This window comes from Endozoicomonas arenosclerae, assembly GCF_001562015.1.
Classification (GTDB): domain Bacteria; phylum Pseudomonadota; class Gammaproteobacteria; order Pseudomonadales; family Endozoicomonadaceae; genus Endozoicomonas_A; species Endozoicomonas_A arenosclerae.
Map to the genome: position 1 here is coordinate 57,672 of NZ_LASA01000086.1, position 57,671 is coordinate 115,342.

The following is a 57,671-nucleotide window of genomic DNA, read 5'->3' on the forward strand; positions in this document are numbered from 1 at the left end:
CTCTTGATTATCAACCTGATCCAGTATTCAGGTATCTGAGTCAGTCACTAAAATGACACCCAGCCAAGCATACAATGAGGTGATTCATGCACCTATGACCAGCCGCAAAGCCAGATCCAGCAGTACTTCTGGTCAATTTTTAGCAGAACACTGACAGCTACCTTTTCCGGCGAGATACAGGTACTATGTCGCTCAATAGAAATGTTTGATCCATTTCAAAAACAGGATGTTAATGAGCTCAGGGACATCAGCTCGTGGGAACTTCACTTCAGCCCAAGTCTATGGGCGGTAGCGTGTCTGGTTATATCTTAATTTGTGTTTTTTTGTACAAAGCTACGGAAATTGGCTCGTAGAAGCATGTTCTAACTAATCGTTCTAACTTTTTGATTTTGAATCAGAACATGTTCAAAAAATAATCGGACGAATGTTGAGCGACAAATATACGAATTATGAAATGCTACTGCCTAACTAATGATCAATCTGAAGTATTTGACAGCAGAGACCTGGGAGTCATAAGGACTGCTGAAAGTTTTGTTACTCACAGATAGTTTGCTATGCGAAACTGAGTCGTATAAGTAAGCTGTTAGTTGAAGGAGATACATGGATAACATTTCAGTAATAACAAACATCGTTTTAGCATCATTGACGGCTATTTATGTATGGCTTACGCATAGGATGCTGAAAGCAGCAAAAGCAGGAAATCAATTAGGGAACCTGCGAATAACCTCTAATTTGCCTCCCTTCTTGAATCGAGTTCGAAATAGGACTGAAATCAGAGGTCAAAACCCCTTATTTGTATAATATTCAGCCACTTTCGTGGCTTCAGGGCGGACTAACCCTGTGCTCGGATCATTTGATCCAGTCGAACAATATTCGCCAGGGCAAATAAAGTAGACAGTTTATTGTCATTCTTCTTCAAACCTCGATACCTGGCTTTTATAAATCCAAATTGACACTTAATGATTCTGAAGGGGTGTTCGACTGCTGCTCTCAGACTGGCCTTGGTAAATTCCAGTTTGATGGGCACCTTATTTTTTCGGGGATGCTTCTTCAGCTCTTTCACGATGCTGGGCTTTTCAGCTATGAACCACTCAGCTTCACAGGACTCCAATTCTTTCCGATTCTCGGCCCCGCGATAGCCAGCATCTGCAAAGATAAATTGCTCATCACCGTGCAGCAGCTGTCCTGCCTGATTCAGGTCATGTTCGTTAGCTGGAGTGGTCGTCAAGCTGTGTGTAAAACCTGTTCTTGCATCAACACCTATATGGGCTTTCATGCCAAAGTGCCATTGGTTGCCTTTCTTGGTTTGATGCATATCCGGATCTCTTTGACGGGCATTATTCTTGGTAGACGTCGGCGCTTCAATAATAGTGGCATCAACCAAAGTACCTTCCTTGAGAATAATACCCGCATCGGTTAACCAGCCATTGATCTCCTGAAAAATAGCTCGACCCAGATGATGTTTTTCCAAAAGATGGCGAAAGTTCATGATCGTTGTGCGATCGGGTATAGGTTTGTCCAGAGTTAATCGGGCAAACAATCTCATGGAAGCTATTTCATACAATCCGTCTTCCATACCTTCATCACTGAGGTTATACCATTGCTGGAGACAGTGAATTCGCAGCATAGAGGGTAGAGGATAAGGAGGTCTTCCGTTGCCACGCTTAGGGTAATAGGGCTCGATTACGGCCTCTAAGCGTTTCCATGGAATCAGAACCTCCATTCTTTCAAGAAAAATTTCCCTACGAGTTCTGCGTCGCTTCTGGCTGAATTCACTGTCGGAAAAAGAGAGTTGTTGGTCCATGACTACCTCTGATCAAGCTGCTGAGATTATTATCTCATGATCAGGGACTTATTCGCAGGTTCCTTAGCACAGGTATTTTGCCTGAACAGCACAGAGGGCGCTCCTTTCAGTTCACTTCCTCATGTTTTTTCAGATTGTTAAGCGGGACTTAAGGCTATTTTGCTTGGTTTAGCGAATTCATGGTTTTATTAGACGATGGGATAGTAACGCTTTTTCAGTTCGTTCAAAAGCTCAAAGAGACCTTTTAGGAGAAAGGTTATGACTCTATGACGCCAGCGAATACATCGCCAGCAGCAGCTTGCTTATCGTGTTTTATAAACTAATCTGATTGCGTTGATTAAGTATCAAAAAGCAAGGGCATGAGAGTAGGCGGTGAATAAATTTAGGCTTAGTAAACAAGTATTCATGTCATTCTGCTGGCTTTCAGTGTTTGCTATTTCTGTTTTTACTGTCCCATTTTTTGTCGAAGCTTCTGATGAGAGTGTTGATGATTCTAACGATAGGGGGTGCTTATATCGATCGGGTGATAATGCACAGCAAGCCTTTGACTATTTTAAAGAAAACACCCACTTTCTTTCCCTAACCCATTCAAACGAAGGCCTCTGTCTGGGCTTGGCCTGTGCCTGGCTTCAGGCGGTTCTTGATCAGCCGGATTCTCGCTCGCGGCTCAAGCTGCGATTAGAGACTTGCAGCCGGAATTCAAAACAAGGCTGGCGTTATCAGGGTCAGTATTACAACAGCCTTCAAGAAGAACTTCAGGCAGCGCAGCAACGTTATGATGCCTATCGAACGGCATACGCCTCGCCAGACAACCCTGAAACACTGAAGCGTTTTTCAGAAATCGATGCAGAATCCGCCGAGCGGGTAGAAACCAAAGTCTGGGTTCAGTGGCTCTATCGTGAGCAGCAACGTCAGCAGGGGTGTTCGGCTAAAGTCACTGAAAGCGATAAAGCTCTGCCAAGACTCACCATGACCCAAGCTTGGCCTGTGGTCACCACTCGCGCCAGCACTGTGGAGCTGCTCAGAACACTTCGGAACCAGCCAGCTCCAGCCCATTATCTGCTGTCGTCAGGAAAGCATGCTCTGGCTCTGACCGTCGAGAAAGATCGACTCATTCTCTTTGACCAGAATGCTCCCTGCTACATCCATGAAACTCTCCCGGACAATAGCGACATTCTGGCCAGTGAACTCTTTGATGCCTTGGCTATCCAGCCCGACTGCAGTACCGCTATTGACCACAATGGCTCTGTGATTCGTTGCGGAACACTGTCAGCTGTTCAACCCGTTTCATCCTCTATCAGCTGGGAAGCGATAGAACCCATCATAGAAAACCTGATGAACAACCGGGTGGCCGTATGGACGCTTCAAGCGGTTCTACCAGAGAATGTCAGCGAGGAACGAAAGACAGAAGCTGACTGGCGAACAGAATGGCTGGTGGAAAACCTGTCAAAACGCTTTCCAGTGCCTGCCAACACCCTTGATGCTGACGGCTACAGTCGCCTGCATCTGGCCAGTCGATTAGGTAATCTGGAGAGTGTCGAGACGTTGCTGGTAGAGGGTGAAGACCCCGCTTTTCAATCACCTGAGGGGCTGACAGCGTTTGACTTGGCGTGTCATCATTACCCCGATATAGCCAAGCGTTTGCAACAGGCATTGCAACAACAGGGCATACAGCCTGTCTGCACCCCGGATAAAACCGGCACTTTTCATCCCCAACTTCATAAACCATGGAGACCTGCCCAGGCTCCCCTGCCTGATGATCTGGTGCAGGCTCACCGTGAAATCATGCAAAACCGACTTCCCGGAAGCTCTGTAACCGTTCAGGGGGCAACCACTATCCGGCCGTTACAGGATCATTGCCCGGTTGGAGGTTGTAGCCAGGCTGGAAGCAGTTGGGAAGACTTTAAGTTCCGCAAGGCGCTGGGCACCATAGGGCGTGGAGAAGATCCAGTATCCCGATTTGTGGATCGGATAGAGCAGGTTCATGATGATATTGTAGGGTTTGTGACGGATCACCACCCAACCCTGTCAGCCATCATGATCACTTCAAGAGAAGTGCAGGGGAAACTTGTCGCTGAGCAGGTTGATTTGCTAGACAGAGCCACTGGAAGGGTCATCAGCCAAAGCTGGAGCAACCTTGACCAGAACCTTAAGGATGAATTTAATGGGTTGCTGAAGGTTGCGGCGGTTATGCCGGGCGGGAAGCCTATTAAGAGTGTGACTTCTAATATTAATCCAAAAAATTTGATTGGAAGACAAACTCCTGCTGAGATGTCAGAATCAAAAGTGAACAGTATTAGAAAAAAATATAGGAAGGCAGAAGGGTATAACCAGATACCTATCGATGTTGCAGAAGTTGATGGCGGTCAAAAGATTATTCTGGATGGGCATCATCGTTGGCAGGCTGCAATTCGAGAGAAACTAGATGAAGTACCTATAAAAATTCATAAAGTAAGCAAAGAACAAGCAGATGGACTGCTAAAGGAAGCAGCGGAGGCCAAACTTTATGAAGACCATTGATATGATAAGAAAATTTATTTGCCTTCAGTCTGGACTCATGTCTGAATTTAGACGTCAGTTTCCTGATTGTCAGGATTACAGATTCCTATTGGACTTTCCCAAAAAAGGTCATATAAATTATGGTGGATATGAATGGTCATTCATTAAACATGGCGCAGGGCTCTTGTTTGTGAATCAATCAAATCATCAAGAGATAGATATTAACAGAAGTGCTTCAAATCCGATTTTTTTTGATATTCAAAGAATAAAGCAATATTTTGAATCTCAAAAAATGTGTTCAAACTGTATTGAAGACGATATTTACGCAGCTATAGAAGAAGGAAAAGTCATAGAGATTGATCATGAATATAAATTACTCAAACTAAAATAAGTCTTAACTGCATTGTGAATCATGAAAAGCGATTAGCTTTGCTCGATAGGGTAACGGGAAAGATAGTTCCAGAGCTGGAGCAGCCTTAACCAGAACCTTAAGAATAAACCCGAAGCAAGCTCCGGGTTTAGATATACAGAAAAGAACAAATTGTCTTTATGCCTGCTCAGCAGTGCTCTCTTCCACAGGTTTGGGCGAGGCCTTAGCCAGACAGATAAAGCCTGCTATACCGGCTATCAGCGAGGCTACCAGAACCCCTGCTTTCGCCAGCACCAGATCATTTGGACTGCCAGCAAATGCCAGTTCAGATATAAAGATCGACATGGTGAAACCAATACCGCCCAGGAACGCAACACCGACAATATGCAGGAAGTTGCAATTATGAGGCAGCTCACCCCAACCCAGCTTCCAACCCACCCATGTGGCTCCGGCAATACCAATCAGTTTTCCGAGCACCAGACCCAGGGTGACACCCAGAGTGATGTTATTGAAGATTTCTGTATCTCCAGAAAAAACGTTGAAGGGAATGCCTGCGTTCGCCAGAGCAAAAATAGGGATCACTATGTAGGTAACAGGCAGGTGCAGACCTGTTTCAATTCGTTGCAGTGGAGCTTCTGCCAACCGGGAACCATCTCCCAGAGCCCGAACATAAGCACGCATTTTTTCATTGCGCAAAACATTCTCACCGGGCCGATAACTGCTATCAAATCGTCGAATCAGATTTTTTATCTGGTCACTGAATGCTACAGGATCGTATTTAGGTTTGGCTGGTACGGCAAAGGCAGTAATAACGCCCGCCAGTGTTGCATGAATACCTGCTTCGTATAACTGGAACCAGAGACCAGCCCCCACAAGCAAATACGGCAGTGGGTTACGAATACCGGAAGCATTCAGAACCGATAACAATGCAGTAAAGCCAGCAGCCCATATCAAGGCAACCTGATTGATTTCATTGGTATAGAAAAGAGCAATGATTGCAATGGCGCCAAGGTCATCCACAATCGCCAAAGCCACCAGGAAGGTAATCAGGCTGTTAGGAACACGGCCACCGAGAAGTGCGCATGTGCCGACAGCAAAGGCAATATCCGTTGCCATCGGAATACCCCAACCATCAGCAGCAACGCCGGTTGGGTTGATGCTGGCGTAGATAAGAGCGGGTACCACCATGCCACCAATGGCTGCCATGATAGGCAGAACGGCATGTTTGAGATCCGACAATTCCCCTACAAGAAATTCACGCTTGAGTTCGAGACCTACGTGGAAAAAGAAAAAAGCCATCAGACCATCATTAACCCAATGATGGATAGACATCTTCAGGCCGCCATCACCGAAAGAGATGCCTGCGTAAGTCTTTAGAATATGTTCGTAGGCAGGGTAAAGATTACTGTTTGCAACCACGAGTGCGATTACAGCGCAGATCATCAGCAAAATGCCGCTGGTAGTCTGACGATGGATAAATTCTTCAAAAGGCGTGAGGATGCGATCAAATGCCTCCTCCCAGCGAGCGTTATAAACTTTGCCTTTTCGACCAATAAACTTTTTAAAATTATTTTCAGCCACAGCGACTCCGTGCGAGTGTCCAGCAATGACATCGTAGCCTACATCATGCGCCAGTAGATGTAATCACTAATTCTTATCCGTCAGCCATTTCTCACAGCACTCTATCCTGTGCTGCACTATTTCAGCCCCTTCCAGCCCATAAATGACAGCGCTTTCGCACTCAAACAGTGCAATGCATTTATCCCATAATTTACGGTTTCAGTCACTACTGTCTGAAACCGTTGTAAGGCACGGATTGCACTCGCATCCACTTCTCGGAGTAACCTGCCATCAAGCAATTACACAACTGTCCCAGTCAGACTGATGGAGTGTTTTTCAGGGAAGCCATACTCGTGGGCAATCCAATGGAATGTACAAGTTTGATATCTCCAGATACAAGAAAGGCTGCACAAGGCAGCCTTTCTCTAGCATCGGATAGCTTAAGCTATCAGACTTCGCCGAAGTTAAGAGCTTCAGACAGAGCCGCTTCAACTTCAGAAGCAGATACCTTGCTCGGTACTTCGAACTCTGGCTCTTCACGACCCTTACGACGCTCTTCGTGGTAAGTGAGACCTGTACCAGCCGGGATCAGACGACCCACCACTACGTTCTCTTTCAGACCACGCAGGTAATCGCGCTTGCCGGTCACCGCCGCTTCGGTCAGTACTCTTGTGGTTTCCTGGAAGGAAGCCGCAGAGATGAAGGACTCGGTAGCCAGAGACGCTTTGGTGATACCCAGCAGTACACGCTCGTACTTGGCAGGGATCTTGTCCTGGGAACCCAGCTTCTCGTTCTCTTCCAGAACTGAGGTCAGTTCCATCTGATCACCACGGATCAGTGAAGAGTCACCGGTGTCGCTGACTTCTACCTTACGCAGCATCTGACGCAGGATGGTTTCGATGTGCTTGTCGTTAATCTTAACGCCCTGCAGACGGTATACGTCCTGGATTTCGTTAACGATGTAACGGGCCAGCTCACCGACACCCAGCAGACGCAGAATGTCGTGCGGGTTGGTAGGACCGTCGGAGATTACTTCACCCTTGGTAACCTGTTCACCTTCGAACACGTTCAGGTGACGCCACTTCGGAATCAGCTCTTCATACGGATCGCTGCCATCGTTCGGAGTGATAACCAGACGCTTCTTGCCTTTGGTCTCTTTACCGAAGCCGATAGTACCGGTGATTTCCGCAAGGATAGAGTGCTCTTTCGGCTTACGGGCTTCAAACAGGTCGGCCACTCGTGGCAGACCACCGGTGATGTCCTTGTTACCGCCAGACTGCTGTGGAATACGGGCAACAACGTCACCGATTTCTACAGTGGTTCCGTCCGCCAGGTTAACCAGAGCGTTCGCAGGCAGGAAGTACTGCGCCGTTACGTCGGTGTTAGGCAGCTTCAGTTCTTTACCGTTGGCATCCAGCAGCTGGATAGCAGGACGAATGTCCTTACCAGCAGAAGGACGATCCTTCGGATCCAGCACTTCGATGTTGGACAGACCGGTCAGCTCATCAGTCTGAGTCTTGACGGTAATGCCTTCTTCCATGCCCAGGAACTTAACGGTACCGGACAGTTCGGTCACGATTGGGTGCGTGTGTGGATCCCACTTGGCTACAACCTGACCAGGTTCAACGCCAGTGTTGTCCTTAACAGACAGAACAGCACCGTATGGCAGCTTGTAACGCTCACGCTCACGACCAAACTCATCAGCAATGGCCAGCTGGCCGGAACGACTTACAGCAACCAGATTGCCGTCTTTACGCTCAACATGCTTCAGGTTCAGCAGACGTGCTGTACCCTTACTCTTCACAGAGATGTTGTCCTGTGCGGAAGCACGGGAGGCAGCACCACCGATGTGGAAGGTACGCATGGTCAGCTGTGTGCCGGGCTCACCGATGGACTGTGCAGCGATAACGCCAACAGCTTCACCCTTGTTAACCAGGTGTCCGCGACCGAGATCACGACCGTAGCAGCTGGAGCAGATACCGTAGCGGGTATCACAAGTGATTGGAGAACGAACATTGACTTCATCAACGTTCATCAGCTCCAGTCGCTTAACCCAGGCTTCATCGATCAGGGTACCGGCTGGTACTGCAATCTCGTTATCCGCACCAGGCTTCAGTACGTCTTCAGCAACAACACGGCCCAGAATACGCTCACCCAGAGGCTCAACAACTTCACCGCCTTCGATGTGCGGAGTCATTGGCAGACCACGTACTGTGCCACAGTCGTCTTCAGTAACAACCAGATCCTGAGCCACGTCTACCAGACGACGAGTCAGGTAACCGGAGTTAGCTGTCTTCAGAGCGGTATCCGCAAGACCCTTACGAGCACCGTGAGTAGAGATGAAGTACTGCAGTACGTTCAGACCTTCACGGAAGTTCGCGGTGATAGGTGTCTCGATGATGGAGCCATCTGGCTTGGCCATCAGACCACGCATACCAGCAAGCTGACGAATCTGTGCGGCACTACCACGAGCACCGGAGTCAGCCATCATGTAAACGCTGTTGAAGGATTCCTGTTCTTCCTCTTCACCCTGACGGTTAATCACGGTGTCGGACTTCAGGTTGTCCATCATGCGCTTGGCCAGCAATTCGTTGGCACGAGACCAGATATCGATCACCTTGTTGTACTTCTCACCCTGGGTTACCAGACCGGAAGCAAACTGGTTTTCAATTTCACGAACTTCTTCGTTAGCATCATCGATGATACGGCTCTTGTCACCCGGGATAACGAAGTCGTTAACACCGATGGAAGAACCGGAGATGGTCGCGTAGTGGAAGCCCATGTACAGCATCTGGTCAGCAAAGATAACAGTTTCTTTCAGACCAACGTTGCGGTAGCAGGTATTCAGCAGACGAGAGATCGCCTTCTTCTTCATGGTCTGGTTGACCAGTTCGAAAGGCAGGCCTTCAGGCACAATTTCCCACAGCAGGATACGACCAATGGTGGTATCAGCCAGGAAAGCATTGCTGTGCTCTACGCCGTCGTCGTCTTTGTATCTTTCAGCAACACGTACCTTGATGCGGGCATGCAGGTCAGCATGGCCAGTACGGTACGCACGCAGGGCTTCGTTGACGTCAACGAAGGCCATGCCTTCACCCTTGGCGTTAATACGGTCACGGGTGATGTAGTACAGACCCAGTACAACGTCCTGGGAAGGTACGATGATAGGTTCACCGGATGCAGGCGCCAGGATGTTGTTGGTAGACATCATCAGGGCACGGGCTTCCAGCTGGGCTTCCAGAGTCAGAGGTACGTGTACCGCCATCTGGTCACCGTCGAAGTCAGCGTTATAAGCCGCACACACCAGTGGGTGCAGTTGAATCGCTTTACCTTCGATCAGAACCGGTTCGAACGCCTGGATACCAAGACGGTGCAGGGTGGGTGCACGGTTCAGCATAACCGGGTGTTCACGGATTACGTCAGCCAGAACGTCCCAAACCTCAGGGGTTTCACGTTCTACCATCTTCTTGGCAGCTTTGATGGTGGTCGCCAGACCTTTGGCTTCCAGCTTACCGAAGATGAATGGCTTGAACAGTTCCAGAGCCATTTTCTTGGGCAGACCGCACTGATGCAGACGCAGGGTAGGACCTACGGTGATTACAGAACGACCAGAGTAGTCAACACGCTTACCAAGCAGGTTCTGACGGAAACGACCCTGCTTACCCTTGATCATGTCGGCCAGGGATTTCAGAGGACGCTTGTTGGAACCGGTGATGGCACGGCCGCGACGACCATTATCCAGCAGCGCGTCTACAGATTCCTGCAGCATACGCTTTTCATTGCGGACAATGATGTCTGGAGCGTTCAGGTCGAGCAGACGCTTCAGACGGTTGTTACGGTTGATCACGCGACGGTACAGATCGTTCAGGTCGGAAGTCGCAAAACGACCGCCATCCAGAGGTACCAGAGGACGCAGATCGGGTGGCAGAACCGGCAGAACGGTCAGAATCATCCACTCAGGATTGTTACCTGACTTGTGGAAAGCTTCCAGCAGCTTCAGACGCTTGCTCAGTTTCTTCAGCTTGGTTTCAGAGTTGGTTTGCGGAATCTCTTCACGCAGCATTTCAACTTCTTCGCCCAGCTCAATGTCTGCCAGCAGAGCCTTGATGGCTTCAGCACCCATGCGGGCGTCAAAGTCGTCACCAAACTCTTCCAGAGCTTCGTAGTACTGCTCGTCGTTGAGCAGCTGATTCTTCTCCAGGGTAGTCATACCCGGATCGATCACTACGTAAGACTCAAAGTACAGTACCCGCTCAATGTCACGCAGGGTCATGTCAAGTAACAGACCGATACGGGACGGCAGGGATTTCAGGAACCAGATGTGGGCAACAGGGCTGGCCAGTTCGATGTGACCCATACGGTCACGACGTACTTTAGCCAGTGCTACTTCTACGCCACACTTTTCACAGATTACACCACGGTGCTTCAGACGCTTGTACTTACCGCACAGGCACTCGTAATCCTTAACCGGGCCAAAAATCTTGGCGCAGAAAAGGCCGTCACGCTCAGGCTTGAACGTACGGTAGTTGATTGTTTCCGGCTTTTTAACTTCACCGTAAGACCAGGAACGTACCATCTCTGGGGAAGCCAGACCGATACGAATCGAGTCAAACTCTTCAGTTTGACCCTGGGTCTTGAGTAGATTCAGCAAGTCTTTCAAGATCGCATCTCCTCGATCAATCCGGTAGCCGGGCTATGCCCGACCACCCGATTTCACGTATTCGTTATTCGGTGTCCAGCTCAATGTCGATACCCAGAGAACGAATCTCTTTCAACAATACGTTGAAGGACTCGGGCATCCCGGCTTCCATTCGATGATCACCATCGACGATGTTCTTGTACATCTTGGTACGGCCGGCGACATCATCAGACTTAACAGTCAGCATTTCCTGCAGGGTGTAGGCAGCACCGTATGCTTCCAGTGCCCATACCTCCATCTCACCGAAACGCTGACCACCGAACTGGGCTTTACCACCCAGCGGCTGCTGGGTAACCAGAGAGTAGGAACCAGTTGAACGTGCGTGCATCTTGTCATCAACCAGGTGGTTGAGCTTCAGCATGTACATGTAGCCAACGGTTACCGGACGGTCAAAGGCATCACCCGTACGACCATCGCTCAGTTTTACCTGACCTGTGTCGCTGATATCAGCCAGACGCAGCAGTTCCTTCACTTCAGACTCTTTGGCGCCGTCAAATACAGAGGTGGCCATGGGGACACCGCCGCTCAGGTTCTTGGCCAGATCCATGATTTCTTCATCAGAGAACGTGTCCAGCTCCTCAACACGACCGCCGCCAACACCGTTATAGACCTGATCCAGGAACTCACGAATTTCAGCGACTTTCTTCTGGGACTCGATCATCCGGTTGATCTTGTGACCCAGACCGCGTGCCGCAGCACCCAGGTGAGTTTCAAGAACCTGACCAACGTTCATTCGAGACGGTACACCCAGAGGGTTAAGTACGATATCAACCGGGTTACCTTCTTCATCGTATGGCATGTCTTCGACAGGCATGATGATGGAGATAACACCCTTGTTACCGTGACGACCCGCCATCTTGTCACCAGGCTGGATACGACGCTTGATAGCCAGGTAAACCTTGACGATTTTCAGAACGCCAGGCGCCATGTCGTCGCCAGTCTGCAGCTTTTTCTTCTTGTCTTCGAAGCGCTCGTCGAGCTGTGCACGACGCTCTTTCAGCTGTTCTCTAGCCAGATCCAGCTGCTCATTCAGAGCTTCGTCAGACATGGACAGACGGAACCACTGCTCGTGCTCCAGACCATTCAGGAACTCGTCAGTGATGGTGTTGCCCTTGCTCAGACCAGGACCACGGTCAACAGGCTGACCACGCAGAGCTTCACGCAGACGGTCGAAGGTATCTTCTTCAACAATACGGAACTCTTCGTTCAAGTCTTTACGGTACTCGTCCAGAGCCGCCTTTTCGATGGCCTGGGCACGGACGTCTTTCTCAACACCATCACGGGTGAATACCTGTACGTCGATAACGGTACCTTTTACAGAGGTAGGTACACGCAGAGAAGTATCTTTAACGTCAGAAGCCTTCTCACCGAAGATCGCACGCAGCAGTTTTTCTTCCGGAGTCAGCTGAGTCTCACCTTTAGGTGTTACCTTACCGACCAGAATGTCGCCAGCGCCTACTTCAGCACCCACATAAACAATACCGGCTTCGTCCAGTTTGTTCAGTGCAGATTCACCTACGTTTGGAATATCAGAAGTAATTTCTTCTGGTCCCAGCTTGGTGTCACGAGCCACACAGGTCAGTTCCTGGATGTGAATCGTGGTGAAGCGGTCTTCCTGTACAACACGCTCGGAGATGAGGATGGAGTCCTCGAAGTTGTAACCGTTCCAGGGCATGAACGCTACGCGCATGTTCTGACCCAGAGCCAGCTCACCCATGTCTACGGATGGACCGTCAGCCATGATGTCGCCGCGGGCGATGGTTTCACCGGCACGAACCAGTGAGCGCTGGTTAATACAGGTGTTCTGGTTAGAACGGGTGTACTTGGTGAGGTTATAGATGTCTACACCGGCTTCACCAGGCTGCAGTTCATCATTGTTGACACGAACAACGATCTTCGCCGCATCAACAGTATCGATGACACCACCACGCTGGGCAACAACACATACGCCGGAGTCGGACGCTACGTTGCGCTCCATGCCGGTACCTACCAGAGGCTTGTCGGCGCGCAGAGTTGGAACTGCCTGACGTTGCATGTTCGATCCCATCAAGGCACGGTTAGCATCGTCGTGCTCGAGGAATGGAATCAAGGACGCCGCAACGGAAACCACCTGCTTGGTAGAAACGTCCATGTACTGGACTTTTTCAGGACCCATCAGGGTAAATTCGTTACGGTGACGAACGTTAACCAGCTCTTCTGTCAGGATTTTGCTGTCGTCCATCTTTGCAGAAGCCTGAGCGATAACGTACTCACCTTCTTCGATGGCGGACAGGTAGTCGATCTCGTCAGTAACCTTGCCGTCAACAACCTTGCGGTATGGGGATTCCAGGAAACCGTAGTCGTTGGTACGAGCATAGGTCGCCAGGGAGTTGATCAGACCGATGTTTGGACCTTCAGGCGTTTCGATAGGACATACACGACCGTAGTGGGTTGGGTGTACATCTCGAACCTCAAAACCTGCACGCTCACGGGTCAAACCACCAGGGCCGAGCGCGGATACACGACGCTTGTGAGTTACCTCGGACAGCGGGTTGTTCTGGTCCATAAACTGGGACAGCTGGCTGGAACCGAAGAATTCCTTGATAGCAGCAGCTACTGGCTTGGCGTTGATCAGATCCTGAGGCATCAGGCCTTCAGATTCTGCCAGGCTCAGACGCTCCTTAACGGCACGTTCAACTCGAACCAGACCTACACGGAACTGGTTTTCAGCCATTTCACCCACGGAACGAACACGACGGTTACCGAGGTGGTCGATATCGTCACAGATACCTGTACCGTTACGGATGTCTACCAGCGTTTTCAGAACGTCAACGATATCGGCATTGTCCAGAACACCTGAACCGGTGTCAGCTTCACGACCCAGACGACGGTTGAACTTCATACGACCTACCGCAGAGAGGTCATAGCGCTCTGGAGAGAAGAACAGGTTACCGAACAGGGTTTCTGCTGCTTCTTGTGTAGGTGGCTCACCAGGACGCATCATACGGTAGATTTCTACCAGTGCTTCCAGGCGGTTTGTTGTAGTGTCTGTGCGCAGGGTATCAGAGATGTATGAACCGCAATCCAGTTCATTAGTGTACAGGGTTTCAACCTGTTTGATACCGGCTGCCAGCAGCTTTTCGTAAACTTCAGGTGTGATTTCAGTGTTGCATTCAACAATGATTTCACCGGTTGCAGAATGAACAACTGTCTTGCCCAGAACCTTGCCGTAAATATACTCAACCGGAGCGTCCAGCTGTTCAATACTGGCTTTCTGTAGCTGACGGATGTGACGTGCAGTAACACGACGACCCTGTTCAACCAGAACATTGCCTTCACCGTCTTTAATGTCAAAGCTTGCAGCTTCACCACGCAGGCGCTCAGCGGCAAACTCAGTACTGACAGTTTCAGCACCAATGCTGAAGTCTACAGTATCGAAGAAGTAGTTCAGGATCTCTTCATTGCTCATGCCCAGGGCACGCAGAAGGATCGTAGCAGGCAGCTTACGACGACGGTCGATACGTACGTAAAGCATGTCCTTCGGATCAAACTCGAAGTCCAGCCATGAGCCACGGTAAGGAATTACACGGGCAGAGTACAGCAGTTTGCCTGAAGAGTGAGTCTTACCACGGTCGTGGTCAAAGAACACACCAGGAGAACGGTGCAGCTGAGATACAATTACACGTTCAGTACCATTTATTACAAAGGTACCGTTCTCAGTCATGAGCGGAATTTCGCCCATGTAAACTTCCTGTTCCTTGATATCCTTGATTGCCTTGTTGGCAGAGTCTTTGTCATAAATAATCAGGCGCACTTTTACACGCAGAGGAACTGCGTAAGTGACACCACGAAGTTGACATTCCTTGACATCAAACGCAGGAGTACCGAGCCTATAGCTCACGTATTCCAGCGCCGCATTTCCAGAATAACTTACGATTGGAAATACGGATTTGAATGCAGCATGAAGACCAATGTCCTCACGTGCGGCCGGCTCTTTTCCGGACTGCAGCAGCTTGTGATAAGAATCAAGCTGAATCGCCAGAAGATAGGGCACATTCATGACATGCGGCAATTTGCCGAAGTCTTTGCGGATGCGTTTTTTCTCTGTATACGAGTATGCCATCAGCGTTCCCCAGCTTGGTCACCTGGTTCTGGCTTCAGACCGTCTGGTCTGGCCATCTAGGTTTATTGAGGGCGGGTGGCCCCCTTTTGATACCCAATTAAAAAACGGTGATTTCAACCGTTACCGTTGCATGAGCTTTAGCGTCCAGAATAAAAGTCAGACTTTCATCCACTACCTGCCAATGACACTGCAACTTTCTCAGATTGAAGGAGGTTTACTTCGACGCGGTTGCAGGACATACGGCGTGTGCCCTAACCGGTTTTGACTCCATCAATTTATTGAGCAGCCATCGATCACTGCCATCCAGCATGGAACGATATAGCTCATACAACGGAAAAAGGCCGGTGCCATACAGGCACCAGCCACCTGAGTCTATTATGCAATAGGCTCTGGATATTTCAACGCTGTCGTAGAATTACTTGATTTCTACGGAAGCGCCAGCTTCTTCCAGCTGCTTCTTCAGCTCTTCAGCTTCGTCCTTGCTCACGCCTTCTTTCAGAGGAGCAGGAGCGCCGTCTACAACGCCTTTAGCTTCTTTCAGACCCAGGCCAGTCGCGCCGCGAACAACCTTGATTACGTTTACTTTCTTGTCGCCAGCAGCAGTCAGAATTACGTCGAATTCAGTCTGTTCAGCAGCAGCAGCGCCAGCGTCGCCAGCAGCAGCAGGAGCAGCAGCAACTGCAGCAGCAGCAGAAACGCCGAACTTCTCTTCCATAGCTTCAACCAGCTCAACAACGTCCATTACGGACATTTCAGCGATTGCATTCAGGATATCTTCTTTAGACAGAGCCATTGTATGTCTCCAAAAATCTTTGTTGGGTATATAACCCGGAATTCATTAAATAAGAGAGAAAAACCAGCCTGTGCAGGATTATATGCCCGCTAAGGGCTTCACCTGCCAAAAGGCTTATGCGGCTTTCTTCTTCTCGTCGGCAACAGCTGCCACTACACGTGTAATGCTTGATGGGAACTCGTTCAGAGTTCTTGCAAGCTTGGTTACAGGTGCAATCATTACACTCATCAGCATCGCGCGAGCCTGATCCAGAGTAGGCATCTTGGCCAGAACATCAATCTGTTCTGCACCCAGAACCTGTCCAGAGATGGACAGAGCCTTAACTTCCAGAGCATCGTTCTCTTTAGCGAAGTCCTTCATCAGACGCGCTGCCGCGCCTGGGTCTTCCTGAGAGAAGGCCAGCACAGTTGGACCAACCAGAGAGTCTTGCAGGCACTCAAATTCAGTGCCTTCAACAGCGCGCTTGGCCAGGGTGTTACGTACAACCTTCAGGTATACGCCACCGTCACGAGCCTGCTTACGCAGTTGAGTCATCTGGTCAACCGTGAGACCACGGTAGTCCGCGATTACAGCCGACAGAGCGCTTTGTGCAGCCTCGCTGACTTCGGCGACAATCGCCTTCTTGTCTTCGAGTCCTAACGCCATTGGCTTTACTCCAATTTATGAAGTGAACACTCAGCTATTCAACTAATGAGTAGCTGAGCACTTACAATACGGTGAAGGGTCAAATAGCAAAAAACTGAATCAGTCTTTTGTATTGCTCACCGTCTACGCAGGAAATTAAGTATCAATCTTTTTGTCAGGCCTCCTGGCCCAACCCTGATTTAACAGGCACAGATCTCAACACCTACGATCTTTGACGGCCTCCGGAAAACCGAAGACCCCAAAGTCTTTCGGATACCTGCAGACATCCGGCCTGCAGCATTCCCTATCTCTATGCCAGCCCTGAACTGCATTGCTCAAGGCTGTTCAGCAAAAGCTGTGAATATTAGATATTCAGAGAGCTCATGTCGATGGTCAGACCTGGGCCCATAGTCGAGGACAGGGTAACCTTCTTCATGTAAACACCCTTGCTGGAAGAAGGCTTCAGCTTCTTCAGTTCAGCCAGCAGTGCTTCAGCGTTCTCTTGCAGAGAGCCCGCTTCAAAATCGATCTTGCCGATACCTGCGTGGATGATACCGTTCTTGTCAGTACGGAAACGTACCTGACCGGCTTTAGCATTTTTAACTGCTTCAGCAACGTTTGGAGTAACAGTACCCACTTTAGGGTTAGGCATCAGGCCGCGTGGACCCAGGATCTGGCCCAGCTGACCTACAACGCGCATCGCATCAGGAGAAGCGATTACTACGTCAAAGTTCATTTCGCCAGCTTTAACCTGTGCAGCCAGGTCATCCATACCAATGATGTCAGCACCAGCTTCTTTAGCGGCTTCAGCGTTTGCGCCCTGCGTAAACACAGCAACACGAACGTCTTTACCAGTACCAGCAGGCAGCACGGTAGAACCACGAACAACCTGATCGGATTTACGAGGATCCACGCCCAGATTCACAGCAATCTCAACGGATTCCTTGAACTTAACGCTGGATACTTCTTTCAGGACGCTAGCAGCTTCTTCAAAGGAATAAGCCTTTTCAGCTACAACCTTCTCAGCGATCATTTTGGCGCGCTTGGTCATTTTAGCCATTATTCTACACCCTCCACGTTGACACCCATGGAACGAGCAGAACCAGCGATAGTGCGGATTGCCGCATCTTCGTCTGCTGCAGTCAGATCAGGCTCTTTAATCTTGGCCACTTCCAGCAGCTGCTCACGAGTAGCAGCACCCACTTTTTCAGTGTTTGGACGACCGGAACCTTTCTTCAGCTTCAGAACTTTCTTCAGCAGAACAGATGCAGGCGGAGTTTTAGTCTCAAAAGTGAAGCTACGGTCGCCGTATACGGTAATAATTACCGGGATTGGCATACCAGCATCCAGCTCTTGAGTCTTAGCGTTAAACGCCTTACAAAACTCCATGATGTTCACGCCGTGCTGACCCAGAGCAGGACCAACAGGTGGTGAAGGATTAGCTTTACCTGCAGGAACCTGCAGTTTGATGTAAGCTTCGACTTTCTTAGCCATATCAACCTCAACAATGGGTCACCGCTTTAATCTCTGCCTCTTGACTAACATCAAGAAACAGGCATCTCAGCTACCCGTTTTAGGCTTACGCCCTTCAGATAAAAACCCTGTACTGCATACACAGTACAGGGTCTTGAATACTTAAAGCCTTCAAACTCAGACTTTTTCGACCTGAATAAATTCCAGCTCGACAGGGGTAGAACGACCAAAGATCATCACCGCAACATGCAGGCGACTCTTCTCATAGTTCACTTCTTCTACCACACCATTGAAGTCTGCAAATGGACCATCAATGACTCGAACCATTTCACCAGGTTCAAACAATGTCTTAGGACGAGGTTTCTCAACACCTTCCTGAACACGCTGCAATATAGCATCCGCTTCCTTTTCAGTAATCGGCGCGGGTTTATCTGCCGTCCCGCCAATAAAGCCCATTACTCGAGGAGTATCTTTAATAAGATGCCAGCTATCTTCGTTCATTTCCATCTGGACTAACACGTATCCAGGGAAGAACTTACGCTCACTTTTGCGCTTCTGGCCGTTTCGAATCTCGACCACTTCTTCTGTGGGCACCAAAATCTCACCAAAGAGATCTTCCATACCATGAAGCTTTACGCGCTCGATCAGCGAACGCATCACCTGCTTTTCATAGCCGGAGTAGGCATGAACCACATACCAACGTTTCGCCATTATTTATCCCTATCCAATCAGGCTACTGATGATCCAGCCTAGCAGAGAATCAAGCGCCCACAAAATGAGCCCCATAACCACAACCACCGCCACAACAATCAGCGTAGTTTGAATTGTCTCCTGACGAGTTGGCCAGACCACCTTACGAATCTCAACCTTGGCTTCTTTTACCAAAGTCCAGAAGGCATCACCCTTTACAGTCTGAAGCGCCACAAATCCAGCCACTACAGCCAGTGCAACCAAAGCCAGTGCTCTATAGAGAACAGAATACTCGCCAAAGTAAACATTCCCACCAACACCAGCAGCCAGCAGAACCGCCACTAGAGCCCACATAAGGCCATCCAGGCGTCCTTTAGGTGCTACTTCAGGTTTTCCACTCATCAGTTGACTATCTCTATTCGGAAAAGCTTTGCCAGAAACTAAGCTGGCACAAATCTAGAAATGGCAGGCCAGGAGGGAATCGAACCCCCAACCCCCGGTTTTGGAGACCGGTGCTCTACCAATTGAACTACTGGCCTGTATCTTTGAGCAGTCTTGTGACACTCTTCCCGATACAAGGACCGATCAATTATAATCGACCCCGATCAAGCTGAAAAGTCTTATTCTTTTTTAAACCTCTTTTTAGAGGCAAAAAACAGGGGAAGACTTGCTTCCCCTTGCTATCTGGAGCTCTTGAGCAGATTTGAACTGCCGACCTCACCCTTACCAAGGGTGCGCTCTACCAACTGAGCTACAAGAGCACTTAATCAGAATATATTGGAGCGGGTAGCGGGGATCGAACCCGCATCATCAGCTTGGAAGGCTGAGGTTCTACCATTGAACTATACCCGCTAAGCAGGACCTACATCATGCAGTATGCCCACTTCTCAAGCCAACTTACAAGAAAGAAGACTTAGAAATCTGGTGGTGGGGGCTGGATTCGAACCAGCGAAGCTTTCGCGTCAGATTTACAGTCTGATCCCTTTGGCCGCTCGGGAACCCCACCAAGTGCTGCGCTATTTTATTCAGAAGCATTTCAAAGTCAAGCTTGTTATTCCTGCCGGCTAAGCAGGAAGCTTGCTCTGTTTGGCTGCCCCCGAAGCGCAGGCGTATATTAGTGAATCGAACGGTCGGATGCAACGCTTTTGCAGTTTTTTTCCAGCATTTTCAGATCATTGTATTCGCCGGCCTGTTTCTCCCAGAAACCTTCACTGAGCTTGGCCGCTTCAGAGTCGGTCATTTCCAGCCAGAACGTTTCAGGTTCTCGGGGCAGCTTTTTAATAGAAGGCTCATAACCGGCTTCCTGTACACGACGACTGACTTCATTAGCAGAGGACTCTTTACTGAATAAGCCCAGCGATATGCCATTTGCCAACTCCCCCTGTGTAATCACAAAGCTATCTATACCCTGCCCTTGCAACTCTCTTAATAAACGTATGGCTGACTGACGATTACTTCTGGGAGGAATGTGTACCCAGTAATCAGCCAGGACAGTTTCACTATCAGAACGTTCTCTGCTGGCTACCCCCAACGAAAACAGTTTTTGCTGAAGCTGATCGGCTTGATAAGAAGACTCGAAAGGTCCAACCACCAGACACTGTGCTTCAGACTTTTCTCTTGTTTCTTTTCTGGAAAGTTTCGATTCTGCCGGCTCAATATCTGCTTCCGAAAGCAGCATCAGTCTTTTACCGGCCTGAACAGGCACTTCTGTATCAACACTGACCGTGCGATACGGTTTATGTGACTGATGGTAATAGCCCCAGACAAAATAGCCGGCATTGGCAAACAGAAGTACTAAAAAGATCCAGCGCATACTTAAAACCGAATTAAGAAAGCCGCAACGGGCAGACAGGGTATAACTCCATGGAGATTATGAGAGACCACTCGAAAGATCTGAGTGCCTGCCATTCCTATTTGTTATTAGACAAACCACCACCGAAAACAGGATCAAATGACTTATGACACTTTCGGTAAGTGGTTCTGAAAATCCCCAACTATGAAAGCCTGAAGCCTTATCCCATAGCTGTTTTAAAACTCATTCTTGCTATTGTCCACCAGCAGCTAAGGAGAGTCCATCCAGCACCATATCCTGAATCACTCTTTTCTCTATTCCTTCCTTTATATAGGTATGAATAAGAGGAGCATCACCGCCGGTTAAAAAAAGCAGGGCGCCAGGCCATTTTGAACAGGTTTCATTCACTAGTGAAATCGCCATGGCCAATACACCATGATTGATGCATTCTGACGTTACTGTGCCTAACTCTGTGGCTTCTGCAGGATGTTCAATGTGATCCAGGTTAGCCGTATTCACAGCCAAAGCCTTTTTCATCAACCGAATACCGGGGACGATAAAGCCGCCCTGATGATTTCCCATCCCATCAATCACATCAATAGTGATCGCCGTACCACAACTGACCACCACCTTGGTATTTTGATCATCATGAGCATTGGCTGCCAACATCGCCAGCCACCGATCAACCCCCAATCTTTCTACTTCTTTATATATGATGGTAAGGCCTGCGAAACTTTTACGAGTTTTGGCAATAAAAGGCTCTACACCGGTTGCTTCAGACAAAATCCTTAACAGCTGATCCAGACGTGTATTCCCGGATACAGTTGAGATAGCAATGGAGTTGATAGTCCCTAGCTCCTCAAGGAGCAGTGGCAGAATGATTTGCCAGTCAGCATCGTTATTAATAAAACCGGATCGTCCAGGTACGCCTTCTTTCACAAGGCGCCATTTTAACCGGGTATTCCCGGCGTCCAACTGTAACTGACTATCCATGAGCTCATTCATGATTGTCGCAGTGAAACCTCTCCACCATTAAAGACGTGAACACCTGACTCGGTCTCAAGCAACAAGCCACCATGATCATCTACCCCCAGACAACGGCCAGTCACAGAGCGTGTTGATGCCACCAGAGTCACCTCCTGACCTCGAAAAGCATCGTACTCACACCATTGATTTTTGAACAGGGTAAAGCCACCTTGCCCAAAGCCTTCCAGTAAGTGAGTCAGCGTATTGATCAAATGTCCGGCTACAGCGTTTCGACTGACAGCCTTGTCACACACTCTAAACAGATCAACAGCAGGCTGACCAATTGAAGTCAGTTGCTCATCACTAAGTCGAACATTAATGCCAATACCTATCACCACCTCACACTCTCCGGTAGGGTCACCATGAACTTCCAGCAGTACGCCACACAGTTTTTTTCCCTGCCAGAGCACATCGTTTGGCCATTTTAGCTTCAGATCTCTGGCTCCCAAGGTTTCCAAAGCTTTTACTACAGCCAGACCCACCGCCAGACTCAACCCTTCCAGGGAAGCCGTCCCTTCACCATTCTGCCAGAGGGCGGATAAGCTCACCGTTGAACCAAATGGACTGTTCCAGGCTCTTCCCCGCCTACCTCGGCCTCTGGTTTGATGCTCAGCCAGACAAAAGCGCGTTATTCCAGCGGGAACTGTTCCCAGGTCACGGACAAGGTCATTGGTGGATTCAGTGGTAAAACAGGTATGGATTTCCGCTCTTGTCTGAACATCTGAATCCAGACAAGACTTGATCTTTTCACTATCAAGAAGCTCTATGCCACTGCCCAGGCGATAACCTTTGCCCCGGACAGAGTCCAAAGCCAGTCCAAGCTCCTCAACAGCTTTCAGCTTTTTCCAGACAGCCGCCCGACTGATCCCCAGGTGCTCACCCAGTTCTTCGCCAGAATGGAACTGCCCATCCGCTAACAAGCCCAGTAATTTATCCATCAACTATCCATCAACGAGCCTACACCGATTAAGAGCAAATCATATGCGCTTCATTCCTGCTGCTCAAATCATTCAGACAGACTCTCTTTAATTAGTCTCAACTTGGGAACCCCGACTATTTTATAGAGTCATATCAGGACAAATTCATGCAAAACCCGGTAATGATGTGATGCTCAGAAAACTCTCTATTACTGCCCTACTCATTATGGCGGCTTCCTCCGCCTCCGCTTATCCCCCGGCTGACAAACAGGCAACCTTTTACGAAGGGCTTCAGAACTATCAAAAAGTATTCGAATACACAGCTCCGGATACTGATGAAAGCATGGTATTAGGTGAAATCAAGCATCAGAATCTGGTCCGGAAAACACTGGCACCCTGGTACGAAGGTTCAGTAAATGCAGCCATTGCCCAATATAGAAAAGAAGCTTCTACGGTAACCAGAAACTCACTGAAATCCTTTCTGAGAGAACAGTTAAAAAAACCTTCTGCCACTGTAGATCTTCTCCAAGTCAGAGCCTACGAAGTGGTTGCATCTGCGGCAAAGACCAGCCGCTATTATGCTTCGGGACGTGCCGTTAGCCAAAAGGATATTGATCAATACACACTTTTGATACTGAAACATGAATTGTTCGGTCGCTTTGAAGAATCTGGCAAGGCCATTACCGTCTCTGATGCTCATGCCCAATTCGTCCCCTCTGACGAAGCCATCACCAACGATCTTGCAGGCAAAGCCAATACCGCTTCAGATCAGAAAACATCCAGCATGATCATTCCGGCCAACTCGCCTGTTTATGTCCTGGGACAAATGGAAGATGTGCCAGAGTACAGCCCTGAGACCGACAGCTGGTTGCTGATCTGGAGACCGGAGTGTGGAATAAAATTTGTTCGTTCCAGTCATGTAGCCCTGCTGGATGCAAAAGAAACTGCGAGCTATCAGAGCATGGCTGAAAAATCTCTATATATGGCTACCAGTGACCGTGTAAAAGTTCGCCAGGCGTTCAGGCAGCCAGTCGACCTGATGAGAACCACACTTCTGGTGAGCGATGAACAGAACTATTACATGGCTGTAGCAGATGAAGACAGTTTTGAAGAAGCCCCTGCAGCAACCAACAAACCCAGACTGTTGAAAGGCAATCTGGTCCAGGTCACTCCAAAAGTAAAAGACAGAGGTGAGTTACTGATTAACCATCTGCAAAAGACGCCTGTTACTTTCACCTTTAATAATTATCTTGCACAGCTGCACAGAACAACATTCAGCACGCCATTAAGAGCCAGAAAACACGTCAACATCCCTTTTGGCTGGGGTGATGCCGTTATCGGCGCGGATAACTTCCATGGCCAGGATGTTTCCAACTTTGTTAGAAAAGTCATGCTGCCTTTCGGCCTGAGCTTACCCAGACATTCCAAAGATCAGATCGATGAAGGTCTCGAAACCCAACGCATCTATGACAGCACTAGCACTGGCGAAAGTGATTCAGACAGTCTTTATGCTGCATTAGTGAAACACTGTATGCCTGGCCGCTTTGTCTCCTTTGGTCCTGGCAGTCAGGCAGCCTGCCTCGGGAGCTTGACCGTTGAAGAACTCCAGAGTTTGGATCCCAAAGCCGCAGAGGATGCCAAGAGAAGCGGTATAGAATACGATGAAGAAGTACCACTCATAGCCATGAGCCCTGTCGGCCTGAATGCCAGTGGCACCTGGTATATTACCGGCCTGACAGGCATTTATCCGGTATTCAAGAGTGCTCCTTACAATGCCTGGATCACCAGAAGTCAGCTGTTTATTTTCAGCTATTTCAAGAAACCAGCCCTATCTCCGAGAGGTGATGAACTCTAAGTGATAACGGTAAAGGAATACCGTCTTCTCCACTTTGAAAAACAGCTATCTATACTTAGTTCATGCAGTACATGGAGGTAGCACGTTATGAACACACTCACCATTGAAGGCTGGTTAAAATCAACCTCAGAAACCAAGCCACTCCCCATCGAACACATCCATTTCCGGGTCAATGAAAGTTATCGATTGTTATTGGAACAGGCAGAGGAGCAGCTACAGGAGACTCAGAGTGGCGAACTGTTTATTCCTGTAGATATGGACACAATGGAGCTGGAGACATCCGATGATTGTGGGCCCATAAGAGACTGCCAATTCAGAGTTTATCTGCGACCAGCTGACCAGAGAGGCCTATTTCATCTGGTAGCCAACCGTGACTCTGACAACAGCCTGGTGTATTCAAATTCGGTAATGGTCGACCTTTTGGGCTGATCTGACGTTCTCAAATAATTTCTCAGCAGGCAAAGGCAAGCACCCTGCCTGCTGATTCACATCCGATTCCTCTTGGCTTGCGCTGCAAGCTCTGCATATACTTCTCCTGCTAACCATCATTAGAAAAGCAAGCAGGACAGTTTGTCATGAGTATTTTTAAATCCCACATTGCGCAAATGGGTGCCTACAAACCACCTCTGGAAGGCCGGGATCCTCATGAGCATCTGCTGCTGGATTTCAATGAGCGCACACTGCCTGTCTGCCCTGCAGTAAAGCAGGCCATGATCGACTTTATTCAGGACGATCGTCTTCAGTGCTACCCATCTTATGGCAACATTGCCACACGACTGGCTGATTATTGTTCTGTAGCGCCAGAACAGGTCATGATCACCAATGGTTCTGATCAGGGGATTGATCTGATTATCCGGTCTGCCTGCCGAGAAGGGGAAGAAGCTATTATTCCGGGCCCTTCATTTGCCATGTATCACCAGGTGGCCAAAGTAGAAAACCTGAAGATCATTGAACCCTCTTACACAAAAGAAGAAGGCTTTCCCAAACAGGCTGTTCTGGATGCGGTTTCCGATCGAACAAGGCTGATTGTCATTTCCAATCCAAACAATCCAAGTGGCACAGTTGTAAATCGGGCCGACATTCTGGAAATTGCCAAAGCAGCGCCGGATGCAGCGATCCTGGTGGATGAGTGTTACTTTGAATACACAAGAGAAACTGTGGCCGATGTTGTCGATCAATACCCCAACCTGTTGATCACAAGAACCTTCTCAAAAACCTGGGGACTGCCTTCCGTTCGCTTCGGCTATGTCATCAGTCATGAAGCAAATATACGAGCACTGTTAAATGTTCGGGGTCCCTACGATGTCAATCAGCTTGCCATTGCTGCCATTGAGGCCGCTTTGGATAACCCGGGTTATACCGAGCAGTACGTCAAGGAAGTTATGGAAGTCTCCAAACCCATGTTTGAAGATTTTCTGAATAGGAAAGGTATTGATTACTGGCCCAGTGTTGCCAACTTTATCTGGACGTTTCCGGATAACCCTGAAGAGATTGAGAAGCACCTTAGGACAAACCATATTCTGGTTCGCCCCAAGGCAGATGAGAGTGGCAAAGTAGGTTTGAGGGTTAACCTGGGGAATAAGGCTCAGACTGAGCGCCTGATTAATACCTTATCCCTCATTATTTAAACAGTTCAGTAAGAGCCTGAAGCAATAACTTTCAGGCTTCTTACTTTTTAAACCCTATGACAGGACGTGAACCCGCAGGGGGACGATACTCTTTCGGTAGTTTGAAGTTTCTCCATTCACTGTCAGAGGTATCCAGCCTTAACATTCTACGCTGGGCTACATCCTGATCAAAATTGTGACGCATAGTTGCTGACTCATTGACGTATATAGACTTCATATCATCAGAGTTCCAACCCTTCTCTTCTGCCAGCTGCTGAAGTTCAATAAAGCGCTGGAAACTAACCTCAGGGAACTGATCGTGCGTATTGGCAAAGTCGACACGATAAACCATTGGTTTCGCACCATAGAAGTGTAGTGTTGTATAAGGGATCTTCCGTTGATCAGCGGCCATCTCTACTGACTCAAGCATACCTTGCACATCATCCACCATCACTATGTGTTGAGCTGGATGCTGGGATTTGTCGAGGTAGTGATGCAAGCCCTGACCCTTGGTCTTCAAAGGACCTGTTTGAACTTTGATGGTAATCGCATCATCAAACAGGTTTCTATCGAGCTTCGTTATCTCAAGTTTTTCTCTCAGAGAGTCTTCGTCATTGGCGGTAAGCAGAATGATTTTTGCATTACCCGGGCCAGCCTTAGTTCGAATATCCTGAATAATTTTCGCCGTGTCAGGGTTTACCACACGTCTCTGATGACGCCCTCCCTCCACAACGTCTTTAGCTATGAGCGTTTCATCCAAATCAAAACACACAACAACGGGTTCACCAGGCTTAATGTGAGTTAGAACTTCTCTAATGTTTTGGGACTTCTCAACTCTTCTGGATTCACGCACTGCTACAGGTTCTGGTACAGCCTGTACTTCTTCCGGCGCTTTGACTTCTACAGGTGGAACTGTGGCGGCCTGAGCAGGTGGCACCTGAACATTTTGCCCCCAGGTCATAACCTGACGCCCACGACCCATCAGGTTCAGCTTGATGTCGTCCTTAACTTCTTTAGCCCTGCCCCTGAGGGCACGGTTTTGCATTTTCCAGTCATCTCCAGGAAAGGCTTTTCTCAAGTTTCTTTCGATTTCAGCGGCAGAAAGCCCTAAATCAGGACGTATCTGAGCCAACTCACCCGACGCAATTCTTATGTCATTGGAAGCACGATCAGAAACCTTCAACATTTCATCCATCAGTGCTTTCATTTCCCTGGGTCTTGAGACTTGTGCCCAATCCATTCTCATCTGCAAAGAGATCAATTGGCTGCGCTTCAAGTTCAGTCCACCCCAGAGGAAATCCCAACCATCTTCAGAGAAACATCTTGATAAGTCTGCTTCCACATCTACTGGGTTCAATTGCAGCTCAGGGCAGAGTTGCACTAATTCTTCAGCAGCCAGCCTCCGACTTTCTGATGCCCGTGGAGATAGCTGCCATAAATGATCCATCAGTTGCTTCATAGCTTCCGGATTGCGAATCGGTTGAGCATTGAGAACTTGTTGTTCAGCTCTATCGATATTGCCCTGCACTCTGATATCTACATCAGGACCACAATACTGATTCCACTCCCGTTCTGTTGGAAACGCAGCATTAAAGTTGGTTTCCAGCGCATCCTTCATTGTATTGTCGATCTGTACATTACTTGCTCTGAGCCGTTGAAATGCTTGAAAAGCCATTCGACGAGTTTGTCTTTGTTCAGCAGGCAGCAAACTCAGGTTTCTCACGAGATATCGACTCTCGTTCACTCCCTTCTTAGGATCAAAGGCATCAAAACGTCTCTTCAGTGGCTCTACCTCACTAGGTCTTTTCAACTGATAGGTACCGTCCCACAGAGAAGGCCAAAGCTCACGACCCGGAGCCCTTTCCAAACCTTTGATGATTTCAGCTCTGACAGGTGCACCATTAACATTTCTGGACAACCAGTCAGCCGCCTCGTCAATACTTCTCTGGCTTTGTTTAGGTACCTTATCCAGATGCTCAAATACCCCGATCAGATGGCCATAGTTTCGATCACTGGCCAGACAGAGGTTGGCCCCCTTGATCTCAAGGTCATACTTCTCATCACTTAGAACTTCTGGTGAGTAGGCCTGAATAGACACATTATTAAAGAAAGCTTTCGCTTCATCGGTAGGTGTTCCATCAGGGTTCAGAACAGGGAACATCTGTCTGTTTTGTGCATCCAGAACAATGAAGCGTCCTGATGACTTTAGTCTCTGGACGAAGGTATAGTGGCCTGCCCCACCACCAGTACCTGATTTAAGAACAACATAACGATCGCTATCAAACGCTTCACCCAAAACTCTTTTCCTTGCTCCAGGGTGCCTTTGCTGCCCCTTTTTGATAGCTTCGAAAAATGCACCTGTTTGATCCTGAAACTGATGGTGATGATGCTGTTCTTCAAGAGCATCAAATTGATACCACCCTGTTATAGGTGACGTTTGACCATTATCATATGGAAGTTCTATGGCTACAGATACAGCCTGAACCTGGTTATAACCTCTGCCTCTGGCAAAATGCTCAAGAGAGTTGGCAAAGCCCTGACAGTTGGAATTACCCGCAGCCTGCCTCTTGTACATCTCAGTGACGACATTATTCAGAAGTTCAAATTCAGCTTCTTCATCCGCTGAAATAAGAGTGGGCTTAAAGGGTGTAATTCTATCAAGATCGGTTAACTCATTAGCAGCTTCAAGCTGTGTTTGAGTGCTCTCTCTAATCTGCTGCTGAGCTACTGCCTTGGTTATTTCGCCAAACTGATATTTTAATTTGATCTTGGAAACCCTGTGAGCCCTCTCCATATCGGCTTTTATGGGAATGGCAATGTCATCAGGCATATCGATTTCAGCCAACAGCTGCTGATGTGTTGCAATCAGGTCTTGTTCAGCTTCTTCAAAAGAGCCTGCTTTTACCGCATGCTTGTTAAACTTCTCACTAACTGCACGATCAGGCTGCTGACGAGATGGCTGAACACGATCCCATTGAGCTTTCATCCCCAAGAACTGTTGTTGAACCTGAGGATTGTCGTCCATACCCATGCTCATCAACATCTGATCCATTCTCAGAGACTGCATTGGAGCCTGCTCTAATGGCATAGCGACCACAGGAGCAACAACAGGTCGCTTGGCAGGAATAGGTGGAGGAAGTGGTGTTACAGTCTGCTGAACAACAGGTGCGCCTGCCGTTGTTGGGACACCTTTCTTCGCCTGAACAACAATAGTGCCTGAAAATTCACGAATAAACTCCTGCTGTCTACCACCAGCCTTCATCACACCATTAGCCAGACGTTGATCCGTAGTCAGAATATGAACAGCCACTGCCAGATCAGTATCTTTAATACCTGAATTGAATGCTCTGGCTTTGTTAAAGGCTTCCAGCTGCTCCTTTGTAGCTGTCACTGGTTGCTGTGGAGTTGCTAACGGAGGAACGACAGGTGCGGGCTCTTGATTTACCAGCAAATCGTCCTGGCGAAGTCCCATTAGCCCAACATTCAATGAAGACAAACTCATTTGCCAGTCATCATCCCCCCATTCGTCCTCTATGTTATAAGGTTCAGGAGAAGGGCCTCTCAAGTACTTTTGGAAATCCTCAATATTGGCAAATACAGGCGGAGGCAAGTCATCGGGATCCGGTGGAGTACCCCCGCTGGAGATTGAAGCAGATTGAAATGCACCAAAGTCATCATCCCTGGTTCTGACTTTGTAAGGGAATTTTGCTTCATGAAGCTGACGACCCAATGCGTTAAGCTGAGGATCGTCAAATTTCATGTTATCCAGACAGGCATTAACCATTTCATCGGTCATCTGCTTATTCCGATAAGCTTTTTTCATATCTTCAAAGGTCAAACCGTACTGGCGATCGCCCAGAATACCGACAAACAGATGACAGGCTTCATTAATCAGCTTTTCTCTGAGTTCCGGAGGCGTATTTGGAGACAGTCGATTAGTATCAACGACCGCTTGTTCTGGCTGCTGTGCCTTTTCCCTGAGTCCCAATATTTCCGTATGGAAAGTAGCAAAGGCTATATCCTGCTCGAAACTCCACGCTCCCAGAGCCAGTTGAACGAACTGTGGATTCAGTAATCCTGCCTCTTGAGCCCCCCTGAAGTCATCCATATTCAATGGATCGTCTTTTAGCTCAGAGCCATAGAAGGAGTTGCCATAGGCTTCGAAAGCTTTCAGTCGGTTCTCTTCAGAGTTCTGGCGTTTCAGAACAGGTGGTGGTGCAGTGACAACAGGAGAGGATGGTCTTTTTTCAAGTGATGTTGCCTCATGCTCAAAGGAAAAAGCATCCCTGTGCATACTGCCTTTGAATTCACCTAACATTCTGTTCATTAACTCGAACTGTTCTTTTTTATTAGTACCTCTGTTGGCTGCAGCCATAAACTCTTCGTTTAAAAGTCCAGTGTTAAAGGCCAGCTGAATATCATCAACGGTACTTTCACCAAAGTTATACCCTGAACGAAGGAAAGTCTGGAATGCCCTTTTCATCTCTTCGGTTACGGCCTGCTCCTGGGCAACAGCCCCCAATGTCTCTGGCTGATGCATAGGAGGAGGTAATGGCGAATCAAATCCAGGACCTTCAGGAGGAGGCGTAGGAGTTCTCTGAGGAGCCAGCTCTATAGGCACAATTTCAGGAGGTACAGGAGGCCCTGCCTGAGGATTCTTTCTGGCTTTCAGGAAATCAGCGGCTAACCGCAAGTGATAATCAAGATCACCGTCTGCTTCCCCAAGAATCACTTGCACTGACTCGTCAGCAAAAACATCACCTTTCTGAGCCAGGCGGATATCTCTGGCTTCAAGATCCCCCCTCCATTGAGACTGCATGACTTTATCAAAAGCAGCACTATGGCGGGCTTTCATTCGATCCTGTCGTGTATATTCTACTTCCTTTGGTGGGTTTGCCTTGAATCTGTCTATGGCACTATCAAGATGCTTAAGTTGATCTTCAAAGCCTTTCAAATGATCGGAAAATACTGGTCGGCTTTTTTTGGGCTCTCCCGCTTTACTGCGATCAACCCCTATCCCTGGCTTTTTACCTTCTGGATCAAGATGTATTGCCAGCTGAACCCGAACATCCTGCTTTTCCAACTCCATAAAATCTCTTAAATGAAGTTCCCAGTCTCCATCACGTTTACCCGTGCAACGACAGAATTGGGTAATAATATTTTCAACGGCCTGATTGATTTGGTGCTCCGTAGCCTGCTTACTCATTAGCAGTTGAACCAGCTCAACTTCAGCATTGTGAAGCACAGTGATACTGGCATCGGATAGAGAGACAGCTTCGTCATACCACTGCCGCATTGTCAGGTAATTATCAGGCCTTGCCTTTAAAACATCTCTTTCAACCAGTCTCACTTTCTTTGCACTACCATGGAATAAAGGAACTTCCCTGTTGACCCCTATCAATTGTGGTTTATTCAACAGTTCGTTTTCACGCTCATAATAAGTCTGAACAGAGCGACAGAAAGCCTGATATTTGTCTTGGGTCGGCCAAGAATACCAACCTTTCTTCTCAGTTTGCAGGTGCCCATTTTCATAAACAGGATAGAAGTTTTTACCTTCATCGGTGTTTGAAGTGAACGTTTGGGAATAGGTGTCGCGATAACTTTGGGGGCTGAACGGATCCACTATAACCTCCTTGTCAGTGGGACAGCTAAACGAACTTTCCCAACAGAATAGCAAGCAGTGGACCCGTCATTTCTTCGACAGGAGTGTGGGAGTCAGTCTCTTAACCAACTCCCTTAGATTGTTTTCAGGCGGTTTCTTCCAACTCACGCACATCCTGAGTCATACGCATCGGACAGAAGTCCGGCCCGCACATTGAGCAGAACTCTGCGTCCTTTGCCCCTTCCTGAGGCAAAGTTTCATCGTGATAGGCTTTGGCAGTGTCCGGATCCAGAGCCAGATTGAACTGATCCAGCCAACGGAATTCAAAGCGAGCCTTGGACAGTGCATTGTCTCTGACCTGGGCACCGGGATGACCTTTGGCAAGATCCGCAGCATGAGCGGCAATCTTGTAAGTAATCAAACCTTCTTTAACGTCATCACGATTGGGCAAACCCAGGTGTTCCTTGGGTGTCACGTAGCAGAGCATGGCACAGCCATACCAGCCAATCATGGCAGCACCAATACCTGATGTAATGTGGTCATAGCCCGGTGCAACATCAGTGGTTAAGGGCCCAAGGGTATAAAAAGGTGCCTCATGGCAATGCTCCAGTTGCATGTCCATGTTTTCCTTGATGAGATGCATGGGGACATGGCCAGGGCCTTCAATCATCACCTGAACATCGTATTCCCAGGCAATTTTTGTCAACTCACCCAGAGTTTTCAGCTCACCAAACTGCGCTTCATCGTTGGCATCTGCAATAGAGCCGGGACGTAAACCATCGCCCAGTGACAGGCTGATATCATAGGCTTGGCAGATCTCACACAACTCACTGAAATTGTCATAGAGAAAGTTCTCGGCATCGTGCATTTCTGCCCATTGCCCCAGAATGCCACCACCCCGTGAAACTATGCCTGTCACCCGGTTTTTGGTTTTAGCCACATGTTCCCTGAGCACGCCAGCATGGATCGTCATGTAATCAACGCCCTGCTCAGCCTGCTCAATAATGGTGTCTTTCATGACTTCCCAGCTGAGGTCTTTGACCTTGCCTTTCACTTTTTCCAGTGCCTGGTAGATGGGAACAGTACCAATGGGGACTGGAGAGTTTCGGATAATCCACTCACGGGTTTCATGAATATTCTTGCCTGTGGATAAGTCCATGACCGTATCGCCACCCCAGCGAACTGACCACAACATTTTTTCCACTTCTTCCTCTATAGAAGAAGTAACGGCCGAGTTACCAATGTTGGCATTGATCTTAACCAGAAAGTTACGCCCAATGATCATGGGTTCTGACTCAGGGTGATTGATGTTGGCAGGAATAATGGCTCGACCTTCAGCCACTTCTTTTCTGACAAACTCGGGCGTGATATGAGACTCTTCCGGCTTTCCCATGTTCTCCCTGATGGCAATGTATTCCATTTCCGGAGTGATGATTCCCTGCCTGGCATAGTGCAACTGGCTCACATTCTTTCCGGCCTGCGCTTTCTTAGGCGTACGTAATGCCTTGAAACGAATATCTTCCAGACGAAGGTCATGTTCACGGGAGCGGGCAAACTCTGAAGAGCGACCATCCAGAGTTTGAGTATCAGCCCTTTCTTCAATCCATTTTGAACGCAGACCTGGCAAACCCTGAGTTAAATCATGGGGAACACCGGTTTCAGTGTAACTGCCAGAAGTGTCGTATACCCGAACAGGATCGTTGGTTCCGCCGCCAAAACGTTCAGGCGTATCATGGAGATGAACTTCCCTCATACCCACACGAATATCATCACGGCTGCCTGTGATATAGGTTTTTTTAGAATTGGGGAAAGGGCGACAGGCATCAATCAGCAGTTGCCGGTCAAAATCAGAATGGTTTTTCTCGCAAGCCATCGTTTCAGTGTCCTTCAATTTCGATATGGCTTGCCGGATTGGCCAGATCCAGTCTTACAATAAAGGAAGACTTCCGGGAGTGATTCGAAGCAAGCTTCTATTCACTCCCTGTGTGGATCTTCTTGTTCCCTTCGCAGGTTTTAGCCTGATCAGGTTCTACGGATTCCGAAAAAACAGCAATTCGGTCTCAGCTCATGGCGCTCCGACAAGATTGCCGGAAGTATAAGTAGATTTCACACATCTGAACAGGTTTTAGCTGTAATCACCTGCCAGCTCTCTGCATATCTGGGCTCTGAATGCCTGTAAGAATTCGCTGTGACGTGCCGCCATTTTTCGACCGGGCTCAGTCTTCATGGTTTTTTGGATCTGCAGCAGCTTGATTTCAAAATGATCCAGAGAGTACTGACGATCGTTCAGCTCTCGGTTCTCACCCATAGGATCTTCCGGATCAAACAGCTTTTGACCCAATTTCCCCCCGGTATAAAAACAGCGGGCAATGCCAATAGCACCCAGCGCTTCCATTCGGTCCGCATCCTGTACCACTTCAGCTTCCAGTGTTTCAGGCGTAATGTTGGCTGAGTAACTGTGAGTCTTCACAGCATGGCAGACTGCGGCTATCAGCTCTTCAGGAAATTGCAGAGCTTTGAGGCAGACCTCTGTCTCCTCCGCCGCAAGAGTGGAAGCCCGTGAACGCTCAGGATGGTTTTTGGGCAAAACTACAATGTCATGGAAATAGCAGGCAGCCAGAACCACCAGCCGATTGATTTCAAACCCGCCCTCTTCTATTAACTGCCGGGCTGTTTTCCAGACACGCTGAAAGTGGGAAATATCATGGGATGCGTCATCAGAATCCCGGTCTTTCAGGAAATCGACAAAACGTTCTTCCCAGTCTTTCAATAATGCAGCGTCGTTAAAATTCATGATTCAGGCTTCTGATAGCGTTGACAGGTTCTGCTTTGAATAGCGGGCGAATCATGCAGAAAATTATGGGCATGCACAACTACCCTGTCCGCAAACATATCCACCAGGTTATAGACCGGGGGTTCCGGTGAAACATAGTCCGGCTTGGGGTTATCAAAATTGAAAGGCGTCTGGTGCACCAGAGAGGAAGGACAGGAAAAGCTGATGCCCCGCCAGTTACCGGATACACAGCGGTGCAAATGCCCAAAAAACAGATGTCTGACCCGTTCTTTATAAGGCTTAATGACCGACCAGAAGGCTTCAGCGTTTAACAAATTATCCCGATCCATACTGGCCAGACCGGTCTCAAAGGGAGGATGGTGCATAAAGAGACAAACAGGTTTATCTGAACTCTTTAATAGATCCTCAATCCAAGCCAATCGCTTATCGCAAAGAATCCCGCTTCTCTTTCTGTCATCCAGCGTATCCAGACATACCAGATCAGCCATTTGCGTCTGAATGGAGAACTGTATGAAACGATCGCCTTGATGGGGATGCTGATGAAAAATATCCAGAAAATTCTGCCGGTGATCATGATTGCCCATCATGCAATAAGCCGGGTAAGGTAGCCTGTCGAGTTCTTTTTTCAAGACTTGATAGGCTTCTTTCTCACCCCAATGGGTTAAGTCTCCGGTAATGAAGCAGGCTTGGGCATCGGGAACCTCTTTAAGCAATCTATCGACGCAGCTATTCAATCGAGCCTGAGGATCAATATCATAGTTCAAGTGACCCGCTGGAATAAGCTGGGGATCGGATAAATGAACAAAGCGATAAGCCATAAAAATACAATTCCGTGATTATTTTCAGTTTAAAAAAATTATTGAACTATCCTTCTGCGTGGGTTTTTAAATGAAGTGTTGCTGCAAAGATGTTGTTCTACCAGTTTATTGTGAAAAACTTTCTAATCCGTTGTTTTTCTTTCCAGAAGTTGGCTCAACCGATTCTTCTCTGGTGCTTTGCCCTCACTTTATCTCTCCCCGTGTTTTCTGCCATCACAGGAGAAATTGATGAAGCCCTCAAAATTGAAGAGGGCAAGATTTCTCCCTGGTATGTTTATACCCCCCCAGGAAACAAGGTTACCCATTGTCATACTCATATTCTCGTAGGCGTAGACGGGGGTGCAAGCACTATTCGTGTCCGTGCAGAAACTCACTCAAACTTTAACTACCCCCCCAAATTCAAATCAGATGCACTGAAGGAGAGCAACGGCAAGATTGTTATTGCTCCTGAAGAAGTGGCGAAAAATACGCGGGAACTGATTACTAAAAGCCTGGAGCAGATTGTCAGCCAAGGAGATCTGTCTGAGGAAGCTCTCTGTTACTCCGCTGTATTGGGTATGTCAGGCTCTGAAGACCTGACAAGCGTTCAGGCATTTTTGAATGTATTAGGACAGGATCCAAGACTCCAAAAAGCAATACTGGTCTCTGATGCTGAAACCGTCTGGCACGACGTATTCGAGGAAGAAGGTGTTGTTATTATCATTGGTACAGGTCATGTCATCCGAGGTATTGCCAAAGGCTTGCCAGCCAAACAGATCAGTGGTTTTTCAGCACCGTCTTCAGATAAACCTTCTGCGGCTCGAATAACCCATGATTATGATGACTGCATGGACGAAATTTCTTATCTCAGTGATGACAAGATCAGTCTCTTTCACAAGAAGCCTGTTTTCATCGGTCAACATGAATTCAAACTGCTGCCCAGAGCTATTCCTTTCTTTTTGAGTCAACAATTATTAAGTCATAAATCAGATGTCGAGCAACGGGCTTTTTTCTCCATGGTGCAAGTTCAAAACAATAAGGAATACGCAGCTCGGGCAAAACTGTTAAATGATTTCAGAACCGATCCGAACACCAAGCCCGATTTTTGCGTGGAATATGCCTGGGAAAAGGCCAAGTATGACTTTTTGAGAAGATTCAAAGACATTGAGGAAGCCGGTATGGGGCATGTGCCTTTTGTTATACAAGGCAGTATTGCAGACCCTCTTTGGAATGACCTTTTACCTGAAGAAAAATCTCCTTTGGAATCCCGAAAAATAATAAGAAAACCTGACGCACTGGGGGGCGCTTTAAAAATTGCCAGGAAATCATTTTGATCTCTGTACTGAAAGAAAATTCACACTTACTTATGAGGACAACTACCTATCTTTTGAGAACCAGTTCACACAAAAAAGTAAAGAGCAGCCCCGATCTGAAACTATTAGTCATCAATGAACGTATGCTCAGGCACATGATAATAAAAACGACATTGATTGGGCGCTCACACTTCATTCCACAGCCGAATTAACAATCAGGCATTGTAATGGCTCAAAGCAAGACTCTATTCATTTTGATTTGAGAGCGCTCACAAACCCACCTGACTAAAAAAATGGAAGGGAAGCGTATGCCTGCTAAAGATGTTTTTGGATCAGTACAGGACGCCCTTTTTGGCAGTACCCAAAAAAACAGCACTGGAGTCCAGACTGCTGAAATGGCGGACGCCCGTCAGGGTATTCTCTACTTTCTGGCCAACACCGATACCATCCCCATGCCCAAACCTCTGTCGGTAGGAGGGGCAACACTGGAAGGTATCTTTGGTAAAACGGATTTCATCCATGATTTATCCTCCTTCTCCCGCTTTGCTTTTAACAACACTCTGGGCCATACCTCGGTAGGTCAGACTCTTTCAGGCATAACAACGGCCACCGCACACTTTGCCCAGAAAATAGATCAGGAAGTATCCGGCTTTTTCTCTAAGGTGATTGAAAAGCTCGCTTCATTCTTTGGAAAATTCAGCAACACCGTTGCCAGCATGTTGCGATCTCTAACGCCCACCGCTTTATCAGGCATGGTGGGCGGCATTCTGTCTCAGATTCCTGGCTGGAACTACGTAAAATCCTCTTCAGCCATTTACAGTGCTTTCAGAATGTCCGTCACAAACTGCTATTCCTTTATCTCACAGCTCTGGAGCGGCCGGGATGTCAAACTGCTAAAAGGTCATCCGGATATCATCTCGAATGCTCTGGCTCGTCACTCCTTGGCGTCAGTAGCCGGTGGCGTAAAAGATATGGCCGTTCAAGGTACTTTGATGGGTTTGAAAATCAGTGGGGATCTGGCAGGTATGGCAGGCACTCTGGTCAGTATTATCAGTTCTGCCATTCTGTCCGTATTGCGAATGCTGGAAGGCATGATTCAAAAACACCTTTTGAAAAAGGTTTTGAACCGGGCTTCGGAGGAATGGAAAATAAGGGAATCTTCCCGTTCGATCATCTATAACCACCAGGCTTTTTCCGAGTGGTTCCGCAAAGCTGTTATTCCTTGCCCGATCATTGCCAGCCTTGCTCTGAATTCCGGATTTGCAGCCCACCCTTTCAGGTTCCTGAAGTTACTCAGTAACGATGGCGATGTCAGCTCTGACCGTTCTTTTGCAAAAGGCGTGAAGCACATTGAGCACTTAAAAAAGTCAGGCAAGGATTACATCCGCCAGTATACCCGGGATTACGAGTTACGATTTATTGGCAAAGATGAGCTGGTGAGTGCCCGACTGAATGATTTGGTACTGGGCAAAGCATTTGCCACACCTCCTCCAGAATTTGCCTATAAACCGATTCGTCTTACAAAGGTGACAACGCCTGACGGGCAACAGGATTGGGTTCAGGCCAAAGCAGTTTAGGCGCTTGAATTGAGAAGCTTTCAGCTCCCAGCGTGTGCAATGGTGCTGAGAGCTTCTGAAGACGTCAGGCTGAAACGTGCAACGGTGAGATTACACCAGCCCTCATAACCATCCAGACTCATCCCCAGAGACTCAATAACATCCAGAGCAAATCCATTCTGAGGTGATGCAAAAGAAATAATTTCTTTAAAACCTAGCCTGCAAAATCCGACTTCAGTCACAGCTTCAGCTGCTTCAATCACTAACCCACGGCCACGGTACTCCTGACTGAAACGCCAGCTCATTTCTACACATTTGCCGTAGGAAGAGAATCCACAACTACCAATCAGCCTGTTATTTTCTTTCAGAACAACGGCCCATCGAGACCAACCTTTTTGATCCAGCTCCACCTGGAATCGCCAGAGGTCGGTTTCTGCTTTGGAAGCGGGTGAATGAGTACTGTAATGTACCTCACCCTGAGCACTTCCAATGATGTCTGCATAAGGCACCAGATCGGCTTCTTGCCAGGTTCTAAGGATCAGTCGGGGCGTTTCGGCAACAATCAGCACATGAGACTCCAGAAACTTCAGGATCAGGCAGGAGCCTGTTGAACTTAAGCTTTCGATAATGAATTTCAGTAGAGCAAGTCAGCTCTTTCCGGGATTCAGGCCGAAATTGCCTTAAGTCCGACAGGCTTCTGGATAAGGTTTAGTCGATTTTTTGGCATTAACCAGAACCTGCACCCAATTATTAAATGTTTACTGCTCTCTTCGACCCTTCCCTGACAATAAAAGTTCGCCAAGCCTGATGTTTTTTTTCGAAAAAGCCTCTCTCCTGACAGACAAGCCCCTTCAGTAAGCGCCCCTATCCGAAATGGGCTATAGACTGTTATTCGTTTAATAACCGCCGATGAAACTAAGAGCAACACTGTCACCAAGAGGCCTGATATTGAATCCGAAATTTCTGGACTTTCTCAATAGAAAAGATGATAACTTCAGCTGGCGCTGTGTTGAAACCTGTCGCTCAGAAGAGTTCCCCGCCATCACCATCATTCATCTGGAACTGATCTCCCAGATCTGGCAGGAAGGCCTTCGTTTCGGACTCAGCCAGCCCGAATGGCAACATCGACTGACGCTGTACTGTCCAGATGATGAAAGCGAGAAGCCCTGTCTGCTGATGATCAATGGAGGCGCAAGGCATGATCCCAGCCTTGAGAACACTCCCAGTCGAAATGTAGATGCAGCACGCTTATGTCAATTGACCGGTGCCCCGGTTGCCGTTCTCAAAGATGTGCCCAATCAGCCCCTGACCTTCAGTGACGGTGTTCCCAGGGCAGAAGATGACCTGGTAGCCTTTTCCTGGAAAGTTTTTCTGGAAAACCCCGAACAGAATGCTTTTATGCCAGTTCAATGGCCCATGGTAAAAAGTGTTATCCGTGCCATGGACGCTCTCTGTGAATTCAGTCAAAAGCAATCATTTAAAATTCACGACTTTATAGTAGCAGGCGCTTCCAAACGTGGCTGGATATCCTGGCTGAGTGCTGCGGCTGATCATAGAATTACTGCCCTGATTCCTCTGGTGATTGATGTCCTTAACGTACAAGCCTGCATTCACCATCATTTAAATGTTTATGGGACCTTTGCCAGTGCCATCAGCGATTATGCCGACGGAGATCACGACATCCTTTCTGGATTGGAATCCGAAGGCATGCAGCAGTTAATGCATGACATAGATCCTTTTGCTTATAGAGATCAGTTATTCCTGCCCACCTTTATTATCAACGCCAGTGCCGATGAGTTTTTCCCACCGGATTCGGCACGCTTTTATTATCCCCAGCTTTCTGAACTGACGTGGCTCAGGTATCTCCCCAATGCCAGTCATTATTTGGGACGAGACAGTGCAGTGAATACCGACGAAATTATGGCTTCTGCATTTGGAGCCCTGATCTCTGAGGATGATATTCCCATGATGCGCTGGCGCTATCTGGATGAAGGTGGGCTTGAAATAAGAGTCAGTCACAAACCGAAGTCCGCCAGTGCCTGGATGTGTCATAACCCTGATGCCAGGGACTTCCGAAAAGATGTACTGACGGAGTCGGGAATCAGTTATCAATCCAAAAACATTGAACCTGTTGATACCTCACCCTGGGTTTACCATTTTTGCCCTGATAACAGGGAGCAGGGCTGGACAGCCTACTTTATCGAGCTTGTATTCGATAACCCTCCTTACCCTGACCTTGTTTTAACGTCAGGAGTTCGAGTTACTCCTGACATTTACCCATAACAACTATTCAGACGTTTTTTGCTGATCCCTTTGAGCCTTCAGTTTGTCTCTCATTTCCTTACGAAGCTCTTTGTAAGTTTGCATTTGCTGGTCGTTCAGAACGGTCGATAACTTCTTATCGGTTTCTTTCCGATTCTCTCTGAGGGCTTTGGCCTTTCCCAAACGGTTATCGTCGGCAGTCCGAATTTTTTTCAGACTCTCAAGATTTTCTTTAAAAATGGCCTGAACCTTGGGTTTCTGTTCTTCAGACAAATTGAGTTTTTGTGCCAGCTGGTTGTATGCTTCCTCCGGATTTTCAGGTTTTACCGCAGGGTCGGCATAGACATGCCCTGCTATCAGTGACAACAATGTCATTACCAGCCAAAGGCTATGGATTGCCTGCTTTGCCACCTTGAGTGGCAAGCAATGATCCACAGAAGAAAAAGAAGCCCGGGATTTCATAGCCATTCCTCGTACTGAAGCTAAATACTTATTCACGCCTTGGAATAAGGTGTGTCGTATACACAATGAGAGGTGCCTGCCATGTCCATTTGGAAGACCACAGCTACTCCAGACAGCCTGAACCAGAGAACGGAGGGCAATATGTGCAGCCATGTGGGTATAAAGATAGTAGAAATAGGCGACGATTTTATTCGAGGCACCATGCCGGTTGACGAGAGAACCAGACAGCCAGCAGGTCTTTTGCATGGGGGTGCTTCCGTTGTTCTGGCAGAAACACTGGGCAGCATGGGAGCTAATCTCTGCTGTGAAAAGGGTCAATACTGTGTTGGCCTGGAGATCAATGCTAATCATCTCAAGTCAGTGACTGCAGGGTTGGTCACTGGCACCGCCAGGGCTGTTCATGTGGGGAGAAGCACTCAAGTCTGGGAAATAAGGATTGAAAACGAAGACGGTCAGCTCGCTTGTATCTCGCGGCTGACCATGGCGGCCGTCAATAAATAGATGGCCATTCAGGAGCATTAAAAAATGCTCCTGATATCCAGATTAAAAACGACGTTTAACTTTTATATCCTGCCAGACAAGATGATGATCTGAAGAAATCACGGGGTAACCCGCTCCAACCAGAGAATAGGTTTCATTTTTTTCAGAAGGCCAGAAGACACCGCCACAAACACTCTTAAGTCCGCGTTTTGAAGCCAGAACATAATCCACTCGCAGATTACCCGGACCAGCAGGGTTGAAGTCTCCGGTATCCATTACCGGATTACCTTTATGGGAATCATTGGCCTGACCTTCGGTCAGACTGTCCTGCCAACCTCCGAGACTTCCGGGCGCAAACTGACTCTCAATAGCCGGATGGCCCAGCAATTGCCAGATAGCCTGTTGAGTACTGTCGCCATCATAAGGATCTGCGTTGTAATCCCCCATAATCACAAATGCACTCCTTCTGGGCAGACCGCCCTGATAGCCTTTGTCATCATAGATATAAGAAGACCTCTTCCAGCCACCAACATAATCAGCCCAAAAACGGATTTCATCATGATTACGTCGGCCATTCCGATCTTCAGGACCGTCAAATACGGGAGGTGTCGGATGTGCAGCAAGAACATGAACCAGCTGACCATTAACCCACAAAGGGATATCCCAATGACTCTTTGAACTCAGACGAAACACGTCCAGGGCTTCTTGACTGTAATAGTCGCCTTTCTCTTCAGTATCAGGATTGTCTGGCAGTAAAGCACCCGGCATATCTTTCCACAGGAAATGCTGGAACGTTCTCACCTGCCGGTCAGCAATAGGGTATTTTGAAAGCAGAACCATGCCATACTGCCCCGGAAAAAAGCCAAACCCATAAGCGTCACCCGGACCTCCAATAGAGCCATTGCCATTCAGGTCAATGCCACTGGGTATCCCGGTGTTAGATTTAGCTAAATAAACGTGGGGATAAGCAATGGTTTGCTGACCATTCTGGCTCTCACCCAGAAAATTCTTCTGGAACAAATCAATGGCGACACCTTCCTGGTCAAAATCGAATTCATTCAGAAGCAACACATCGGGGCGGACTCTCTGAATAATTTCTGCAACAGCACGAATCTGTTTGTCTGCTTTGGAATCTCCGGACAACTGATCATCCGGATTCATCAGATCGTTGATCAACTGACCTTCAGAATTACGATTGAGATAAGCATTAAAAGAGGCAAAGCGAACATGACGCTCGGAAGCTTTTTCCAAAGCGCCATCCATATTCTGAGGGGCGCAGAAATAAGTTTCTGAATCGGCATTGGCTGAAGCAGCCAGAGTCACCAGGGAAAAAGCGGCGGCAAGCTTTCTTATCATTCTATAGGCTTCCATGTCAGTCTTTGAGGCAATGAAAACCTACACCCTGCTGAAACTTTGTGATGATTGAGTGAAAGAATGAAGAAGGATTTTTGACATAAAAAAAGCAGATACCGAATGTTCGGTATCTGCCTTATAGAGAATGTTTAGAGATTAGAGCCTGGATTCAATCAGCTTCTCAAGCTTCACCTGGTCTTTGGCAAAGTTGCGAATGCCTTCAGCCAGTTTCTCAGTGGCCATGGCGTCTTCGTTCATTGCCCAGCGGAAAGCCTGCTCGTTCAGAACCACTTTCTCATCACTAGAAACTGCAACCGTTTCAGACAATTTTTGAACAACCGTAGCTTCTGTTTTTTCCAGATCATCCAGCAGACCCGGCCCAATGGTCAGACAGTCACAACCGGCCAACTCAATGATTTCACCGGTATTACGAAAGCTGGCACCCATCACTACCGTGTTGTAGCCATGCTGCTTGTAGTAGTTGTAAATCCGGGTCACAGAAACAACGCCTGGATCTTCAGCTGCTTCAAAGTCACGACCTTCTGCCTTTTTGTACCAGTCGAGGATGCGACCTACGAAAGGAGAGATCAGGAACACACCCGCTTCTGCGCAGGCCTGAGCCTGAGCAAAACTGAACAGCAGGGTCAGGTTACAACGGATACCTTCCTGCTCGAGGACTTTGGCTGCTTCGATGCCTTCCCAGGTAGAAGCGATCTTGATCAACAGACGGTCTGGATCAGCGCCCTGTTCACGATACAGGGCAACCAGTTCATGGGCTTTGGCAATGGTAGCTTCTTTATCAAACGACAGACGTGCATCCACTTCGGTAGAAACAACGCCGGGAACAACCTGCTGAATTTCCTTGCCAATGGCTACCGCCAGCCAGTCACAGGCGTGCTGAACCTGGGTGCTCTTATCGGAAGCCTTTCCTCTGCCATACTCCAGAGCGCTGCTAAAGAGTGATTCATAAGCCGGGAGTTCAGCGGCTTTCAAAATCAGGGATGGATTGGTTGTGGCATCAACGGGCTGATATCGACGAATCGCTTCGATATCTCCGGTATCTGCAACCACTTTTGTCATACCCTTGAGTTGCTCTAACTGATTCATTTGACTCCCGATCCTCACTTTTTATCCTGATCATCATTTCATCCCAGGCAGGAGGAAATAATGCTCTTTGCTCTTGGCTGTTTGACCAGTCCGAAACAGTCAGGAACTCTTCGGACTGTATCTATCATTCATCACTATCTATATAGAAAGACTATTAACTCAATCTTACATCGTAGTTTTAACAGACTGACGTTCAACCAAAGTTGAACGCAGCGTTTTTATCTCATGAGACCGGCCCGGATTTTCTATGCGCTTGATCAGCGTATCCGCAGCCAGCCTGCCTAACTCAGCTTTGGGTTGGTGGATGGTTGTCAGTGGCGGCGATGTATACGACGCCAATTCAATATCATCATAACCTATCACGGATATATCATCCGGAATCCGGTATCCACGTGTCTGCAAGGCACAGATCACACCCATAGCCATCAGATCATTACCAACAAACAAAGCCGAAGGCGGCTGTTGCCCGACTTCAAGACCATCCAGCAGTCGATTTGCGGCTTCAAAACCACTCTCAGCTGTCAGTCGACCTTCCACAATCCAGCCGTTTTCCGCTGGAATGCCGGATTCTTCCAAAGCCCTGTGATAGCCCGCCAGACGTTGTGAGCTGGGAGACAACTCTGCAGGGCCACTGATACAGGCAATTGAGCGATGGCCATGATCCAGCAAATGGCGGGTGGCTTCATAACCGCCCTGCTCTGGATCTTCCATAATGACATCGGCCTCAAGACCCGGAGCCTGACAGTCCAGAACGACCAAAGGCCATTGACAGCGATCACGCAGCATTTCAAAAAAACCCTGATCACTGTGCGCTGACATCACTAACAGACCATCAATGCGTTTTTCTTCCAGAGTCTGCAAATAAGATGCCTGTTTGTCGAGGTTATCGTCAGAGTTGCACAACACCAGATGATAGCCGCGTTCATAACAGGTCGCTTCTACACCATGAATGACCTCTGCAAAAAACGGGTTGGCATTGGAACCCGTCAACATACCTATCGTGTAGGTTTTATTGGTCTTCAGGCTACGGGCAACCGCACTGGGCTTATAATTCAGTGCTTTAACCGCTTCTCTGACCCGTAGAGCCTTATCTTCACTGACAAAGCGGGTACCGTTCAGGACATGGGAAACCGTTGAAATGGAAACACCTGCCTGTTTTGCAACATCCTTGATCGTTGCCATACTGCCGCTCTCTTAACGCTCTATCACTATCTGTTCTGCATCGTTGCAGTGCGGAATACGCTCTGCCAGAAACAGTTCTGTTTCATTGCGACCCGGTATAGAAGTCTGAGCTCCACTTCGAGTCACAGAAATCCCTGCTGCAGCATTGGCAAAGCGGGCAGCAGAGTCAATGCTCTCACCTTCTGCCAGCTTCACAAGCAGCGCACCGTTAAATGTGTCGCCCGCCGCTGTAGTATCAGTGGCAGAGACTTCAAAACTGGGAATAATCCGGGCACCGGCCTCATCGGAGATAAAGGCCCCCAATCTGCCCATGGTAATGACTACTCTGGAAATACCTTTCTCATGCAGAATCGTCGCAGCTTCCCTTGCGCTGTCAGAATCGTTGACCGCGACACCGGTCAGTAACTCAGCTTCTGTCTGATTAGGCGTAATCATGTCGATACTGGCCAGCAATTCATCAGACAGTGGACGTGCAGGAGCCGGATTGAGTACCACAGTGACTCCAGTACTCTGTGCCACCTTTGCCGCTTCAAGAATCGAAGCTTCTGGCGTTTCCAGCTGCATCAGCAGATAGTCGGCACCGGCAATTTCAGCTTTCTTATCTTTAACTCTCTCAGGGGTTAATGCTGCATTAGCTTCTGCAGCAATACCAATGCAATTTTCTGCACGGCCATCCACAAAAATCAAAGCTACGCCGGTATTCACACCCTCTACCTGTTCAACCAGTGAGGTATCAATACCGTCTTCAGCAAATTTGTCGACAATTTCACGACCAAACGCATCTTGTCCCACACAGGCCAGAAAGTGTGTATTGCCTCCCAGTCTGGCACTGGCAACAGCCTGATTGGCCCCTTTGCCGCCCGCAATAACATCGTAACGGCTGCCTGTTACCGTTTCACCGGGACGGGGAAACGCATCCACTTTCAATACATGGTCTGCATTCACACTGCCAAGAACAAGAATCTGTTTAGTCATGGGTCAATCTCTATATTCAGGACTATGGCCAGGCACGCTGCCTAGCCATAAGTACATAATCAGGGCTGCTTCGTGATCAGCTTCAATTCAACCGGCGTGTAGATTTCTACCTCTTCGCCTTTGATGGCCTTGTCAGCAGTCTCAACACCGACTTCGCCGATCATGGACGCCTGCTGGGCTATAGTGGCAGCCAGGCCACCGTCTTCTACAGATTTGATGCCTTCGTCCGTACCGTCAAAACCTACGACGATGATATCTTTTTTAGCCGCCTGAACTGCTTTCAGGGCACCCAGTGCCATTTCATCGTTCTGGGCAAAAATGGCTTTAACATCAGGGTGAGCCTGCAACAGGTTCTCGGTCACATTCAGTGCCTTGGTACGGTCAAAATCAGCTGGCTGACTGGCTACCAGCTCCAGATTGGTGCTCTTGATCGCTTTCATAAAGCCTTCGCCACGCTCACGGGCAGCGGATGTACCTGGCACACCTTCCAGCTGAATCACCTGACCTTCACCACCCAGCTTCTTGGCAATGAATTCACCGGCCATTTCACCACCCGCGATGTTGTCAGAAGCGACATGGGAAACAACATCACCACCATTAGCACCACGATCCAGAGTAATCACCGGAATCTCAGCACGGTTAGCCGCACGAACAGAGTTTGCTGCAGCATCAGAATCCGTTGGATTCAGCAGAATGGCACTGACTCCACGAACCGTCAGATCCTCAGTGTTGGTCATCTCTTTGGCGGAATCGTTCTGTGAGTCCAGAATCACCAGGTCATAACCCAGCTCCTGGGCTTTTTTCTCTGCCCCTTCTTTCAGGGTGACAAAGAAAGGGTTGTTCAGAGTAGACACCACCAGAGCCATAGACTTCTGGTCAGAAGACGAGCCTGCGTCAGAGGTACTCGTTCCTTCCTCGGGCTTGCTGCAGCCTGTCAGAGCCAGACCTGCAGTCAGAGCGACAGCCAGTGCTTTTTTCATGGAGAAGATCATGGACAACAACCTCATGGTTCCGATTGTTTCAGCCGGTTTTTCCGACTTTAATAGGGGGCGATAGCCAGCTCCCGGATACCGGGGCTGGCCTGATCTCAAGACTGTTTTGTAGAACGGGTATCTACCAGAACAGCCAGAAGAATAACGAGCGCCTTGGCAATCAGCTGATAGTAGGAAGAAACATTAAGCAGGTTCAGGGCGTTGTTCAGAATACCGATAATAAGCACACCGACCAGAGTACCGGTGATTCGGCCCTTGCCACCTGTCAGACTGGTTCCACCCAGCACTACTGCAGCAATTGCATCCAGCTCATAACTGGTACCCGCTGTTGGTTGGGCCGAAGCCAGACGACTGGTGACTATTAATCCTGCCAGAGCGGAGAGGCCGCCAGAAATGGAATAAACAGCCAGTTTGATACGATCAACGTTGATACCGGACAGACGGGTAGCAGATTCGTTACCACCCAGAGCATAGACGTAACGACCCAGTCGTGTGTGATTTAACACGAACCATGCCGCCACAAAAGTGAAAGCCATCAGGTAAATCGGGAAAGGAATACCAAACAGGTAGCCACTGCCAATAAAGGAGAATGCCTCAGAAGCTGCACCACTGCTGGCAGAAATGGGTCTACCGTCAGTGAATACCATGGTGGCTCCACGCAGCAGGGTCATGGTCGCCAGTGTTGCTATAAATGCCTGTACCCTGCCTTTGGCAATGATCAAACCACTCATGGCTCCCATTGCCGCACCACCAGCCAGAGTCAGTGTCACTACCAGCATTATGTTGAAATCCATGCCGATTAATGTAGCGGCCAGAGCACCGCTTAGCGCCAGAATGGAACCCACTGCCAGATCGATACCGCTGGTTAGAATGACAAAAGTCATGCCCACAGCAATGATGGCATTGATGGAGGTCTGTCTCAGGATGTTCAGCATATTGTTGGTGCTGAAGAAACTGTCGCTGATCATGGACACCGCCACCATGAAGATCAGCAAAGCGATAACAGACTTGTATTCAAACAGGAATTCTTTATTGATGCGGAATTTACTACCGCTGCCCAGTGCACCTGCCTGTAAGGTTTGCTCAGTCATAATTTTTCCTCTTTACGCTGCCTTACCAACAGCACAACGCATCAATTTTTCCTGGGTGGCTTCCTGACGATCGAACTCTCCGGTTATCCGTCCTTCATGCATGACCATCACTCGGTCACTCATGCCCAGGACTTCCGGCATGTCAGACGACACCAGCAAAATACTCATGCCCTTGTTCTTGAATTCATTGATTAACTGGTAGATTTCTTTCTTGGCCCCCACATCAACACCGCGGGTCGGCTCATCAAGAATCAGTACCCGTGGATTGATCATCAGACCTTTGGCAATGGCGACCTTCTGCTGGTTACCACCACTGAGGTTCTTGATCAGCTGTCTGGCTGTAGGGGTTTTGATATTGAAGGCTTTAATGAAGTGCTGAACCGAATCCATTTCACGGCTACGGTCGATTTTACCGGTAGCACTCTGGAACTGTTCCAGACTGCAGAGGCTCATGTTTTCAGAAACTGAAAGCTCCAGTACCAGACCATCGCCTTTACGATCTTCGGAGATGTAAACAATGCCGGACTGCAGACCTTCTGCTGGAGATTTGATTCTGCGGGCTTCACCAGCTATCCGAATCTCACCCGAGTGTGCAACATTGGCACCGTACAGAGCTTTCATCAGTTCCGTACGCCCAGCCCCCATCAAACCGGAGATTCCGAGGATCTCACCTTCTTTCAACTGGAAGCTGACCTCTTTAACACCAGAAGCAGACAAGTTTTCTACCTCAAGTGTCAGAGCACCTGGCTCAACATCAATGCGAGGGTATTGTTCTTCCAGTGAGCGACCCACCATCTGCTCGATAATGTCGTCTTCAGTTAACTTCTCTACCGGAGTTTCAGCAATAAAGCGACCATCTCTCATAATGGTGGCGTCATCACAGATCTGGAAAATTTCCTGCAGGCGGTGGGAGATATAAACAATGCCCTTGCCTTCAGAACGTAACTGGCGGATTACCTTGAACAGGCTTTCAGTTTCTTTATCCGTGAGAGCATCGGTAGGTTCGTCCATCACAATCACCTGTGATGAAAACGACAGAGCCTTGGCAATTTCAACCATTTGCTGAACACCAATGCTGAGCTTGCCCACTGGAGTGGATGGATCAAACTGTACATCCAGCATATCCAGAAGTTTCTGGGCTTCTTCTCCCATGGTTTTCCAGTCAATTCTGCCGAATCGACCCATGGGTTCACGGCCCAGAAAAATATTCTCGGCGATAGACAGCTCAGGAATCAGATTCAGTTCCTGGTGAATAATGCTGACTCCGCGTTCCTGGGAATCCTTGGGGCCCCTGAAAGCCACGTCATCCCCGTGGTATTTCAGCTCGCCTTCATCGCGGCTGTAAATACCTGTCATGACTTTCATGAGAGTCGACTTACCGGCACCGTTTTCTCCCAACAGTGCCATTACCCGGCCAGGGTAAATATTCAGGCAGGCGCCATCCAGAGCCCGGACACCGGGAAATGTCTTGACGACATCTTTCATCTGGAAAACAGGTTCAGGTTTTGACTGGGTACTCACCTTATCCCCCTCAATGCTGTTCACAATGACAATGCCATGATCAAGGTATGAAACCGACGGCATTACACGCTCAAGGCTGTTTAAAATGCTACGCCGGATTTCAGAATGACATTTGCATAGGGTGTGCACTCACCCGTACGAACCACTGCCTTACTGAGGTCAGATTGAGCCTTAAAGGACTCATGACTGACCTCGACGACTCTGACAGGAGCCCCCTGTTCTTCTCCAAGCAACCGAATGCGATCAGCAAATTGCTGATACAGCTCCGGACTCACCTGGGCAAACTCTTTAGCAATGATGATTTCTTCCACAACCGTTTCAGAAAGCACCACGTCCAGGGTTTCCAGAAAACCCGGAACCCCGTGGGTCAAGGCCAGATCGATGCGCTCAGCACTTTCACCAATGGGCAGCCCGCAGTCACAGACAGTCAACCCCTGACCATGACCCAGGCTGGCAATAGCCCCGGAAAGCTGTGGGTTGAGAAGTCTGGTCTTTTTCATACAGGCCACCGTAAGTTGTTACAGTCTGGTTCGCATTGACTGATGTGTAATCAAGTTCAGTAAAACGTTTGCGCAAACGTTTTTCTCAGCGCCACTATAACGATTCACCTCTTGAGAAAAGTTGATCTGGATCAATTGGAAACAAACCTGCACAGACGAAAACACGAATGAAAGCATGGGGAATACTGATTCGATAACAAAGAAATAAATTAGATAGTGTTCGAACGGATATTTTCAGAAAGTGTAGAAAGGATTCAGTCCGGCAGATGTGTTTGCATCTGTTCTGCAAGTTTGCTGACGTCAAAGGGCGTCCAGAACCCCCACGGATTGGACTTTTGATACTCTCCAACCAGATCAAGACTTCTTACTCCGGCTTTAAGCAAGCGGGCCACAACCGATGAACAGTTGAAGCCAAGCAGCTGATAGAACGAAGTGTTTTTCCTGATCAGTTTCCACTTATGCTTCATGGCAGCCACGTTTACGCTGGGCAACTCAATGACGATGGGCTCACCATGCCCCTCAAAATCCTGCTGAAAGGCATTGCATTTAGGTCTGGCAAGAAAGCCACCCACAATCATGTCTTTCTCAGCAAAGGACCAGGAAACATAGGAGGAGTTATCCCCCATTTTCTTTCCTTTGGTAGAACCAAGCACAACCGCTGAGTGCTGAGAATCTCCCGTGTTGCCATGGGGGTTTCGAAACAGGAGCACATAAGCCTTGGAAGGGTCATCAAACCGATTCCAGAACTCTTCCATACGGGCTTCAGTGATATCAGTCATGCGATTGTAGTCAGGCAGCATTGAATGAAAGGTGCCCTGAAGTATCCCGAGTGGCTTGAGAAAATAGCGATTAATAAAACAGAGAAGGCTCTGGATTTTGGTCAGCTTGCGGCTGCTTAAATCTTTCTGATCCCATCGCTGTGACTCAGAGCGAGGAATTTTTGCCGTGACATCCGGAGCTCGGGAATCATCCTTTTTCTGTGGCTCCGGATTCGGTCTTATAACGGAAGTGGAATCTTCAACTTTTGGCATGACTGCATATCCCTTGCGCTCAAATAGCCTTACTCCAGCACAACTTCTTTTTCAGCTTATTTCTGCATTGAAGTATTCTGATGCATCACCTGATTCAACCTTAACTCCTGCAACAGCAACTCGATCTGGAACTGTTCGGCTTCAATCAGGGTCTTGTAATGAGCCACAACGGCATTCATCTGCTCTGAAAGTGTTCCTTTGGTGTCCAGCTCAACACTGTCAGCAATGGATTTCAGCTGGGTGTTGATCTCTTTATCCTGAACACTGTTCCGGGGTAATGCTTTATTCTGTCTGGCTTTTTGTTTGACACTCTTATCGGCTTTGGCCTGAAGCAATTTCAGTTCACTTTGCATACGATTACGATAGGTTCTGATACGCTTCTGCCGAAGGGTAATACGCTCTTCAATCATCCGGGTCCGGACCTTTTCATCCATGCCCTTCAACTTATCCATATCAAAAGGTTCAAGAGGAGCTGCCAGACCTTTCAGCTCAATGGGCTTGGCATTGCTGTCACACTTTTCTTCTGTGAAGACCACGCTGCCATTTACCTGACACTTATAGATTGGCTTTCCATACCCTGAATAGGGAATCAGCAAAATGCTGACGGCTAGCAACAGTTTTCTCAAATCCATGATGATGCCCTGACTGAATACCTTTCTTTACTATAGCCAGCGGATAAACAATGACCTTTTACTCCCCCTCTCTTCAGGACAAAGGGCAAAAAGAACCGTAATTCCGGTGTTACGGACACGCCTTGCCAAAATCTTCCCTTTATCGTCTACCCCATAACAAGCCTGTAATGTTGTGAGGGATATACATGATGAAGACAACCAATAAGGCCACAGCGCTTAAAAAAATGATAAAAGCCTGTTCAGCCTCCTTGTTCAGCGCAGCTCTACTGGGCCTGCCTGGACTGGCCAGTGCAAAAGTCACGAATTATGGAGAAATGGTGGATGTGCCCTCCGGCTCGTTCACTATGGGTTGCCTGAATTCCAATGACGATATCTGCTACTACGCAGAAGATGAGAAAGCTCACAAGGTCTACCTGAATGCCTACAAAATCGACAAGTATGAAGTGACCTTCGCCCGTTACAAGAAATGCCTGGACGCTGGAAAATGCTCCCCCTTGGCAGTGGGTGGCTCCATGAATTTTGGTCGCAAGGGCGTAGATAACTTCCCTATTAATGGTGTGACCTGGCATCAGGCCAAAGCCTTCTGTGAGTTCGAAGGCAAAAGGCTTCCTACTGAAGCTGAATGGGAAAAAGCCGCAAGAGGTACAGACGGTAGAAAGTACCCCTGGGGCAACCAGAAACCTACCTGTGATTTAGCGGTTATGGACAGCCAATACGCTGGCAATCTTGGCTGTGGTACCGGCAATGTGATGGACGTAGGTTCAAAGCCAAAAGGGGCGTCACCTTACGGCGCCATGGACATGGCCGGTAACGTCTGGGAATGGACCGCTGACTGGCATAGCAACCGCTACTACCACAGCAGTCCTGAAAATAACCCTCAGGGGCCCTCCAGTGGCGTCTACAAAACAACCCGGGGCAGTGATTTCTTTGCCAGAGCTTATTGGGAGCTTCGCTCCACCAGCCGCTTCCCGTATTACCCCAATAATGTCAGCCCCGCTATTGGCGTGCGCTGTGCCAAATCAGCATAAGGAGAGCGATCATGGAAACAAGTAAACAGTGGCTGGCAATCATCGCTTCAATCTTTATGTTGACCGGGTTCTCTACTCCAGGGAAAGCCTTTAATGACAAGGCCGTGGTAGAGATTCCATCAGGTGAGTTCACTCGGGGCTGTACCCGTAAGTACAAGGAATATGAGTGCCTGCCTGAGGCCCTTCCAGAGAAAAAAGTCTTTATCAGTAAGTTCAAGATCGATAAATATAAAGTCACTTATCGCCGTTACAATGAGTGCATGAAAAAAGGCAACTGTACCGATCTCTATTTTGGTGGTGGGTGCAACGCGGGCATGCCCTGGAACAGTGACCACCCGGTCAACTGTGTTACCTACAAACAGGCCGAAACCTTCTGTAAATGGGACGGTGGAAAGCGTTTGCCGACAGAGGCTGAGTGGGAAAAAGCCGCCCGAGGCACCGATAAGCGCTTCTACCCATGGGGCAATAAAACACCTTCTTGCAATCTGGCCACCATCAGTGACAAAACCACTCGAGGAAAAATGGAACCGGGTTGTGGTATGGGCACCAGCAGGCCAGTCAATGCCAACCCGGAAGGTGCTTCTCCCTATGGAGTAATGGGTATGACCAGTAATCTGCTTGAGTGGACCAGCGACTGGTTTGATGCCGAATACTATAAGAAAAACGAGCTTCGCGATCCCAAAGGTGCGGACAGAAATACGGGCTTTAAAACCTTGCGTGGCGCGACCTGGATGATGAAGAAGGAAGAACTGGATGTCTCCATTCGTGTTCCCTATGCGCCGGAAGGTCAGGGCTACATAGTCGGTTTCCGCTGCGCTGGCTGATGGAATACCTCTGACTATTGATATGTCAGTCCTTTACTGGAATCCTACCGCCAACCACTTCGTTGGCGGTAGTACTATGAAGGCACAGAAGAATCAAAACCATTCAGATACTCCGGTATTCAACCTGATTCCTGAAGATCAGCTGACCCGTGAACTGTCACCTGTCTGGCATAAGCGTTTTGATAAAGCCGTACGCCATATTCTTGAGAACATTCAGCACCCTTTAAACTGGCAGGAAGTCGCTAACCTGTGTGCTATATCCCCCAATCACTTCCGGGATATGTTCAGTCAGGTCTTCAACGAAACACCCGGACAGTATCTGCGAAGAATGCGATTGAAGCTGGCCGTTTACTATCTCTGCACAGAACAGGATCTGAGTATTACTGAGATCGCAACTGAATCCGGCTTTTCCTCCTCCCAGGCCCTGGCCAAAGTTTTGCGCCAACTCTTGAATACTTCGGCTTCTGAGATCAGAGACAGGATTCACCAGCATGACGAAGCCTACATTGAAGACCTGATGAGATTTTCCGGACACCCCCAGAAAGGTCTCTCTGATTCAATGGAACAGGCCATGGCCAGTGATATCCCGGTAACGCTGAAGTATTACCCGGAACGCCCTGTCTTCATCCATAAGGCCGCTATGTACAGCTTCAGCAAGCTGGAAAAAATCTGGAAACAGAAAAGACCCTCATCCGCCAACGACAGAGTACTGGTATATAGCTGGACAGATCTGGCTTCACCTGATCAGAGTACCACTAATTCTGCGGGCTATTTCTGTGATGAGGCTGACGCCAACCACCGGATTTCTGCAGGTCTTTACCTTTCCTGCCGTGTCAATATTTCTGGCCTGGCTGGCTACTACGCCACCTTAAAGAGTCTGTACCTGTATGTCCTGCGCCACGGTCTGGAGCCTGAAAATAGCGCTCCGGTGATTGAGACCTATCACAATTGCGACACGCTTTATGCCGAGTCCATTGATCTCTCCGCCAGCATTCTGGTCAGACCGGCCAGCTGAGCAGTATTGCAGTCTTAATTGAAGACTGCGTCAATTTTCCGGCCTTTCAGCATGGGCATCTCTGTGTCATGATGTTCTTCACTTGCAGTAATCGAAAAAAATAAAAAACACGCAAGACAGGACCTATTCCTATGAGCAGGAAGACACTCGCACAAGGATTGGCCGCGTTTACGATTTCCGGCTTGCTCTCCCTCCCCGCACACTCAGACATTCTTATAGGTGTTGCAGGACCCCATACCGGCCCTTATGCCGCCTTTGGTGAACAATTATGGAAAGGCGCAGAAAAAGCCGCTGCTGACTTGAACAAAGCAGGTGGCATTAATGGTGAACAGGTAAAACTGATCAAGGCTGATGATGCCTGTGAACCCAAGCAGGCCGTAGCAGTAGCTAACCGTCTGGTGGATTCAGACGGTGTTGATTTTGTGATTGGACACTTCTGTTCATCCTCCAGTATTCCCGCTTCCAGAATTTACGACGACGCCGGTGTGGTGATGATCACTCCCGCTTCAACCAACCCCAAGCTCACTGAGCAGGGTTTTGAAGGGGTCTTCAGGATCTGTGGCCGGGATGACCAGCAGGGACATGTTGCTGCTGACTTTATAACGGGCGAACTGAAAGCCAAAAAAATCGCCATGATCCATGACAAGGATACCTATGGTCAGGGGCTTGTGGATGCAACTCGTGATCGCCTGCACTCACTGGGCATTAAAGAAGTGATGTACGAAGGCCTGACCCGGGGCGAAAAAGACTTCAACGCACTGGTCACCAAAATCCGCTCCAGCGGTGCTGATGCTGTGTACTTTGGTGGACTCCATTCAGAAGCTGGCCCTCTACTCAGACAGATGCGAGAGCAAGGTGTGACCGCTTCCTTTATTTCTGGTGATGGCATTGTTTCCGATGACTTCCTGAAAACCGCCGGTGGAGCCGAGTTTGTTAACGGTGCACTGATGACGTTCGGGGCTGACCCCAGGTTAATCCCTGATGGTAAAAAGGTAGTCGCCGGTTTCCAGGCTGATGGCTATGAACCTGAAGGTTACACTCTGTATTCCTATGCAGCACTGCAAACTCTCGCCTCCGCTGCCAAGGCACTGAAAACAACCGATGGAGAAAAAGTATCTGCCTGGTTGAAACAGAATGAAGTACCCACGGTTCTGGGCGCCAAAGCTTTTGACGGTAAAGGTGATTTGAAAGTCTCTGACTATGTGATGTATCAGTGGGACAAACAGGGCCAATACAAACAGCTCTCAGCCAATCAAGAATAAGTCTATGACGAAGGCCGGATGCAATGTCCGGCCGCTCACTTTCCACACGCTATTTTCGCTCAATGCTGTTTGCCTCTGGAGTAAAACTTCATGGATCTTTCAACCCTGCTGCAGCAACTGGTGAATGGCCTGGCTCTGGGTTCTGTTTATGGCCTCATAGCCATTGGTTACACCATGGTTTACGGCATTATTGGCATGATCAATTTTGCCCACGGCGATGTTTATATGATCTCGGCTTATGTCACCGCCATAGTGATCGCCCTGCTGACATTCTTTGGTATCGAATCCTTTCCCATCATCTTATTGGGCACTTTGTTTTTCACCATTCTGATCAACAGTGCCTATGGCTGGACAATTGAACGCCTGGCTTATCGCCCACTGCGCCAATCAACCCGTCTGGCCCCGCTGATTTCAGCCATAGGTGTGTCGCTGGTGCTTCAGAATTACGTACAGATCAGTCAGGGAGCCAGAAGCCAAGGTGTCCCCACTCTTATGTCAGGCTCCTTCAGACTGGAAATGGCTGAGGGATTCATACAGGTCTCCTACACCCAGCTGCTGATTATTGTTGTTGCCCTGTTGGGTATGGCCCTACTGACCTGGATCATCCAGAGCACTCGTCTGGGCCGAGAGTGCCGGGCTACTCAGCAGGATCGCAAGATGGCCATGATTCTTGGGATCAATACTGACCGGGTGATCTCAACTGTCTTTGTGATAGGTGCAGCCATGGCGGCTCTCGCGGGAACACTGGTCACGCTTAACTACGGAACCTTTGACTTCTACATCGGTTTTATCATCGGTATTAAAGCCTTTACGGCTGCGGTGCTTGGAGGCATTGGTTCACTGCCCGGCGCCATGCTGGGCGGTATTCTGCTGGGCATGTCCGAATCACTGTTTTCCGGGATGGTGAATACCGATTACAAGGATGTCTTTGCTTTCAGCCTTCTTGTTCTGATCATGATTTTCCGACCAACCGGTTTGCTGGGTAAGCCTGAAGTGGAGAAGGTCTGATGGCGATTGATTATCAGTACAGCAACAAACCAGACAGCTTATCCTCCAACGAACTCCTTTTCAGAATCCGTAAAAGCCTGCTGGATGCCTTCATAACAACACTGCTGGCGCTGGCTGTTTTCGGCCCCATTGTCGGACTGGAACTGGACGGTTATGACTTTCAGCTACAACTCAAAAGCCTGGTGAGTATTCTGGGAGTCATTTTTACCGGCCGGCTTGTAGCCTCACTGTTTTTCCAGACTTCCCAAGGCGAAAAGCTTCTTGAGAAATTCTCAAGAAAAGACACCAGTATCCGGGTGCAACCTCTCAACCAGAAAGCAGCGAATGGTTACTGGATCATTGCATTATTCATGCTCGCAGGATTAATGGTGCCCTTTCTGGCCAGCAAATACTGGATTACGGTCATTATCCTGGGAATGATTTACGTATTGTTGGGTCTGGGTCTCAACATCGTAGTTGGTCTGGCAGGTCTTCTTGATCTGGGGTTTGTCGCCTTTTATGCCATAGGTGCCTACGGGCTGGCATTGGGTCATGAATACCTGGGGCTTGGTTTTTGGAGCATGCTGCCTCTGGCTGCCCTCCTCGCTGCTTTATCCGGTGCTTTGCTGGGTTTCCCCGTGTTAAGAATGCATGGAGATTACCTAGCCATTGTGACTCTAGGGTTTGGCGAGATCATACGACTGGTACTGAACAACTGGACACAGTTCACCGGTGGCCCAAATGGTGTATCTGCTCCTGCTCCCACTCTGTTTGGTCTGGAGTTTAAACGGCGGGTCAAAGAGGGCACACCTTTTCATGAATACTTTGGACTCTCCTACGACTCAGCCTACAAATTCATTTTTATCTACCTGATCCTTTTTGCCCTGGTCTGGGCAGTGCTCTACATAAACCACCGCCTGACAAAAATGCCTGTGGGACGGGCCTGGGAAGCCTTGCGGGAAGATGAAATTGCCTGTCGTTCACTGGGTCTGAATCATGTACTGGTAAAGCTTTCAGCCTTTATGACCGGTGCCGCTGTGGGCGGTATAGCCGGTGTCTTCTTTGCCACTTACCAGGGTTTCGTTAATCCAACG

General features: G+C 48.5%; 45 protein-coding genes, 4 tRNA genes and 1 riboswitch (2 of these 50 cut by a window edge). Of the genes, 16 read left to right on the plus strand and 33 right to left on the minus strand.

Annotated features, from left to right (window positions below; genetic code table 11):
• On the plus strand, positions 1–39 hold the final stretch of the coding sequence (locus tag WG89_RS13155; RefSeq protein ID WP_153301583.1) for a bifunctional protein-serine/threonine kinase/phosphatase. It extends 1,683 nt beyond the left edge of the window; the window shows 39 of its 1,722 coding nt (coding positions 1,684–1,722); the start codon falls outside the window, past its left edge; its stop codon occupies positions 37–39.
• 793 nt (positions 40–832) lie between these two features.
• On the opposite strand, the gene WG89_RS13160 is transcribed toward WG89_RS13155, so the two are convergent.
• Complete coding sequence (locus WG89_RS13160; protein WP_062266803.1) at positions 833–1,804, minus strand: IS5 family transposase; 972 nt, start codon at positions 1,802–1,804, stop codon at positions 833–835.
• Between the two features lie 405 nt (positions 1,805–2,209).
• Between WG89_RS13160 and WG89_RS13165 the strand changes: the two genes are divergently transcribed.
• Positions 2,210–4,324, plus strand: a complete 2,115-nt coding sequence (locus WG89_RS13165) for a ParB N-terminal domain-containing protein (RefSeq protein ID WP_062266805.1) — start codon at positions 2,210–2,212, stop codon at positions 4,322–4,324.
• Entirely contained in the window at positions 4,311–4,694 is a 384-nt protein-coding gene (locus WG89_RS13170; RefSeq protein ID WP_062266807.1) for a DUF6896 domain-containing protein, read from the plus strand. The genes WG89_RS13165 and WG89_RS13170 overlap by 14 nt, the downstream gene beginning before the upstream one ends.
• A 156-nt stretch (positions 4,695–4,850) precedes the next feature.
• Here the strand turns inward: WG89_RS13170 and nhaA are convergent, their stop codons facing one another.
• From nhaA to birA, 16 genes are all read right to left on the minus strand, one after another.
• Positions 4,851–6,254, minus strand: coding sequence for a Na+/H+ antiporter NhaA (gene nhaA, locus WG89_RS13175; protein ID WP_079253826.1), 1,404 nt, complete (start codon positions 6,252–6,254; stop codon positions 4,851–4,853).
• Positions 6,255–6,681: 427 nt separating this feature from the next.
• Positions 6,682–10,893, minus strand: a complete 4,212-nt coding sequence (gene rpoC, locus WG89_RS13180; RefSeq protein ID WP_062266809.1) for a DNA-directed RNA polymerase subunit beta' — start codon at positions 10,891–10,893, stop codon at positions 6,682–6,684.
• 64 nt (positions 10,894–10,957) lie between these two features.
• Positions 10,958–15,034 carry a DNA-directed RNA polymerase subunit beta gene (rpoB, locus tag WG89_RS13185; RefSeq protein ID WP_062266813.1) on the minus strand — a complete coding sequence of 1,359 codons (4,077 nt, stop codon included), beginning with the start codon at positions 15,032–15,034 and terminating at the stop codon, positions 10,958–10,960.
• A gap of 415 nt (positions 15,035–15,449) precedes the next feature.
• Positions 15,450–15,827, minus strand: a complete 378-nt coding sequence (gene rplL / locus WG89_RS13190; RefSeq protein ID WP_062266816.1) for a 50S ribosomal protein L7/L12 — start codon at positions 15,825–15,827, stop codon at positions 15,450–15,452.
• Between the two features lie 114 nt (positions 15,828–15,941).
• Entirely contained in the window at positions 15,942–16,472 is a 531-nt protein-coding gene (gene rplJ / locus WG89_RS13195) for a 50S ribosomal protein L10 (protein ID WP_062266818.1), read from the minus strand.
• A 343-nt stretch (positions 16,473–16,815) separates the two neighbouring features.
• The gene (gene rplA, locus WG89_RS13200) at positions 16,816–17,511 is read right to left on the minus strand and encodes a 50S ribosomal protein L1 (protein ID WP_062266820.1); all 696 of its coding nucleotides are present in this window, start codon (positions 17,509–17,511) and stop codon (positions 16,816–16,818) included.
• Positions 17,511–17,945: a 50S ribosomal protein L11 gene (gene rplK, locus WG89_RS13205; protein WP_062266823.1), complete on the minus strand. Its 435-nt coding sequence runs from the start codon at positions 17,943–17,945 to the stop codon at positions 17,511–17,513. The genes rplA and rplK overlap by 1 nt, the downstream gene beginning before the upstream one ends.
• Before the next feature lie 156 nt (positions 17,946–18,101).
• Positions 18,102–18,635 carry a transcription termination/antitermination protein NusG gene (nusG, locus tag WG89_RS13210; RefSeq protein ID WP_062266825.1) on the minus strand — a complete coding sequence of 178 codons (534 nt, stop codon included), beginning with the start codon at positions 18,633–18,635 and terminating at the stop codon, positions 18,102–18,104.
• A 9-nt stretch (positions 18,636–18,644) separates the two neighbouring features.
• The gene (gene secE / locus WG89_RS13215; RefSeq protein WP_062266827.1) at positions 18,645–19,016 is read right to left on the minus strand and encodes a preprotein translocase subunit SecE; all 372 of its coding nucleotides are present in this window, start codon (positions 19,014–19,016) and stop codon (positions 18,645–18,647) included.
• Between the two features lie 61 nt (positions 19,017–19,077).
• Positions 19,078–19,153: transfer RNA gene (locus WG89_RS13220), tRNA-Trp, on the minus strand.
• 146 nt (positions 19,154–19,299) lie between these two features.
• A tRNA-Thr gene (locus tag WG89_RS13225) sits at positions 19,300–19,375 on the minus strand.
• Positions 19,376–19,392: 17 nt separating this feature from the next.
• A tRNA-Gly gene (locus WG89_RS13230) sits at positions 19,393–19,466 on the minus strand.
• 70 nt (positions 19,467–19,536) lie between these two features.
• Positions 19,537–19,620 (minus strand) — tRNA-Tyr (locus WG89_RS13235).
• 108 nt (positions 19,621–19,728) lie between these two features.
• Positions 19,729–20,427, minus strand: a complete 699-nt coding sequence (locus WG89_RS13240; RefSeq protein ID WP_062266829.1) for an SPOR domain-containing protein — start codon at positions 20,425–20,427, stop codon at positions 19,729–19,731.
• 231 nt (positions 20,428–20,658) lie between these two features.
• Entirely contained in the window at positions 20,659–21,399 is a 741-nt protein-coding gene (locus tag WG89_RS13245; RefSeq protein ID WP_172806810.1) for a type III pantothenate kinase, read from the minus strand.
• An 8-nt stretch (positions 21,400–21,407) separates the two neighbouring features.
• Positions 21,408–22,370, minus strand: a complete 963-nt coding sequence (gene birA / locus WG89_RS13250; protein WP_062266833.1) for a bifunctional biotin--[acetyl-CoA-carboxylase] ligase/biotin operon repressor BirA — start codon at positions 22,368–22,370, stop codon at positions 21,408–21,410.
• Between the two features lie 169 nt (positions 22,371–22,539).
• Here birA and WG89_RS13255 point away from each other — a divergent pair, with 169 nt between their 5' ends.
• The 3 genes from WG89_RS13255 to WG89_RS13265 all read left to right on the plus strand — a co-directional run bounded on the left by WG89_RS13255 (position 22,540) and on the right by WG89_RS13265 (position 25,832).
• Positions 22,540–24,204: an NlpC/P60 family protein gene (locus WG89_RS13255; protein ID WP_062266835.1), complete on the plus strand. Its 1,665-nt coding sequence runs from the start codon at positions 22,540–22,542 to the stop codon at positions 24,202–24,204.
• A gap of 87 nt (positions 24,205–24,291) precedes the next feature.
• A complete protein-coding gene (locus WG89_RS13260; RefSeq protein ID WP_062266836.1) occupies positions 24,292–24,633 on the plus strand; it encodes a hypothetical protein in 342 nt (113 codons plus the stop codon).
• A gap of 146 nt (positions 24,634–24,779) precedes the next feature.
• Positions 24,780–25,832: a pyridoxal phosphate-dependent aminotransferase gene (locus WG89_RS13265; RefSeq protein WP_062266838.1), complete on the plus strand. Its 1,053-nt coding sequence runs from the start codon at positions 24,780–24,782 to the stop codon at positions 25,830–25,832.
• Positions 25,833–25,872: 40 nt separating this feature from the next.
• On the opposite strand, the gene WG89_RS13270 is transcribed toward WG89_RS13265, so the two are convergent.
• The 4 genes from WG89_RS13270 to WG89_RS13285 form a co-directional block, all read right to left on the minus strand.
• Positions 25,873–31,434 (minus strand): HAD family hydrolase, encoded by a 5,562-nt coding sequence (locus tag WG89_RS13270; protein WP_062266840.1) that lies wholly within the window; start codon positions 31,432–31,434, stop codon positions 25,873–25,875.
• 124 nt (positions 31,435–31,558) lie between these two features.
• Positions 31,559–33,286, minus strand: a complete 1,728-nt coding sequence (gene thiC, locus WG89_RS13275) for a phosphomethylpyrimidine synthase ThiC (RefSeq protein ID WP_062266842.1) — start codon at positions 33,284–33,286, stop codon at positions 31,559–31,561.
• 109 nt (positions 33,287–33,395) lie between these two features.
• Positions 33,396–33,501, minus strand: a riboswitch (TPP riboswitch).
• A 37-nt stretch (positions 33,502–33,538) separates the two neighbouring features.
• A complete protein-coding gene (locus WG89_RS13280) occupies positions 33,539–34,207 on the minus strand; it encodes a phosphohydrolase (RefSeq protein ID WP_062266844.1) in 669 nt (222 codons plus the stop codon).
• Positions 34,204–35,025 carry a phosphodiesterase gene (locus WG89_RS13285; RefSeq protein WP_062266846.1) on the minus strand — a complete coding sequence of 274 codons (822 nt, stop codon included), beginning with the start codon at positions 35,023–35,025 and terminating at the stop codon, positions 34,204–34,206. Before WG89_RS13285 ends, WG89_RS13280 begins: the two co-directional genes overlap by 4 nt.
• Before the next feature lie 110 nt (positions 35,026–35,135).
• Between WG89_RS13285 and WG89_RS13290 the strand changes: the two genes are divergently transcribed.
• Together WG89_RS13290 and WG89_RS13295 are read left to right on the plus strand one after the other, a co-directional pair.
• The gene (locus tag WG89_RS13290) at positions 35,136–36,338 is read left to right on the plus strand and encodes a hypothetical protein (RefSeq protein ID WP_153301584.1); all 1,203 of its coding nucleotides are present in this window, start codon (positions 35,136–35,138) and stop codon (positions 36,336–36,338) included.
• Positions 36,339–36,625: 287 nt separating this feature from the next.
• Positions 36,626–37,894, plus strand: a complete 1,269-nt coding sequence (locus WG89_RS13295; protein ID WP_153301585.1) for a hypothetical protein — start codon at positions 36,626–36,628, stop codon at positions 37,892–37,894.
• A gap of 20 nt (positions 37,895–37,914) precedes the next feature.
• On the opposite strand, the gene WG89_RS13300 is transcribed toward WG89_RS13295, so the two are convergent.
• A complete protein-coding gene (locus WG89_RS13300) occupies positions 37,915–38,442 on the minus strand; it encodes a GNAT family N-acetyltransferase (protein ID WP_062266851.1) in 528 nt (175 codons plus the stop codon).
• 379 nt (positions 38,443–38,821) lie between these two features.
• On the opposite strand from WG89_RS13300, the gene WG89_RS13305 reads away from it, so the two are divergent.
• Entirely contained in the window at positions 38,822–40,156 is a 1,335-nt protein-coding gene (locus WG89_RS13305; protein WP_172806811.1) for a PhoPQ-activated protein PqaA family protein, read from the plus strand.
• 3 nt (positions 40,157–40,159) lie between these two features.
• Here WG89_RS13305 and WG89_RS13310 read toward each other — a convergent pair whose 3' ends face one another.
• Positions 40,160–40,603, minus strand: coding sequence for a hypothetical protein (locus WG89_RS13310; RefSeq protein WP_062266855.1), 444 nt, complete (start codon positions 40,601–40,603; stop codon positions 40,160–40,162).
• A 75-nt stretch (positions 40,604–40,678) separates the two neighbouring features.
• Here WG89_RS13310 and WG89_RS13315 point away from each other — a divergent pair, with 75 nt between their 5' ends.
• Positions 40,679–41,098 carry a hotdog fold thioesterase gene (locus WG89_RS13315; protein ID WP_062266857.1) on the plus strand — a complete coding sequence of 140 codons (420 nt, stop codon included), beginning with the start codon at positions 40,679–40,681 and terminating at the stop codon, positions 41,096–41,098.
• Between the two features lie 42 nt (positions 41,099–41,140).
• Here WG89_RS13315 and WG89_RS13320 read toward each other — a convergent pair whose 3' ends face one another.
• The 10 genes from WG89_RS13320 to WG89_RS13365 all read right to left on the minus strand — a co-directional run bounded on the left by WG89_RS13320 (position 41,141) and on the right by WG89_RS13365 (position 51,461).
• Positions 41,141–42,433, minus strand: a complete 1,293-nt coding sequence (locus tag WG89_RS13320; protein WP_153301587.1) for an endonuclease/exonuclease/phosphatase family protein — start codon at positions 42,431–42,433, stop codon at positions 41,141–41,143.
• A 153-nt stretch (positions 42,434–42,586) separates the two neighbouring features.
• Positions 42,587–43,537 carry a transaldolase gene (gene tal, locus WG89_RS13325; protein WP_062266859.1) on the minus strand — a complete coding sequence of 317 codons (951 nt, stop codon included), beginning with the start codon at positions 43,535–43,537 and terminating at the stop codon, positions 42,587–42,589.
• A 165-nt stretch (positions 43,538–43,702) separates the two neighbouring features.
• Positions 43,703–44,719, minus strand: a complete 1,017-nt coding sequence (locus WG89_RS13330; RefSeq protein ID WP_062266861.1) for a LacI family DNA-binding transcriptional regulator — start codon at positions 44,717–44,719, stop codon at positions 43,703–43,705.
• 12 nt (positions 44,720–44,731) lie between these two features.
• Positions 44,732–45,694, minus strand: a complete 963-nt coding sequence (rbsK, locus tag WG89_RS13335; protein WP_062266863.1) for a ribokinase — start codon at positions 45,692–45,694, stop codon at positions 44,732–44,734.
• Between the two features lie 59 nt (positions 45,695–45,753).
• Positions 45,754–46,674: a ribose ABC transporter substrate-binding protein RbsB gene (gene rbsB, locus WG89_RS13340; RefSeq protein ID WP_062266902.1), complete on the minus strand. Its 921-nt coding sequence runs from the start codon at positions 46,672–46,674 to the stop codon at positions 45,754–45,756.
• Between the two features lie 107 nt (positions 46,675–46,781).
• Positions 46,782–47,777 (minus strand): ribose ABC transporter permease, encoded by a 996-nt coding sequence (rbsC, locus tag WG89_RS13345; RefSeq protein WP_062266865.1) that lies wholly within the window; start codon positions 47,775–47,777, stop codon positions 46,782–46,784.
• Between the two features lie 12 nt (positions 47,778–47,789).
• A complete protein-coding gene (gene rbsA / locus WG89_RS13350; RefSeq protein WP_079253829.1) occupies positions 47,790–49,361 on the minus strand; it encodes a ribose ABC transporter ATP-binding protein RbsA in 1,572 nt (523 codons plus the stop codon).
• Positions 49,362–49,378: 17 nt separating this feature from the next.
• Positions 49,379–49,798, minus strand: coding sequence for a D-ribose pyranase (gene rbsD / locus WG89_RS13355; protein ID WP_062266867.1), 420 nt, complete (start codon positions 49,796–49,798; stop codon positions 49,379–49,381).
• Positions 49,799–50,052: 254 nt separating this feature from the next.
• Positions 50,053–50,829 (minus strand): hypothetical protein, encoded by a 777-nt coding sequence (locus tag WG89_RS13360; RefSeq protein WP_062266869.1) that lies wholly within the window; start codon positions 50,827–50,829, stop codon positions 50,053–50,055.
• Between the two features lie 56 nt (positions 50,830–50,885).
• Positions 50,886–51,461 (minus strand): hypothetical protein, encoded by a 576-nt coding sequence (locus tag WG89_RS13365; RefSeq protein WP_062266872.1) that lies wholly within the window; start codon positions 51,459–51,461, stop codon positions 50,886–50,888.
• Positions 51,462–51,646: 185 nt separating this feature from the next.
• On the opposite strand from WG89_RS13365, the gene WG89_RS13370 reads away from it, so the two are divergent.
• The 6 genes from WG89_RS13370 to livM form a co-directional block, all read left to right on the plus strand.
• Complete coding sequence (locus WG89_RS13370) at positions 51,647–52,489, plus strand: formylglycine-generating enzyme family protein (protein ID WP_062266874.1); 843 nt, start codon at positions 51,647–51,649, stop codon at positions 52,487–52,489.
• Positions 52,490–52,500: 11 nt separating this feature from the next.
• Positions 52,501–53,313, plus strand: a complete 813-nt coding sequence (locus tag WG89_RS13375) for a formylglycine-generating enzyme family protein (RefSeq protein WP_062266876.1) — start codon at positions 52,501–52,503, stop codon at positions 53,311–53,313.
• A 22-nt stretch (positions 53,314–53,335) separates the two neighbouring features.
• On the plus strand, positions 53,336–54,328 hold the full coding sequence (locus tag WG89_RS13380) for a helix-turn-helix transcriptional regulator (protein ID WP_079253830.1): 993 nt from the start codon (positions 53,336–53,338) through the stop codon (positions 54,326–54,328).
• A gap of 131 nt (positions 54,329–54,459) precedes the next feature.
• Positions 54,460–55,590, plus strand: coding sequence for a branched-chain amino acid ABC transporter substrate-binding protein (locus tag WG89_RS13385; RefSeq protein WP_153301588.1), 1,131 nt, complete (start codon positions 54,460–54,462; stop codon positions 55,588–55,590).
• 90 nt (positions 55,591–55,680) lie between these two features.
• The gene (locus WG89_RS13390) at positions 55,681–56,598 is read left to right on the plus strand and encodes an ABC transporter permease subunit (RefSeq protein WP_062266882.1); all 918 of its coding nucleotides are present in this window, start codon (positions 55,681–55,683) and stop codon (positions 56,596–56,598) included.
• A protein-coding gene (gene livM, locus WG89_RS13395) for a high-affinity branched-chain amino acid ABC transporter permease LivM (RefSeq protein WP_079253831.1) crosses the window boundary here: on the plus strand, positions 56,598–57,671 show its 5' portion. The gene runs 264 nt beyond the window's last position; the window shows 1,074 of its 1,338 coding nt (coding positions 1–1,074); its start codon is at positions 56,598–56,600; its stop codon lies off the right edge, out of view. Before WG89_RS13390 ends, livM begins: the two co-directional genes overlap by 1 nt.

What these genes read in the sequence shown, in the direction of transcription:
- WG89_RS13160 (WP_062266803.1), bottom strand. Translation starts at nt 1,804, where the DNA reads ATGGACCAACAACTCTCTTTTTCCGACAGTGAATTCAGCCAGAAGCGA.
- WG89_RS13165 (WP_062266805.1), top strand. Translation starts at nt 2,210, where the DNA reads ATGTCATTCTGCTGGCTTTCAGTGTTTGCTATTTCTGTTTTTACTGTC.
- WG89_RS13170 (WP_062266807.1), top strand. Translation starts at nt 4,311, where the DNA reads ATGAAGACCATTGATATGATAAGAAAATTTATTTGCCTTCAGTCTGGA.
- rpoB (WP_062266813.1), bottom strand. Translation starts at nt 15,034, where the DNA reads ATGGCATACTCGTATACAGAGAAAAAACGCATCCGCAAAGACTTCGGC.
- rplL (WP_062266816.1), bottom strand. Translation starts at nt 15,827, where the DNA reads ATGGCTCTGTCTAAAGAAGATATCCTGAATGCAATCGCTGAAATGTCC.
- rplJ (WP_062266818.1), bottom strand. Translation starts at nt 16,472, where the DNA reads ATGGCGTTAGGACTCGAAGACAAGAAGGCGATTGTCGCCGAAGTCAGC.
- rplA (WP_062266820.1), bottom strand. Translation starts at nt 17,511, where the DNA reads ATGGCTAAAATGACCAAGCGCGCCAAAATGATCGCTGAGAAGGTTGTA.
- rplK (WP_062266823.1), bottom strand. Translation starts at nt 17,945, where the DNA reads ATGGCTAAGAAAGTCGAAGCTTACATCAAACTGCAGGTTCCTGCAGGT.
- nusG (WP_062266825.1), bottom strand. Translation starts at nt 18,635, where the DNA reads ATGGCGAAACGTTGGTATGTGGTTCATGCCTACTCCGGCTATGAAAAG.
- secE (WP_062266827.1), bottom strand. Translation starts at nt 19,016, where the DNA reads ATGAGTGGAAAACCTGAAGTAGCACCTAAAGGACGCCTGGATGGCCTT.
- WG89_RS13240 (WP_062266829.1), bottom strand. Translation starts at nt 20,427, where the DNA reads ATGCGCTGGATCTTTTTAGTACTTCTGTTTGCCAATGCCGGCTATTTT.
- WG89_RS13245 (WP_172806810.1), bottom strand. Translation starts at nt 21,399, where the DNA reads ATGGATAGTCAGTTACAGTTGGACGCCGGGAATACCCGGTTAAAATGG.
- birA (WP_062266833.1), bottom strand. Translation starts at nt 22,370, where the DNA reads ATGGATAAATTACTGGGCTTGTTAGCGGATGGGCAGTTCCATTCTGGC.
- WG89_RS13255 (WP_062266835.1), top strand. Translation starts at nt 22,540, where the DNA reads ATGCTCAGAAAACTCTCTATTACTGCCCTACTCATTATGGCGGCTTCC.
- WG89_RS13260 (WP_062266836.1), top strand. Translation starts at nt 24,292, where the DNA reads ATGAACACACTCACCATTGAAGGCTGGTTAAAATCAACCTCAGAAACC.
- WG89_RS13265 (WP_062266838.1), top strand. Translation starts at nt 24,780, where the DNA reads ATGAGTATTTTTAAATCCCACATTGCGCAAATGGGTGCCTACAAACCA.
- thiC (WP_062266842.1), bottom strand. Translation starts at nt 33,286, where the DNA reads ATGGCTTGCGAGAAAAACCATTCTGATTTTGACCGGCAACTGCTGATT.
- WG89_RS13280 (WP_062266844.1), bottom strand. Translation starts at nt 34,207, where the DNA reads ATGAATTTTAACGACGCTGCATTATTGAAAGACTGGGAAGAACGTTTT.
- WG89_RS13285 (WP_062266846.1), bottom strand. Translation starts at nt 35,025, where the DNA reads ATGGCTTATCGCTTTGTTCATTTATCCGATCCCCAGCTTATTCCAGCG.
- WG89_RS13295 (WP_153301585.1), top strand. Translation starts at nt 36,626, where the DNA reads ATGCCTGCTAAAGATGTTTTTGGATCAGTACAGGACGCCCTTTTTGGC.
- WG89_RS13310 (WP_062266855.1), bottom strand. Translation starts at nt 40,603, where the DNA reads ATGGCTATGAAATCCCGGGCTTCTTTTTCTTCTGTGGATCATTGCTTG.
- WG89_RS13315 (WP_062266857.1), top strand. Translation starts at nt 40,679, where the DNA reads ATGTCCATTTGGAAGACCACAGCTACTCCAGACAGCCTGAACCAGAGA.
- WG89_RS13320 (WP_153301587.1), bottom strand. Translation starts at nt 42,433, where the DNA reads ATGATAAGAAAGCTTGCCGCCGCTTTTTCCCTGGTGACTCTGGCTGCT.
- tal (WP_062266859.1), bottom strand. Translation starts at nt 43,537, where the DNA reads ATGAATCAGTTAGAGCAACTCAAGGGTATGACAAAAGTGGTTGCAGAT.
- WG89_RS13330 (WP_062266861.1), bottom strand. Translation starts at nt 44,719, where the DNA reads ATGGCAACGATCAAGGATGTTGCAAAACAGGCAGGTGTTTCCATTTCA.
- rbsK (WP_062266863.1), bottom strand. Translation starts at nt 45,694, where the DNA reads ATGACTAAACAGATTCTTGTTCTTGGCAGTGTGAATGCAGACCATGTA.
- rbsB (WP_062266902.1), bottom strand. Translation starts at nt 46,674, where the DNA reads ATGAAAAAAGCACTGGCTGTCGCTCTGACTGCAGGTCTGGCTCTGACA.
- rbsC (WP_062266865.1), bottom strand. Translation starts at nt 47,777, where the DNA reads ATGACTGAGCAAACCTTACAGGCAGGTGCACTGGGCAGCGGTAGTAAA.
- rbsA (WP_079253829.1), bottom strand. Translation starts at nt 49,361, where the DNA reads ATGCCGTCGGTTTCATACCTTGATCATGGCATTGTCATTGTGAACAGC.
- rbsD (WP_062266867.1), bottom strand. Translation starts at nt 49,798, where the DNA reads ATGAAAAAGACCAGACTTCTCAACCCACAGCTTTCCGGGGCTATTGCC.
- WG89_RS13360 (WP_062266869.1), bottom strand. Translation starts at nt 50,829, where the DNA reads ATGCCAAAAGTTGAAGATTCCACTTCCGTTATAAGACCGAATCCGGAG.
- WG89_RS13365 (WP_062266872.1), bottom strand. Translation starts at nt 51,461, where the DNA reads ATGGATTTGAGAAAACTGTTGCTAGCCGTCAGCATTTTGCTGATTCCC.
- WG89_RS13370 (WP_062266874.1), top strand. Translation starts at nt 51,647, where the DNA reads ATGATGAAGACAACCAATAAGGCCACAGCGCTTAAAAAAATGATAAAA.
- WG89_RS13375 (WP_062266876.1), top strand. Translation starts at nt 52,501, where the DNA reads ATGGAAACAAGTAAACAGTGGCTGGCAATCATCGCTTCAATCTTTATG.
- WG89_RS13380 (WP_079253830.1), top strand. Translation starts at nt 53,336, where the DNA reads ATGTCAGTCCTTTACTGGAATCCTACCGCCAACCACTTCGTTGGCGGT.
- WG89_RS13385 (WP_153301588.1), top strand. Translation starts at nt 54,460, where the DNA reads ATGAGCAGGAAGACACTCGCACAAGGATTGGCCGCGTTTACGATTTCC.
- WG89_RS13390 (WP_062266882.1), top strand. Translation starts at nt 55,681, where the DNA reads ATGGATCTTTCAACCCTGCTGCAGCAACTGGTGAATGGCCTGGCTCTG.